The 57,671-nt window shown below is 40.6% G+C and carries 51 protein-coding genes and 1 tRNA gene (2 of these 52 cut by a window edge); 23 read left to right on the top strand and 29 right to left on the bottom strand.

Features of this window, described 5'->3' with window-relative positions:
* The 3 genes from PL9631_RS06930 to PL9631_RS06920 all read right to left on the bottom strand — a co-directional run.
* Window positions 1–296, bottom strand: partial view of a hypothetical protein gene (locus tag PL9631_RS06930; protein ID WP_083618377.1) — the 5' portion only. It extends 1 nt beyond the left edge of the window; 296 of the gene's 297 nt are visible here — the first part of the coding sequence; it begins with the start codon at window positions 294–296; its stop codon straddles the left edge of the window (only 2 of its three bases are visible, at window positions 1–2).
* Window positions 297–392: 96 nt separating this feature from the next.
* Complete coding sequence (locus PL9631_RS06925; protein ID WP_083618375.1) at window positions 393–1,523, bottom strand: GlcNAc-transferase family protein; 1,131 nt, start codon at window positions 1,521–1,523, stop codon at window positions 393–395.
* Window positions 1,524–1,600: 77 nt separating this feature from the next.
* Window positions 1,601–2,233 (bottom strand): vWA domain-containing protein, encoded by a 633-nt coding sequence (locus tag PL9631_RS06920; RefSeq protein WP_083618372.1) that lies wholly within the window; start codon window positions 2,231–2,233, stop codon window positions 1,601–1,603.
* A 372-nt stretch (window positions 2,234–2,605) separates the two neighbouring features.
* Between PL9631_RS06920 and PL9631_RS06915 the strand changes: the two genes are divergently transcribed.
* A complete protein-coding gene (locus tag PL9631_RS06915; protein ID WP_083618371.1) occupies window positions 2,606–3,676 on the top strand; it encodes a hypothetical protein in 1,071 nt (356 codons plus the stop codon).
* 35 nt (window positions 3,677–3,711) lie between these two features.
* On the top strand, window positions 3,712–4,080 hold the full coding sequence (locus PL9631_RS06910; protein ID WP_083618369.1) for a hypothetical protein: 369 nt from the start codon (window positions 3,712–3,714) through the stop codon (window positions 4,078–4,080).
* 79 nt (window positions 4,081–4,159) lie between these two features.
* Here PL9631_RS06910 and PL9631_RS06905 read toward each other — a convergent pair whose 3' ends face one another.
* From PL9631_RS06905 to PL9631_RS06835, 15 genes are all read right to left on the bottom strand, one after another.
* The gene (locus tag PL9631_RS06905; RefSeq protein ID WP_083618366.1) at window positions 4,160–5,611 is read right to left on the bottom strand and encodes a hypothetical protein; all 1,452 of its coding nucleotides are present in this window, start codon (window positions 5,609–5,611) and stop codon (window positions 4,160–4,162) included.
* Between the two features lie 3 nt (window positions 5,612–5,614).
* Entirely contained in the window at window positions 5,615–5,950 is a 336-nt protein-coding gene (locus tag PL9631_RS06900; RefSeq protein WP_083618365.1) for a hypothetical protein, read from the bottom strand.
* A 106-nt stretch (window positions 5,951–6,056) separates the two neighbouring features.
* Complete coding sequence (locus tag PL9631_RS06895) at window positions 6,057–7,043, bottom strand: CHAT domain-containing protein (protein WP_231516667.1); 987 nt, start codon at window positions 7,041–7,043, stop codon at window positions 6,057–6,059.
* A gap of 424 nt (window positions 7,044–7,467) precedes the next feature.
* Window positions 7,468–8,559 (bottom strand): ISAs1 family transposase, encoded by a 1,092-nt coding sequence (locus tag PL9631_RS06890; RefSeq protein WP_083616174.1) that lies wholly within the window; start codon window positions 8,557–8,559, stop codon window positions 7,468–7,470.
* 405 nt (window positions 8,560–8,964) lie between these two features.
* Window positions 8,965–9,546 carry a Uma2 family endonuclease gene (locus PL9631_RS06885; RefSeq protein WP_231516663.1) on the bottom strand — a complete coding sequence of 194 codons (582 nt, stop codon included), beginning with the start codon at window positions 9,544–9,546 and terminating at the stop codon, window positions 8,965–8,967.
* Window positions 9,547–9,818: 272 nt separating this feature from the next.
* Window positions 9,819–11,414 (bottom strand): GUN4 domain-containing protein, encoded by a 1,596-nt coding sequence (locus tag PL9631_RS06880; RefSeq protein WP_083618360.1) that lies wholly within the window; start codon window positions 11,412–11,414, stop codon window positions 9,819–9,821.
* 182 nt (window positions 11,415–11,596) lie between these two features.
* Window positions 11,597–12,517: a hypothetical protein gene (locus PL9631_RS06875; protein ID WP_083618358.1), complete on the bottom strand. Its 921-nt coding sequence runs from the start codon at window positions 12,515–12,517 to the stop codon at window positions 11,597–11,599.
* Window positions 12,518–12,639: 122 nt separating this feature from the next.
* On the bottom strand, window positions 12,640–13,467 hold the full coding sequence (locus PL9631_RS06870) for a metal ABC transporter permease (RefSeq protein ID WP_083618356.1): 828 nt from the start codon (window positions 13,465–13,467) through the stop codon (window positions 12,640–12,642).
* A gap of 98 nt (window positions 13,468–13,565) precedes the next feature.
* Complete coding sequence (locus PL9631_RS06865) at window positions 13,566–16,406, bottom strand: TIGR02921 family PEP-CTERM protein (protein WP_083618353.1); 2,841 nt, start codon at window positions 16,404–16,406, stop codon at window positions 13,566–13,568.
* Between the two features lie 335 nt (window positions 16,407–16,741).
* Window positions 16,742–17,077: an RNA recognition motif domain-containing protein gene (locus PL9631_RS06860; RefSeq protein ID WP_083618350.1), complete on the bottom strand. Its 336-nt coding sequence runs from the start codon at window positions 17,075–17,077 to the stop codon at window positions 16,742–16,744.
* 314 nt (window positions 17,078–17,391) lie between these two features.
* Window positions 17,392–17,706, bottom strand: coding sequence for an RNA recognition motif domain-containing protein (locus PL9631_RS06855; protein ID WP_083618348.1), 315 nt, complete (start codon window positions 17,704–17,706; stop codon window positions 17,392–17,394).
* A 358-nt stretch (window positions 17,707–18,064) separates the two neighbouring features.
* Window positions 18,065–18,367: an RNA recognition motif domain-containing protein gene (locus PL9631_RS06850; RefSeq protein WP_083618346.1), complete on the bottom strand. Its 303-nt coding sequence runs from the start codon at window positions 18,365–18,367 to the stop codon at window positions 18,065–18,067.
* Window positions 18,368–18,636: 269 nt separating this feature from the next.
* The gene (locus PL9631_RS06845) at window positions 18,637–21,258 is read right to left on the bottom strand and encodes a bifunctional diguanylate cyclase/phosphodiesterase (RefSeq protein ID WP_083618343.1); all 2,622 of its coding nucleotides are present in this window, start codon (window positions 21,256–21,258) and stop codon (window positions 18,637–18,639) included.
* A gap of 154 nt (window positions 21,259–21,412) precedes the next feature.
* Entirely contained in the window at window positions 21,413–22,021 is a 609-nt protein-coding gene (locus PL9631_RS06840; protein ID WP_083618341.1) for a single-stranded DNA-binding protein, read from the bottom strand.
* A gap of 111 nt (window positions 22,022–22,132) precedes the next feature.
* Window positions 22,133–24,664, bottom strand: coding sequence for a mannose-1-phosphate guanyltransferase (locus tag PL9631_RS06835; RefSeq protein WP_083618339.1), 2,532 nt, complete (start codon window positions 24,662–24,664; stop codon window positions 22,133–22,135).
* A gap of 601 nt (window positions 24,665–25,265) precedes the next feature.
* Between PL9631_RS06835 and PL9631_RS06830 the strand changes: the two genes are divergently transcribed.
* The 7 genes from PL9631_RS06830 to PL9631_RS06800 all read left to right on the top strand — a co-directional run bounded on the left by PL9631_RS06830 (window position 25,266) and on the right by PL9631_RS06800 (window position 33,500).
* The gene (locus PL9631_RS06830; protein WP_083618335.1) at window positions 25,266–25,985 is read left to right on the top strand and encodes a class I SAM-dependent methyltransferase; all 720 of its coding nucleotides are present in this window, start codon (window positions 25,266–25,268) and stop codon (window positions 25,983–25,985) included.
* An 8-nt stretch (window positions 25,986–25,993) separates the two neighbouring features.
* Window positions 25,994–27,217: an urease accessory protein UreH domain-containing protein gene (locus tag PL9631_RS06825; protein ID WP_331281251.1), complete on the top strand. Its 1,224-nt coding sequence runs from the start codon at window positions 25,994–25,996 to the stop codon at window positions 27,215–27,217.
* Between the two features lie 82 nt (window positions 27,218–27,299).
* On the top strand, window positions 27,300–27,683 hold the full coding sequence (locus tag PL9631_RS06820; RefSeq protein WP_231516662.1) for a hypothetical protein: 384 nt from the start codon (window positions 27,300–27,302) through the stop codon (window positions 27,681–27,683).
* Between the two features lie 289 nt (window positions 27,684–27,972).
* On the top strand, window positions 27,973–28,209 hold the full coding sequence (gene acpP, locus PL9631_RS06815; protein ID WP_083618331.1) for an acyl carrier protein: 237 nt from the start codon (window positions 27,973–27,975) through the stop codon (window positions 28,207–28,209).
* 228 nt (window positions 28,210–28,437) lie between these two features.
* On the top strand, window positions 28,438–29,691 hold the full coding sequence (gene fabF / locus PL9631_RS06810) for a beta-ketoacyl-ACP synthase II (protein ID WP_083618328.1): 1,254 nt from the start codon (window positions 28,438–28,440) through the stop codon (window positions 29,689–29,691).
* Window positions 29,692–29,869: 178 nt separating this feature from the next.
* Window positions 29,870–31,045: a sulfate adenylyltransferase gene (gene sat, locus PL9631_RS06805; RefSeq protein ID WP_083618326.1), complete on the top strand. Its 1,176-nt coding sequence runs from the start codon at window positions 29,870–29,872 to the stop codon at window positions 31,043–31,045.
* Between the two features lie 163 nt (window positions 31,046–31,208).
* On the top strand, window positions 31,209–33,500 hold the full coding sequence (locus PL9631_RS06800; RefSeq protein WP_083618324.1) for a caspase family protein: 2,292 nt from the start codon (window positions 31,209–31,211) through the stop codon (window positions 33,498–33,500).
* A 143-nt stretch (window positions 33,501–33,643) separates the two neighbouring features.
* Here PL9631_RS06800 and PL9631_RS06795 read toward each other — a convergent pair whose 3' ends face one another.
* The 4 genes from PL9631_RS06795 to acnB all read right to left on the bottom strand — a co-directional run bounded on the left by PL9631_RS06795 (window position 33,644) and on the right by acnB (window position 38,242).
* A complete protein-coding gene (locus PL9631_RS06795; RefSeq protein WP_083618322.1) occupies window positions 33,644–34,270 on the bottom strand; it encodes a hypothetical protein in 627 nt (208 codons plus the stop codon).
* Between the two features lie 32 nt (window positions 34,271–34,302).
* Entirely contained in the window at window positions 34,303–34,824 is a 522-nt protein-coding gene (locus PL9631_RS06790; protein WP_083618321.1) for a hypothetical protein, read from the bottom strand.
* 421 nt (window positions 34,825–35,245) lie between these two features.
* Window positions 35,246–35,509, bottom strand: a complete 264-nt coding sequence (locus tag PL9631_RS06785) for a hypothetical protein (RefSeq protein WP_083618416.1) — start codon at window positions 35,507–35,509, stop codon at window positions 35,246–35,248.
* Window positions 35,510–35,638: 129 nt separating this feature from the next.
* Window positions 35,639–38,242 carry a bifunctional aconitate hydratase 2/2-methylisocitrate dehydratase gene (gene acnB, locus PL9631_RS06780; RefSeq protein WP_083618319.1) on the bottom strand — a complete coding sequence of 868 codons (2,604 nt, stop codon included), beginning with the start codon at window positions 38,240–38,242 and terminating at the stop codon, window positions 35,639–35,641.
* A 168-nt stretch (window positions 38,243–38,410) separates the two neighbouring features.
* On the opposite strand from acnB, the gene PL9631_RS06775 reads away from it, so the two are divergent.
* The 4 genes from PL9631_RS06775 to gltS all read left to right on the top strand — a co-directional run bounded on the left by PL9631_RS06775 (window position 38,411) and on the right by gltS (window position 41,487).
* Window positions 38,411–38,965: a cold shock domain-containing protein gene (locus PL9631_RS06775; RefSeq protein ID WP_083618317.1), complete on the top strand. Its 555-nt coding sequence runs from the start codon at window positions 38,411–38,413 to the stop codon at window positions 38,963–38,965.
* A gap of 51 nt (window positions 38,966–39,016) precedes the next feature.
* Window positions 39,017–39,655, top strand: coding sequence for a transposase (locus tag PL9631_RS06770; RefSeq protein WP_231516661.1), 639 nt, complete (start codon window positions 39,017–39,019; stop codon window positions 39,653–39,655).
* 130 nt (window positions 39,656–39,785) lie between these two features.
* On the top strand, window positions 39,786–40,073 hold the full coding sequence (locus PL9631_RS06765) for a hypothetical protein (RefSeq protein WP_083618314.1): 288 nt from the start codon (window positions 39,786–39,788) through the stop codon (window positions 40,071–40,073).
* Between the two features lie 205 nt (window positions 40,074–40,278).
* Window positions 40,279–41,487 carry a sodium/glutamate symporter gene (gene gltS / locus PL9631_RS06760; RefSeq protein ID WP_083618312.1) on the top strand — a complete coding sequence of 403 codons (1,209 nt, stop codon included), beginning with the start codon at window positions 40,279–40,281 and terminating at the stop codon, window positions 41,485–41,487.
* Between the two features lie 67 nt (window positions 41,488–41,554).
* Here the strand turns inward: gltS and PL9631_RS06755 are convergent, their stop codons facing one another.
* Window positions 41,555–42,937 (bottom strand): flavin monoamine oxidase family protein, encoded by a 1,383-nt coding sequence (locus tag PL9631_RS06755; protein ID WP_083618310.1) that lies wholly within the window; start codon window positions 42,935–42,937, stop codon window positions 41,555–41,557.
* 147 nt (window positions 42,938–43,084) lie between these two features.
* On the opposite strand from PL9631_RS06755, the gene PL9631_RS06750 reads away from it, so the two are divergent.
* Window positions 43,085–44,161, top strand: a complete 1,077-nt coding sequence (locus PL9631_RS06750) for an AOC03_06830 family ribosome hibernation factor (RefSeq protein ID WP_083618308.1) — start codon at window positions 43,085–43,087, stop codon at window positions 44,159–44,161.
* Window positions 44,162–44,215: 54 nt separating this feature from the next.
* On the opposite strand, the gene PL9631_RS06745 is transcribed toward PL9631_RS06750, so the two are convergent.
* Entirely contained in the window at window positions 44,216–45,091 is an 876-nt protein-coding gene (locus PL9631_RS06745) for a LysR family transcriptional regulator (RefSeq protein ID WP_083618306.1), read from the bottom strand.
* 280 nt (window positions 45,092–45,371) lie between these two features.
* On the opposite strand from PL9631_RS06745, the gene PL9631_RS06740 reads away from it, so the two are divergent.
* The 6 genes from PL9631_RS06740 to PL9631_RS06715 all read left to right on the top strand — a co-directional run bounded on the left by PL9631_RS06740 (window position 45,372) and on the right by PL9631_RS06715 (window position 49,989).
* On the top strand, window positions 45,372–45,878 hold the full coding sequence (locus PL9631_RS06740) for a type IV pilin-like G/H family protein (RefSeq protein WP_083618304.1): 507 nt from the start codon (window positions 45,372–45,374) through the stop codon (window positions 45,876–45,878).
* A gap of 28 nt (window positions 45,879–45,906) precedes the next feature.
* Window positions 45,907–46,425, top strand: coding sequence for a type IV pilin-like G/H family protein (locus PL9631_RS06735; RefSeq protein ID WP_083618302.1), 519 nt, complete (start codon window positions 45,907–45,909; stop codon window positions 46,423–46,425).
* Window positions 46,426–46,525: 100 nt separating this feature from the next.
* On the top strand, window positions 46,526–47,272 hold the full coding sequence (cobA, locus tag PL9631_RS06730) for a uroporphyrinogen-III C-methyltransferase (RefSeq protein WP_083618300.1): 747 nt from the start codon (window positions 46,526–46,528) through the stop codon (window positions 47,270–47,272).
* Window positions 47,273–47,293: 21 nt separating this feature from the next.
* Window positions 47,294–47,974: a response regulator transcription factor gene (locus PL9631_RS06725; protein ID WP_083618298.1), complete on the top strand. Its 681-nt coding sequence runs from the start codon at window positions 47,294–47,296 to the stop codon at window positions 47,972–47,974.
* The gene (locus PL9631_RS06720) at window positions 47,937–49,271 is read left to right on the top strand and encodes a sensor histidine kinase (protein ID WP_156090476.1); all 1,335 of its coding nucleotides are present in this window, start codon (window positions 47,937–47,939) and stop codon (window positions 49,269–49,271) included. Before PL9631_RS06725 ends, PL9631_RS06720 begins: the two co-directional genes overlap by 38 nt.
* 133 nt (window positions 49,272–49,404) lie before the next feature.
* A complete protein-coding gene (locus tag PL9631_RS06715) occupies window positions 49,405–49,989 on the top strand; it encodes a PepSY-associated TM helix domain-containing protein (protein ID WP_083618297.1) in 585 nt (194 codons plus the stop codon).
* Between the two features lie 132 nt (window positions 49,990–50,121).
* Here the strand turns inward: PL9631_RS06715 and PL9631_RS06710 are convergent, their stop codons facing one another.
* The 5 genes from PL9631_RS06710 to PL9631_RS06690 all read right to left on the bottom strand — a co-directional run bounded on the left by PL9631_RS06710 (window position 50,122) and on the right by PL9631_RS06690 (window position 56,808).
* The gene (locus tag PL9631_RS06710) at window positions 50,122–51,714 is read right to left on the bottom strand and encodes a glycoside hydrolase family 57 protein (protein ID WP_083618295.1); all 1,593 of its coding nucleotides are present in this window, start codon (window positions 51,712–51,714) and stop codon (window positions 50,122–50,124) included.
* A 256-nt stretch (window positions 51,715–51,970) separates the two neighbouring features.
* Window positions 51,971–52,669 carry a pirin family protein gene (locus PL9631_RS06705; RefSeq protein ID WP_083618294.1) on the bottom strand — a complete coding sequence of 233 codons (699 nt, stop codon included), beginning with the start codon at window positions 52,667–52,669 and terminating at the stop codon, window positions 51,971–51,973.
* A 64-nt stretch (window positions 52,670–52,733) separates the two neighbouring features.
* The gene (locus PL9631_RS06700; RefSeq protein ID WP_083618292.1) at window positions 52,734–53,321 is read right to left on the bottom strand and encodes a hypothetical protein; all 588 of its coding nucleotides are present in this window, start codon (window positions 53,319–53,321) and stop codon (window positions 52,734–52,736) included.
* Between the two features lie 240 nt (window positions 53,322–53,561).
* Window positions 53,562–55,280, bottom strand: a complete 1,719-nt coding sequence (locus tag PL9631_RS06695) for a DMT family transporter (RefSeq protein ID WP_083618291.1) — start codon at window positions 55,278–55,280, stop codon at window positions 53,562–53,564.
* A 241-nt stretch (window positions 55,281–55,521) separates the two neighbouring features.
* Complete coding sequence (locus PL9631_RS06690; RefSeq protein WP_083618289.1) at window positions 55,522–56,808, bottom strand: inorganic phosphate transporter; 1,287 nt, start codon at window positions 56,806–56,808, stop codon at window positions 55,522–55,524.
* 81 nt (window positions 56,809–56,889) lie between these two features.
* Here PL9631_RS06690 and rplS point away from each other — a divergent pair, with 81 nt between their 5' ends.
* The 3 genes from rplS to secE all read left to right on the top strand — a co-directional run.
* Window positions 56,890–57,276 carry a 50S ribosomal protein L19 gene (gene rplS / locus PL9631_RS06685; RefSeq protein WP_083618287.1) on the top strand — a complete coding sequence of 129 codons (387 nt, stop codon included), beginning with the start codon at window positions 56,890–56,892 and terminating at the stop codon, window positions 57,274–57,276.
* A gap of 113 nt (window positions 57,277–57,389) precedes the next feature.
* Window positions 57,390–57,462: transfer RNA gene (locus PL9631_RS06680), tRNA-Trp, on the top strand.
* Between the two features lie 178 nt (window positions 57,463–57,640).
* Window positions 57,641–57,671, top strand: partial view of a preprotein translocase subunit SecE gene (gene secE / locus PL9631_RS06675; protein ID WP_083618285.1) — the 5' end (the start) only. 200 nt of this gene lie beyond the right edge of the window; only the first 31 of its 231 coding nucleotides appear in the window; the start codon lies at window positions 57,641–57,643; the stop codon falls past the right edge of the window.

The raw sequence follows: 57,671 nt of genomic DNA, 5'->3' as shown, positions 1-57,671 counted from the left end.
TAATCATAGGTTTCCGACCCCCCATTGCCATTGACACTGCCTAACTGTTGACGGACATCATCGATAGCCTGATTGAGTTGAGCTATTTTATCCTCCAAACCTAACCGGGCGGTTTCCATATTTTCTCCGGTCAATTTAGCAGCCTTCCCCGATTTTCCGGGTATTTCTAACAAAGGATCAACCCGGTCTTGATTATTGATGCGGTTGGCTAGTACCACCCCTAATACTCCCCCCACCACACCGCCTAGCGTTGCACCGAGGAAAAAGCCGCTGGTAAAACCGTCTCGACTACCCATAATTTAACCCTTCTATCACAATAGTTTGATTTTACAGAAAATTTTGCGTTTAAAGCCCCTAAGTTCCACTTAGGCTTTTTATTCAGTTTGAGGATGTCAAAATAATGATGACAATAGAAATTTTGTAGGAATTCCTTTAGAGGCGGTTTCGGATATTTCTCGGGTTTGGAAATTAATCCCACAAAAACTTTGATAATCTTCCAGAGTTCTCAGGACTCCGAGATCATAAATTTCTAAATTTTCTGCTTCTAAAGGATTAATTCTTAATATTTTTTTGACTCTTTCTCGGGACTTTTGTTCTAATTTGAACCATTCCGAATCCACATCCCAATGTTTTTTAGCATTGGTGCGAGTATAATAGTGGTAAATAGTAATTTGATGGGGATAAAAAATATCCCATCCCTTTGTCCAAGCTCGGGTTGAAAGGGTGATTTCTTCTCCTCTGAAATAGAGAAACGGATCATAGGGAACTTCTAAATAAAATTGTCGGGGGGCGAAGATAAATCCTCCGGCTAGAAACATTCCTAATTGGGGTTCAGAATAGGACGCTAGACTCTCTCCCGCGACAAAACTCAAAATCCCATGGTCATCAAAATGATGGGCGGTTAAACGGGTACTGGGATATCCTGGGGGAATTTCATCGGGGGGAAGATAGGGGGGAGTATAGGCGGAAAGGATGGGTTTGGGGCTGGGACATTGGGCAAGTTGTTTTAATAATAAACTATCCCAACCTTCCACAAATCGATGGTGACTATCTAATTGTAAGATAAAATCTTCATCATGGAGTAAACGCTGACCCAGGGATCTTGCCCAACAGACACCCAGGGATTTTCGAGCATCAATTTCAATCATTTTACAGGGAAATTCCTGCACTTTCTCGGTAATTGTTTCATCCTCTCCGGGGATAAATTGCCAAACAATGCCAAAGGTAATTTTTTCGGGGCGATGGGCTTTTTTTAAGGCATCTTTTAAGGTGGGAATTAGTTCGGAATCTCGATAGGCGGCTAAATGTAAAAATATTTTGGGGTCAGTAAAATTAAGTTTGGTTACTGGAATGGGTTGGGTTTCGGAAGCGGGAGGAGTTTCCAGCGTAAAAATCCGAGCCATTTCTAAGATTTTTAAGGCAACGGTTGCCCTTTCTGATGGGGGTAATTTTTCATTAATTAAAATAGAATCCAAGGTTTTAATTGACTGAGAGACTAATTTTTCTGAGGAAGATTCCATCATGATAACTCACCTCTAAAAATCATAAAAAGATCAGAATAAACGACAGCAGAGGTATGGGATTTTGGTAAATTAAAAGTTTAATCAATAATGGCTTTGAGCAACACATCTGTTAAACTCATGGAATCTAAATCCGAGAGGGTGATGGTATTACAAATATCAAATTTAGCGCCCTGACCTTGTAAATTATGATCTAAGCCCTGAAAAAAAGTGGTGACATCAGCATTAGAACCCACTTGAATTAGTTCAATGGCTAATTCTTCATCTCGGTTTAGTTGATTGGCTGCATCAATAATAATTTGTCTAAGGGCGGTGGGATTTTCAATTTCTCCAGAAGTTACAATAATAATGGTTTCACCATTGGCTTTAGTTTGTGCCGTTGCCCGCCGTCCAAAATAGTGATCGGTGGCATCTTTTAATACGGGAGATAAACGATTTTTCCCCGAAGGTTGATGGTGTTGAAAAAGATAAATAATTCGGTCAGAGGTAACATTTTCATAGCGTTGAAATTGATCGGAAAATAAATATAGGGTAATGCCGTCAAAATCAAATTGTTCGCAATAACTGGCAATGGCTAAAATCGATTCTTGAATTAAATCCCAGCGACTTTTGCCCTTAGATTTTTCAATCGTTGCCATGCTCTGACTACTATCAATAATTAAAGTATAATCGCGATCGCTTAAGACCGATCCTCCTTCTAGCAAAATGTCCATCTGGATTAACTCCTAAATTTTTGATCCTATTCTTAACCTATCAGGTCTGGCGATCGTTGAACTTCCTAACTATGGAATCGGGGAATGGGTGTGTTAGGATACGCAGGTAATGATCCGGTAGAATTTCGGACTCATCTACAGTTGTGGTCTGAAACCTATCCTAGCAATGGGAATTGAACTGAATCTGCAAAGTTAGACGATCACACCGGAAAACAGACTCAGGGCGTTGAAGTTCTCTTTGCATCGTTTGAATCGGATTTAGATCAATCCGTTTCGGTCAGGGCCGTATTTAACGGCAATTGCCCGAAACTAATTTTCTAAGATCTGGGTCATTTTTGCCATCAATGATTCCGTATTTGTGGATGCTTCCCAATGAAATCCAGTCACCCCAACCGTCGTCCCCAGGCGACCCCCCCCGTCAACAAGAAGCAGCCCCGCCCGTTTGTATTGGCGTTGATGTTGACTGGGGTTTTAGCTTTAAAAGCTGACCCAACTTTTTTAAAATCTACCTTTGTTCACAGTCAAGCGGTCATCTCTGATTCCCTGACCGTTACCCAAAAACCTGTTTCCCCGAAACCGATAGAAAACCAACGATTATGGGAAATTCCTGAAAATCCGATTATTGTTTCTGCCATCACCCCGACCTACCGGGTTTTACCAAATCCTTTATTTAAACGTCAGGGACAGTTACCCAAAACCATTCCGGTTATCTATGCAAAAAATTCTTTAAATCCCGAATGGATGGTTAATATCGGTAATCCAGCTAAGGTTTTACCTCCTCAAGTAGATAAGAAAATTCGGGAAACCGTCGGCCAGGAATCGGAAGTTGTTGTCAAAGATCTGAAAATTGTGGAAGCGCGTCAACAAACTTGGCCAGATACCTGTTTAGGACTGGCTACAACCGATGAAATCTGTGGCCAAATGTTAGTTTCAGGGTGGCGGGTGGTGGTGTCCGATGGTCGTCAAACCTGGGTCTATCGCACGGATGCTCAGGGGAGAATCATCCGTTTAGAATCTCAAAGTCATTCGTTAAAACTCCCGTCATCGGTCTTAGAGTCGGTGTTTGAGGATATTCTACAACGGTCAGGTTTATCGGCGTCTCAACTGACTCTGGAGGCGGTGGAGGCACAAATCTGGCCCGATGGTTGTTTGGGGTTAGTCCAACCCGGGACGTTTTGTACCCAAGGTCTGGTGGCGGGTTGGCGGGTGATTGTGGGTCACGAAAACCAGCGTTGGGTTTATCGGACTAGCCAAACGGGTTCTAGTATACAATTTGATCAACCTGCTAGTTCAATTATACCGAGTTTGCGTGTACAATTTTTGAATATTCCTGGGAATAATTTGTTATCCCCTTGGACAAAAACCTTAATTGCCCATCTTTCAACGTCCTGTCAAGTCTCAAATTTTGTTAATTTATCTATAGGGGAAACTTGCTCAAATTAATAAGTTTCCCTTTAAACTTTTTCTTAATGTAAAGTATGACTGATATTAGTGGAACTTGGTTAGGAACCTATTGGCAACAGGGAGTTCCTACTCGTTTTGAAGTAACATTTATTCAAAGCGGTAATTCCCTAGCCGGGAATATTTTAGATGAGGGTTATTTGGGAGAAGCTCAAATTAGTGGGGATGTGCTGGGTCGAGGGGTGAGTTTTACCAAACAATATTTAACGACTTCTCCCGATACGGTTAGTTATACGGGGACAGTCTCCGAGGATGAAAATTATATTCAGGGACAATGGCAAATTAGTCGGTTGTCGTCGGGAACTTGGGAAGCCCATCGCCAAGGGGATAATTTATCCTTAGAATTTAATAACATCATAGTTGAAAAGGTTCCAGTTTTTTCTTAGGCACAGCAATCTTCCTCGTTGTTGGGCGTTGTTGGGCGTTGTTGGGCTTTAGCCCTTCTTCAATTCATGCCCATTACGATCAATTTTTAGGTGATTTCCTGCGTCTACAGCGTAAATATTTCGCAGTTAATACCCCCGTACATAAAGCGATAGTTCCACTCAATAAAAAGGCAAATAACCCCGGATTAATGGATGTTTTAGATGGGGATTGATTAGAATTAATCAAAGGTCTTTCAACATAACCAGAAAATGTTGATGCTGCTATTCCTCCCACACCTAAACTAACTCCTAATATGGCAATTGTTTTTTCTAAGGAGCGATCAATTTCCGCCTGTTCAATTTCAACTAATCCGCGAATGGTGTTAATTAATTCTGAAAACAAATTTTGACCCGGTATTAAATAACCTAAATCAACCTTAATTTGTTCTATAAACTTGTTTTTTGTGCGGGTTTCAAATTTGTTAAGAAAGGGTAAATTATCCTCTGGTATCAGAATATTATTCAATTTATTTAGATAATCTTGATAATTTTTAAGATTCGTTTTTATTGTATTTAATTGCAGTTTCATCTGTTGAATATATTCGCCATATTCAAAGAAAGACTGAGGAATTAAAATCAACTCCTGTTTTAAAAATTCCAGTTTTTCAGTTTGGTTTGGGGATAATTTCTTGAGATTTTCTACTTTAGGTAATAATTGTTTATATAAATCCTTCGCTTGTTGATAACACCAACGAGCTTGAGTATAGCTATACAGAATTTTATGGCGACAACACAACAAATTAATTAACAATTCATAATAGTTTCCCTGTTCTTCTAACATTTGGGTTCGCGGAGAACAATTAAACCAAATTAACAAATGAATCTGGCGTGAGGGGTTATATTCTCCTGTATCATATTCAAAAATCGGACTTCCAAAAAACTCACCTTTTGAGGGAGTATTTTTTAACCACCTTTCTGCGTCTGAACTGGGAAATAACTCCTTAATACAAGCATTGGCAAAATCTTGATAATGATCTGATTCTGATAGTAAAGGTTCCGCAAATAATATTAAGGTTTGTCCTAAATCTGATTTAATATTAGCGGGCAATAAACAATAATTAGGGTTTAAAAAATCGTTCAGTTCAGAAAGGTTAACAACTTCTTCAGGACGACAAAAGAAGGTAATATCAATGGCGTAGGTATCATGAATTTGTAGGGGATAAACTTCGCCTTTGAGTTGGGGTTTATTCAGTTCGGGAATAGCATAAAAATCTAAAACCCGAGCTTTTGGTTTTAAAAGTTCTACATAGTCATTTGGGAGATCATCTTCTCCTGGGGGAAAACCAATTTTTCCTTGATCTTGTTCAAGTCGATTAATTAATGTTTTTAAATGGGGAGAATTTAATGTTTCTCCTAATTCTTGGCATTTTTCCCAAAGGTGATTTGCTGTTTCTATAGGTTCATCCCCTAACGCTAAATTATTTCTAAGTTGAAAAGCAATTAGGGTTAGTTTGGGATTTTTAACGGTTCTTTCTATTGATTGATCTGCCATAAATTAGGGTTTAGCAGGAGGTTTTTTAACAGATTGTTGAATTGCGTTTTTTAACGTTTCTTTGTTAATTTGTTGATTCGGTTCGGGAACATTACCAAAGTTAGTTCCGGGTATACGATCAACTTCTAATATAGAATTATTCAGGATTTCTGATTGAGCATCCACAATTTCATCATGGTTTTCATACCAACTTGCGATCGCAAAGGATAAGGTTTCAAGATCATCGGGTAAGGGTTCAATTAATGCCATTAATTCTTGACGTTTTGACTCGTTAAATAATTGAGGCTGTTCCTGTAACAGTCGCATAAAGGCTTGGAGGTTTTGCTGGTAGAAAGACATGGGCTGATACTCTAACGCAATATTAAATTAATTATATCAAATTTAGGGTTAATTTTGTAAACCCACCCCAAGAAACCGGGTTTCTGGAAGAAACCGGGTTTCTGTACTACCGTCCGATCGCACAAAATGCCGCCCAATAATAGGGAGAAGCAAAGGGTTTTTCATTATCATTCATGTTCTTTAAAGACTGACGTAACTGCATTTTATTCCCCAAATCGATCCAAGCTAATAAGTCGGTTTTAGTCGCATTTCTTAACCAGTTTTGAGCATGATTTAACGCGATCGCAACTTCCTCACCCTCCCGCAATAATTGATAAAATCGAATCATTAAAATAGCCGTTGAAATATCACTTACAGACCACAGAGAACTGACAACATTAGTCGAACCCGCCACTAGAAACCCACTCGGTAAACCAATATATTCATCACTATTAGATTGAAAATCAATTAACCCCGTTTCACAAGCGGAAAGGGTGACTAAACGACAGCAACGCAAATCCAATGTAAACACATCCCCCAAGGTTAAACATTCACTCAGATCGAGGGTTTGACCTTTTTCTAGGCGAAGATGGCGACTCGGATCAAGGGGCGAAGGTGGGGATTTTAGGTAACAGTCTGCGAATAGTAATGCAGACAAAATAGGATTCTCAAAATTAAAATAACCGTGACAGGAAAAATGGTGACAATTAGCCGTTTTTAGGGTGGTTTGTTGTTCATTAAAGGTGGATTTTTTGGCGTTTTCATGGACTAGAATATGACTCGGATTAAAATAAGTGCGAATACTGTTAACTTCTAAGTCCGTATAGGCTAAATCTTTTGTCGGATTTTGAATCGCAAATAGTTGAGAAAAATCGGGACGCTGGCGGTTTTTTGCGGTTTGTAATAGTTGACAACTGGGCGCATAACTCACCCCACCGGAAAACAGATCCATTAAAATGACAGACTCCTGTAGGGGCGAGGCGCGCCTCGCCCCTACCCCTGACGAGGAAGTTAACTCTCCTAAACGATCTTGAGATATCGGTAAAGCGTGCAGAGGGAATAAATGCAGAAAACGGTTAGGAATAAGTACCAGACTATCGCATTTTTCCCCGATAGCTTTGAGGAGTTGGTCAAAATGTAAGATTTCCCCCAGACGTTGCAGACGGGAGTTTAGGGTGTTTTGCCATTGTTTTTTATCAGTTCGGTAGGCGTTGAGGTAGTCGTCAGCCCATGCTGTCAGGGCGTTATAGTCTTCGGAGGTGGACTGCCAGAGTTTGATCCCCCCTGCCCCCCTTAAAAAAGCAGGGGGTTTTCATTTTCCCAAATGCGATCGCTATCTTCAAAAAAAATTATCAATTTTTCCGATCAAATTCTCTCTAATTTTCATCAGATAAGTGGGAAATATTAAGAATGAACAATTTTCATATTTATTAACAGCAAAAGATAGCCATTGTCTTGATTAATAAGACTTTATGACTATTTATTATTAAATATTTTGAATGTTTTTTTAGAAAAATAGTTTTAAAAACTTAATTAATTCAGGCGATCGCTAAAATCTTTTCCCAATTATTTCCCAACCATGACTGTCCCTCTTTTATTGAGCTAAAACCCAAACTTCTGTATATATTCAAAATTAATGTTACTAATAACGAGAATTTTCCGGCTACGTCTATGCCTTTTATTCTTGATTTATCTTCATTAAAATTCACATCTTTGACCCAATGTACTTGATTTTCAATTAACCAATGTGCTTTAATTTTTTCTGCAAATGTTTTCGCACTTAATTTCTGACTACTAATATAATATAAAGTCTCATTATATTCTTGATCACCCCGAAAACCCGTTCTTTCTACCTGAATAAAACTTTGAAGATGAGGATAATTTTTATGGTTGACATTTTGGCTATCAAATACTGATACTTTTCTGCTAATATTTCGCCCATGACTGACATCTTTTTCTTCATATACCGTTAAAGGTTTTTCGATTTCTGCTAAAATCTTGATCCGATTGTGCAATTTAATTTGATTCCCTTTTACCGTAATTAAATAATTATTTTTGCTCTCAATTATTGCCTGAGTTGTTTCCTTACTACAATGGAGAGCATCGAGGGTAAATACTTTATTTAATAACCCGCATTTTTCTATCATAGACAGAACTTTAGCGTTTTCAGAACTTTGTTTACTTTCAAAACTTTCCGATTTAATTACTAACTTTGTTTCTTGACTAAACCAAGATACCATAATTAACATATTTTGTTTCTGATTTTCATAGTTAGTCAGGGTGTTTTTTAAAGATTTTCCATCGATCGCAATCCAATCAACGCCTTCTTGTTGCCAATAATATTCCTGGACTATTGACTGAAAAACCAACTGAATTTCTATTGAATTTATTCCGAGCATTACTCGTCTTATGGTACTATAAGACGGCAATTTTTTAGTGTTAGTTTCTAATAATTTAATTAGCTTATTTTCTTCATTTTTTCTAAAATTATCTATTTGCTTATAAGTAACATTGCCAGTTAGCAGTGCTAAAACAATGATAGTCAACACTACCCATAATTCATGTCTTTTACCACGATTTTTCCGAAAATCCTTGACTAACTTCAGTTGTTCGATTATACTGTTTAACATAGTTTTTTAAAATCAAATAAAAGTGATCTTTCTTTGATTTTACCAAAAAAAGATCACTTTTATTTTCTTTTTTACCCCCGACAATGAAAACACCCTGCTTTCCAAGGGGGGTTAGGGGGGATCTAGGACTAGAAAAAAAATCAACGAACTTTCGGTTTTACATAGTGCCAAGAAAGAAACCGGGTTTCTGACCCAATTATTAAAATAAAACCCGTAGGGGCGGGTTCGACAAAATCTTTCAAATCTGACAAATAATCTTGATAAACCCGCCCACCTCACCAAAATTTAATGTTAATAAAACGGGGTTTATATTGATTTCTATTATGGGGTTGGGCGGGTTTATTTAGGTTAATTATTATTAACAAAAATCTCGGCGAACCCGCCCCTACATTACCTAAAACCCGCTTAATGAGTCAAAAAAGGATTTAAAATTTGTTCAAATGTTAATTTTAATTCGGGAAAAATTAGAGAATTTATAATATCTTTTTCTCTAAATTCTACCCCTTCATATAAACCAGAAACTAAGGTTAAAATTGATATTTTCAATGCTTGTGGGTCAATAATCCAATATTCAGAAATCCCTAACGCAGCATATTCTGAACGTTTATAACGATAGTCATCATCGGGGTTATTCGGACTGACTATTTCAACGGCTAATAAAGGCGAATCTTCTAATATGGCTGAAGATAATGTGCTGAGATATTGACGCTGAGTTTCTGTCATTACTAATACATCAGGAATGCGAGATTTTCTGATTCCTGTTCTGACTCCCACAGTTCCAGGTCGCACCACCCAATCTAATTGTAATCGTTGAATTTCTGCTTTTAAGATATCATAGATCAAACATAAAATTTCAGCGTGTAAACCACTAGCAGGTGGCATAGGAATTAATTCTCCGTTGAAAAGTTCATATTTGAGATCGGTATCATCTTTATAATTGAGATAGTCTTCAAAGCTATAGGTTTTACTAACGGTTTGCACCATCATGAGTTCTTAGCCTCTAATTTAGTCCCTCATTTATTCTAGCAAAATTTTTCAAATCTGACAAATAATCTTGATAAACCCGCCCCACCCACCAAAATTTAATGTTAATAAAACCGGGTTTATATTGATTCCTATTATGGGGTTGGGCGGGTTTATTTAGGTTAATTATTATTAACAAAAGTCCCGGCGAACCCGCCCCTACGTTGTCGGGTTAAAAGCCTTATATGTTACAGTCTACAAGTCTCGACGCGAGAGAAGAAACAAACAAGGCTACCTCACCAAACCCGCCCGTTCCAGGCCCACCATTTAGCTGACTTTAATTCTATATTGGGTTGGGGTGTTGGTTTAACTGTTAATTGTAATGCTTCTAATACTTCTTGAGCGGTTTGAAAACAAGTCTCGACGCAAGAGAAGAGACTAACAACACCTCCTCCAAATTCCAAACAATACCTCCAATCACCACCCTCATACCTCCCCCCAAACCCCAAGATAATCACCATACACGGGAGGTGGCCATCGGGTGCTGTCTGATGGAATTTTAGATCTGGGTAGTTCAACCAGCTACCTCCTACACGCCAACCCACCTGATCACCAAACGCTTCCCAGACTTTACTATCATAACGCCGGGTTCCTCCCACACTTTTATAGATGCGCTTCTGTACCGAAAAGCCGAAGCGTCCATTACTATATTTTACCCAAAGTTGGTCAATGGTGCGTAAATCCTCACAGGGAAATTTATCGATATCTTCTATCTCCAAGTAATCCTTATTTCTTCTTGCGGCGACTTCTAACATTTTTTTAGCCGTTTCTTTGTCAGCTTCTTTCCAGTTTCCGGCTTTCAAAAGTTGTTCTAATTGATGATAACTCACACCTTTAGCTGACTTTAATTCTATATCCGGTTGGGGTGTTGGTTTGACTGTTGGTTGGGGTGTTGGTTTGACTGTTGGTTTGACTGTTGGTGGCGGTGTAAATTGTGGTGTTGGTGGTGATATCGGTTTTTGGGTTAATTGTAATGCTTCTAAGACTTCTTGAGCAGTTTGAAAGCGTTTTCTTGTGCCCTGTTGTAAGAGTTTATCTAAGACTTGACCCAAAGTATTATTGACTTTAACCTTTAAATAATCTCGCCACACCCAATCACTTTCACTGACATCAAATAAATCAAACGGTTCAATATTAGTTAATAAATGAATACAAGTTACCCCTAAACTATATAAATCACTAGCAAAAGTTGGTTTTCCCATCGCTTGTTCAGGTGCAGTATATTGGGCAGAACCAATAACTGTTCCTGTCACCGCTAACGCCGTTATAGTCGCCGCTTTAGCTGCTCCAAAATCCACTAAAAATAATTTATTATCGCTTTTTCTTCTAATAATATTTTCCGGCTTAATATCTCGATGAATTACAGATTTTTGGTGAATAAACGCTAAAATTGGTAATAAATCTCCTAACAAATTAACAATTTTAGTTTCTGAAAATGCCCCAGTTTGAGCTAATTCTTGAGCTAAATTTTGTCCTTCAATATATTCTTGAACGAGATATTGACGGTTATCTTGGATTAAATAGGCGAATAATTCAGGAATTTGTTGATGTTTGCCTAAATGTTCTAATTGTATCGCTTCCTGTTTAAAAAGTTCTCCCGCTTTTTCTTGATTATTCGTACCTTGAGCTTGGGGTAAAAATTGTTTAATTACACAATAGGGTTGAGAAGGTTTATGCTCATCAACCGCTAGAAACGTCCGACCAAAACCCCCTTGTCCTAATATTTCTAACGCCCGATATCGATCTGTTAATAGTAATTTAGAACCACACTTTTGACAAAAGGTTGTTTTAGAGTTGGTTTGTAAACAATCGGGGTTAAGGCATTGACTCATAGTTAAGTCTGGGGATAAATAAGATCCTGAGTTAAATTATAGCAGTAAGTGGTTCAGCTTGTACCGATAAATCCCAGAAACCGGGTTTCTGTAATAACTTTTGTTAATAACAGAAAGATCAGTTAAGAAACCCGGTTTCTACTGCTACTTCAGACTATATCTATGCTCCTAACTCCTAAAACCTAACCCTCACAGACTTTCAATTTCGCCCCCGTCGCACAGGCGTGTTCGGCCATGCCCAGGGCCACACCGTCAAATACAGGGGCCGCCCATTCTCGTCCCGCTTGAATTGACCCCGCCCGTTGAATAATTTCCGCCGCTTGGGCCACTTCAATAATTGCTACTTGGGGATTATATTCAGCCGCCCGCTCAATCATCGGATGCCAAGCCAAAGAATGACCCTCCCGGTTATTTTGCCCCCCGCGAACTCTTGGCCCTATATTGACTAAACCCTGCTGTTGATAAAACCCGACTAAACGGTTTTGGATGCGATATTCCCACCATAAATCCCGTTGATGCAGTCCCGTGATTAACATTTGAGCACCAGGGCGAGGGTTAGCGACATTTGCCACATTCGCATCGGCGCTTAAAATCACCGTTTGTACTGAAGAATTGCCCTTATGAACTCCGGCAATAAAATGTTCTAAGGCTTGAAATCCATCAATAGTTTCTCCATACATGGAAATCGTCGGCGTTAACACATAAAATCCTAATGCTTCTAACCGTCGTTGCATTTCTTCAACGGTAATTGAATTCCATACCCGACCCACGGAAACACCGTTAACACTCGCCCCGGACTGTAAACCATTGCTGGTATATTGCATCGGTAAAATAGCAATGGGTTTGTTTGTATTAATCCGAATTGGGGCAACATCGGCATGAGTCCAATTTTTTCCCGTGTAATTATAGCGAACACGATAAATACCCTGTCCGGCTTCAAATTCATAAGACCGACCATCTTCTAAAATGGCGACGGTTTCCGTCGAGTTGGAGTTTTGACAGGCGGAAACCGAACTCGGACAAGGGTTAAGATTCTGTGCGCTTGCTGGGTAGGAAAAGCCTAAAATTAGGGAGGTTAAACAAAGTGCAATCTGGGTTTTCATCGCCAATGAATTGGTTGATTTTTAAGAGGATTTCAGTTTCAACACACGACCTTAACATAAATCAGGAATTTTTGAATCCTAATCTGATTAGATGGCTATAATCAAATTTAACCTAATTCTGGTCAAAAAGTTGCTTGTTTAATTATATTTTTTAGACTTAAACTTAATAAATAAGTAAACCCCGCAACTAAAATAATGGTTGCACCGGACGTTAAGTTAAAAAAGTAAGAAATTCCTAAACCTAGAGTTGTAAAAACTATTCCTAAAATACTTGAAAATACCATCATTTGTTTTAAGTCTTTAACAAATTGTCCTGAAATTGCTGCGGGAATAGTTAATAGGGCAATCACCAGAATTAAACCGACCACTTTCATCACCATAACAACGGTTAAAGCGATCGCCACGATTAACATAAGATAAAGTTGATCTACGGGTAAATTCCGAGTTTCGGCAAAAACCGGATCAAAAGAAATTGCGACTAACTCCTTATAAAACAAAAAAATCATCACCCCAATTACCATATTTAAAATTAACATAATAATTAAATCCGATGGGGGGACGGTCAGAATACTGCCAAATAAATAACTCATTAAATCCACTTTATAACCCGGAGTTAAATCAATAAAAATAATCCCAATTGCCATTCCGATCGCCCACATTACCCCAATAATTGTATCTGCCCGTTGTTGGGTTTTGCGATAGACTAACCCCATGCCCAGGGCAGAAAATACAGAAAATACCATCGCCCCCAACACCGGACTAAAGTTAAAAAAGTAACCCATACCAATACCTCCATAGGCAGCATGGGCAATACCTCCACTAATAAAAACAATCCGATTCACAACAACAAATGTTCCGATCATCCCACAGGCAATACTGACTAAAAATCCGGCAATTAAAGCATTTCTCATGAATTCAAATTCAAATAATTTAATCAATTCTGTTAGCATAATTTTGATAATATCAAGGGTACAATTTGCGGATAATTTCTATAGAAAGTCGGGGTAATTCAGGAATTGCCCCGACATAGATAGAGTTTTTCAACCTTTTATTTTTTCATCTTGATTTTATAGGGTGAATTTTTAGCCTGATTTCTTCGAGATTGAACAATAATAAACAGCCCAATTAATCCTAACCCAAGGGTCATTCCCGGTTCTGGGACACTGGTATTTGTATTCAAGGGATTATTGGGTTTATTTAACTGTTCTTTCCCATCTTCTATCTTACGATTAAATCGATCATTAGAGGCTTCGGCGGCTTTGAGAGCTTGACGTTGTTCATCATTGACTAGAACAATCATAGAAGAATACGGGGTAACAATATTATAGGTTTTTGCGATCGCATGAATCCCATCTAAGTCCGCCAATTGTTGTTCTGGGTTTTTCTGACTTAACCCCTGAACTAATAATCGTGCTGCCATGGGTTCAAAACCTGTTACTTCTGTAGTTTTTTCTGTCGTTTTTTCCATAAACCAACTATAGCCATCCGCCACCGTTAAAACCTGGGGTTTTTCTGGATTTTTGTCGGATTTGGGTTGAGTTGAAATTGCTAATTTTTGGGTTAATTGTTCCGTCGTTGCCAAGCGCTTCATCACTTCAGAAATATCGGTAGAAACCCCGCCTCCATTATTTTGAATCATCCTTAAAGTCCCATCTTCATAAGCAGGCGCCAGGGAACCTAAATGAACAATCCACAGGGGAATTGAAAGCTGAGGAACCCCGGTTTTATCTTCCGATAACTCATAACTTCCCTCATCACTAATTAACACAATACCATCGTAGGTTTGATTGCCACGCAACTCTATAAACTGACGCAACATTTCCTTAATTTGTAGGGTTCCATAAAAGACTTTTTGATTTATCGGAAACTGAGTTAAATCATCAATAAATTCTGGTTTATTGACCTTTGTTGCTGTTACATATAAATCCGCTTGATTTTTGGGAATAATATTTTGGTTTAACCAATTTAAGGTTTTTGCTAATTCCTGTTTATGGTTTTCCATACTGCGAGAGGTATCCAAAATAATCGCAAATCGTTTATTTTGGGGTAGAATATAATCTTTTTCGGCTAAGGGTTTAGCAGTAATTTTGTAATCTGCTAAGGTGACTTGATGGGATTTAATTAGTTGTTGAGCAGCAGGGAAACTAGCCTCTAACCAATCCTTTTCAAAGCCTTTAACTGAGTCTTTATTTCTGATTCTTTCGGTGGTTTTTGTCCAGAAAATATTACGTTTTTCTCCCAATTTAGGCAAAGGCCATTGATTTCCTTGACCCATAACTTTATAGGTTAACCACAGGTGTAATTCTGCCGAAGGATTGGAATTATTTCTATCCCAAGAAACTGATTTGGGTGGAATGGGAAATGCACGCAGTCGGTAATGTTGGGTTCCCACTTGTTCTAACAATGCCGGGTCAACGGGACGTTCCCTTCTAACTTGAGAATTATACACTTTTTGCGCCGCTCCTCGGGGAGAAACGGTAAAGGGAAAACGGGTGACTTTATTATTTGTATCTCCCAACCAAATACCTGTAATAGCGGCGGTTTCAGGTAAGGTGAAAGAGTAAAAAATTTCCTCTACATCGTTGGTTTGATTTTGATAAACTTCGTGGATTTCTACCTCTCCCCAGTCCCCCTGTTCTTGAACAGTAACTTCTTGTTTAGCCAACCAAACTTTTTTCTGATTAATATTCAATAAACCCGCTTTTGCATCATCTAAAATAACCGTCGATTTAAGGGCGTGTTGAATGGCAAGACGTTCTGCTTTTTCAATCGGAGTATCAAAAAAATTAGCATAGAGTTTCTCGGCTTTATCCGCATCTTTCTCTAAATCTCCTTGATAGAGAAAGGGAGATATGAGTTGATTATAACTATTTTGAATCCCATCAAGGAGAGGTTGCGGTAAATTAAAAACATCTTTATACATTGCCTCCATTGAATTACTATCTTTGACCGCTCCTAAATAGCGATAGGGGGATAGATAGGCGTTAATTAATCCTTGGCGAATCGATTTAGACTGGGCTAATAATTCTTGTTTTTGGGGTTCGGTTTGGGGAATATCTTCTAACTTTTGAAAGGCTGAAACTTGAGGTTGATGGAGAAAACTAATTAATAATATGCTCCAAATTGTCACCACACCCAATGAAATTTGGATGGTACGAATCCGACCATATTGGGCGGAAAAATTGCGTAAAATTCGTTGTCCTGAGTGAATATAAAGGGCCACTAAAGCCGAAGGCATTCCTAAAAATAATGTGGCTGTTGCGGCGTAAAGAATCGTCACTACAGCAAAACCTAACAAGAAATTATGAGTTAAATCCCACCACAAAGAATCTAACCACTGAAATGAAAAAAACTGCCTTAACAGAACTACAGCAGCCGGAACTGCATAATAAAGTAGAACTATTCCTAAATAAAATCCGACTAATAACATCAGACTATGAACAGCTAATTGTATTCCCGATAAAATTCGAGAGGTTTTATGCTGTTTTTGTCCTAAATATCCCCAAACTAATTCTACAAAAAATGCTCCGATACAAATTAAAATAGTGCTTAATACAAAACGACTGGCGGGGGTCATTTCCCGCAGAATAAATAATCGCACTAGACAGAATAGAAATAGGGGTGCTTCCACACCATAAAATAACCGGATTAACTCTACAGGTCTTTGATGAAAATGCCGATTTGCAATAATCACGCAAACGGTGGGAATTGCAATTAAAGCCAGGATGGTTAGGGTAAATTCTAGTTCTATTTGTCCCGCAAAGGTGGCTAAAACTAGGAAAATTGCTAGAAAGGGTAAAATCCAAATATAAACAACGGTCAGGAAGGTGATATTCCACAACCAAAAGATTAATTGAAATACAGAATGAATGGTTTTAGTTGTATTCATATTGCTTGATTAAGCTGTTTATGAAGTTGGAGATTAGAACGAACACTATCGCACCCACTTAGTCTTCGAGTTTAACGATCTACAATTGAGTGATCAACGATTACTTAATTGTAGAGATATAAATTTACAATTTGTTATATAGCGCTACGCATTACAGTTAGGACACCTCTAAATCCCTAAATCCCTATTCCCTGTTCCCTATTCCCTGTTCCCTGTTCCCTGTTCCCTGTTCCCCCTAATAAAAAAGCTCAGGTATTTCTACCTAAGCTTTTTTATTTAGATCAAGTGGAGGAGATCCTCGCAGTCAATCCTAATTAGAATGGTGAAAAAGCAGTTTAGTAGCGACCACGACCACCGCCACCACCGCCGCCGCCATAACCGCCACCGCGATTACCACCACCACCAAAAGATCCCCGGTCGCCTCGGTCTTCTTTAGGTTTGGCTTTGTTGACTTTCAGACCGCGACCCATCCATTCCGCACCATCAAGTGCTTCAATAGCTGCGTTTTCTTCTGCTTCAGTTGCCATTTCCACAAAGGCAAAACCGCGCACTCGACCGGTTTCACGATCGGTAGGGAGTTGTACACGTTTAACAGTGCCATACTCCGCAAAAACGCCGTTCAGATCGCTTTCTGTAACGTCATAGGAAAGATTGCCGACATAAATAGACATGGGATATTTCCAAAATCAAAGTAGTGTGGAGGTTAGAATTTCGGAGATAAGCCTGTCCAAACCAAACGGGAAATGCCCATACAGACTACAAACAAAAGCTACAACCGAATTTTACTCTCGGTTAATACTCTAACACAATCTGTGGAAAAAAAGGTATGGATACTCCGAAAATAATTTTCACGATTCAGCAGGATCAAGAAATTGAAAAAACTCTCCAATAAAAAAGCCTAGGTATCAATACCTAAGCGTTTTTATTAAGATGAAATCGAGGCGATTCTCGCAGTCAATCCTAAGTGAAGTAGTCAAAAAGCAGTTTAATAGCGACTACGGCCACCGCCGCCGCCATAACCACCACCGCGACTACCACCACCACCGCTACCACGGTCTTCTTTAGGTTTGGCTTTGTTCACTTTTAGGTCGCGACCCATCCATTCTGCTCCGTCAAGTGCTTTAATTGCTGCTTCTTCCTCTGCTTCGCTGGACATTTCCACAAAGCCAAAGCCCCGCACTCTACCGGTTTCACGATCGGTAGGCAGTTGAACTCGTTTAACAGTACCGTACTCCCCAAAAACATCACCTAAATCTTCTTGGGTGACATCATAAGAAAGATTGCCGACATAAATAGACATGGGATATTTCCAAAATCAAAAACATTGTGGAGGTTAGAATTTCGGAGAGAAGCCTGTCCAAACCAAACGGGAAATGCCCATCAAGACTACAAACAAAAGCTACAACCGAATTTTACTCTCACTGATTACTTTAGCACAACCTGTTAAAAAACAGGCATTGACACTCCCATAACAATCCTATGGATTTGGCTGGGAATTCTTGCTTCACAGAGGACTACTTTTTGTGCAAGCACTTCGAGTTGGATATCCTCTCCACAAGCTTAAAATCCGGCCTGTCTTGCCGTACAAAAAAACCTTTTTCTAGCACTATTCCCGGTAGGGACTGGATTTTCGTGTGTCGAACGTTGTATGGAACAACTTAATAGGGTCGTGAGTAATTCTGTTTATCTCCCCAGCTACCGCCGGAAGATTTGCGATCTTCACGGGGTCTGGCTTTATTTACTTTCAGAACCCGACCCATCCATTCTGCCGAGTCTAACTCATCAATTGCTTTGGTTTCTTCGTCGTCTGTTGCCATTTTGATGAAGCCAAAACCCCGTTTTCTCTGGGTTTCCCGGTCAAGGGGAATTTGAACATCCGTAACGGAACCATATTCACCAAACACTTGCGTAAGGTCGGTTTCCGTCGCGTCGTAAGACAGATTGCCTACATAAATTGTCATTAAGTACCTTTCCAGTCAAAAATCAAGGGGTATGCGGAGATTGGAATTCGGAGGCAAGCGGGTAAAACTTATACCAGAGAGCAAAAACCTTCCTGATGCCGTAGCAAACGGAGCTACCGATATCTAATCTTTGCAGCAATAATAACATTATTTTGGGGAAAAGTTCTATCTATCTTTATATTAGACTTAATTTCTTGAACTTGATTCTGCTTAAACTCAATCCTACGGAGTTTTTCGTTGTATTGTTACATATTGTAAACGATTTGAATTTAACCCACCTGGCTGATTAAAAATTCCGTAGCTTGAGAATGGTCTAGGGGTTTAGAGATTAAATAACCCTGTCCATAATTACACCCCAACTCCGTTAGTTTTTCTAACTGGATTTTAGTTTCAATTCCTTCTGCTACCACATCCATTCCCAAGCTATGGGCTAACATAATAATCGTATGAATAATTTCCGCGCCCTTCGTTTTAGACTGGATTTCCCTAACAAACGAACGATCAATTTTTAAAGTACACAGGGGAAAATTGTGCAGCCGACTTAAAGAGGAATAGCCCGTACCAAAATCATCAATACACAACTCAATTCCCATGGCTTGGAGTTGGTACATTAATTTTTTTTCAAAAGTCAAAGTTTCCAAAAAACAAGTTTCCGTAATTTCTAGTTTTAATTTCCAATTTTTGAGGTTTTTATCATCTATAATTTGCTTCAAGTTTTCGACAAGATTGGTTTGTTTTAAATCGACCGGAGACAGGTTAATATTCATGCTCAAAGGCGGTAAATTAGGAAATTGTTGGTTCCAATCATTAATTTGGTGACACGCCTGTTTAAAAACCCATAAATCTATGAGTTGAATTAATCCAGTTTCCTCTGCAATCGGGATAAACTCACAGGGACTAATGATTTTTTTTACGGGATGATTCCACCGAATTAACACCTCAAATCCCGTGAGTTTTCCTGTGATTAAAGAAATGATAGGTTGATAGTTTAATATAAATTCCCGACGATTTAAAGCCTCTCTTAATTGATTTTCTTGTTCCAAACGTTGTAGGGCTGGAATCTGCATGGCATAGGTTAATACTTGATAACATCCCTTACCTAAATGTTTAGCATTATACATCGCAATATCCGCATCTCTAATCATGGATTCCGCTTGAGAATATCCCATGGAACTGAGGGTAATCCCAATACTAACCCCGGTAAAAATTTGGTTATAGTTAATATAAAAAGGACGTTTAATCTGTTCAATAATTCGTTGTGCTATATTAGTAACTTCATCTTGATTGTGAATATTTTCTAGTAAAATAATAAACTCATCTCCCCCCAGTCTGGCAACGGTGTCTTGAGATTTGGTTTCTGCTCTTAAACGATGAGCTACACTCTTTAATAATTCATCTCCTACTAAATGACCCAAACTATCATTAATCACTTTAAAACGATCTAAATCTAAAAATAAAACTGCGTATAAATATTTTTCTTCCTTTTGATTGAATTCAATTAAATCCTGAATTTTATTTAATAACAAAGCTCGGTTGGGTAGCCCCGTTAAGCTATCGTGAAAAGCATCAAATTTTAGTTTTTCTTCCTGTTTTAATAATTCTACTTGGGTTTTTTGTAAATCTTCTAAAGCTAAAGAAAGTTCAGCCGTTCGCTGATAGACTCGTTCTTCTAATTGTTTATTATAGTTTTCAATAGCTACCTTTGCTTCTTTTAATTCAGTAGTGCGTGCTTCCACACGAATTTCCAACTCCTCAAAAACCCGCTTTAACCGCATAGCCATTTGATTAAATGACTTGGCTAAAATTCCGAGTTCATCTTCTCGATTTAGTTCAATATTTTGGTCTAATTCTCCTTGGGCGATCGCTCGACTTGCTTGACTTAATTGAATCAGAGGAGCCGTAATTCTATGGGCTGTTATTATCCCTAAAGCCATTGCTATTATCAAAGCTAAAATACACAGAAAGAACGTAACCCTTGTATTATTAATAATCAAATTCATAAAATCCCGTTCGGGAACCACAATACAAATTAACCAATCAATGCCCCTGGGATCTAAGAAGGGAACAATCCTGACAATATATCGTTCCTGATCCCATTTAAAATCTAAGGAAATAGACTCTTGAATCGAATCAAAATTTATGAGATTTTTGCGTAAATTTTTAGCAGTTTCTCTAATTAAAATATCATCACTGTCAACAGCTTTTAATCTTTGAATTTTATTATTTTTAATTATAAAATTACTAATATCTGACAAGTATAATGCTGTATCTAGTACGCCTAATAAACGTCCTTCTGGATCATAAAGGGGTAAAACAGCATCAATGGCTAAGGTTTCCCGAGAAAACCAAAGATAAATCGGAGTCCAGATGCCTGTTTTAGCTTGGGTTGCGGCTTGATACCAAGGACGACGACGGGGATCATAATTAGGCAATCTGTCTAGGAGTTTACCCCGTTCTCCTGTTTCAGTTAAGCGGTAAATATGAAACCAATCTTGAGTAGAATTTTGAACAATTTCCAGATTAAATTGTTGATTATTGATTCTTTGAACACCAACATATTCTCCCTGTTCACTTCCCCAAGCCACATAATCAATGGAGGGTAAAGCCTGGAGTTGACCCAGGAAAAACCGTTTTAAACCCGTAAAATCTGTTAGAGAGATAAATTCTTGAGTCACTGCGTTTCTATTCGTCTCATTCATGAGATGAGCCGTATTCAAATAGGTTCTGAGGGATAACTCTATCCTGCTACTAATTTCTTGATGTAACTGAGTGGCTAGATCATTGACTGCTTTTTGCCCATTTCTATAGGAAAAAAATCCGGTTATTCCCACGAATATCGCAATTTGTAGCACAAAAGGAATAACGAGCAGTTGACGCAGGGATAACTTCACCGGTGTCTATCTCCTTATAGGGAATTACGAATTACGAATTACGAATTACGAATTACGAATTACGAATTACGAATTACGAATTACGAATTACGAATTACGAACTCAAAGGCGCGGATTGCTATAGATACACAACAACTGATAACTGATAATAAAATTAGATTTTTCGATCTTCAAACCCAACTCGGGGACAATTAATTTCTAATTCCCAAAAGTCAACCAATCCCATCTTAATAGTTTGGAATGGCACAGGTCGCAGGAAGGGAATCGGATCATAATCGTGGTTATCAGGTTCATCGGGGGGAGTGGTTCTAGGAGGGGCAGAATTAGCCGGGGGACGACGGGACTCTTGGGGCTCATCGCCAGCAGGGTTAGAAGTACCCGCGCGACGAGATCCCAAGGGAACGACTTTATTTTGGGTGGAGGTGGCGGGATCGGAAGTTTGGGCGGGTCTGGAAAGATCCATCTGTGCCGGATAAATCCGTTGGGCCGTCAGTTCTGCCCGCTTTTCCTTAAATCCTTCCTGCCGCTCAATGGTATTCATTCCCAGACGACCTTCGATAATAATTTGATCTCCTTGATGATATTTTTCGTGAACTTCTTGGGCGAAATTACCCCAGGCAATTACTTTTAAAGTAGCTGGTGGATCGACATCCCGGAGTCCGGGAAACTGAACCAACATTTCCGTCAGGGCAATTTGATTATCGGGGGTATAACGAAGTTGCGGATCTTGAATAATCTCCGCCATTAGAATAATACTGTTCATTTTTTGATCAATAAATTCAAGTACAAGGTTAAACTCTCTCCCAGAGTAGAGTTTTTTCAATCATGACACTTTTATTTGAAAATTAAAACTGTTTTTGATTGATTTTTTAGCTTAAATATCTTCTCTATGATCCATGCCTTGGGATTGATTCACAAAATCATGAACTAAATTCCGATATTCTCGCAAAGTGGTATCTACCCAATCGCGATCAATACTATTGGCAAAAATATGAACCTGGGGTTCTCCCGCGTCTGGTAAAACCAAAACCCAGTTATCATCTTGATAGTTAATTAATTTGACTCCATCAATTAATTCTAGGTTGTCGGGGGAATGGGTTTCCACTAAATGCCGCATCAATGCCCCTTTAATTGTCCAGGGACAGCGCACGGTATACCGACGATGAACAACATGGGGTAAATCGGCCCGGACTTGGGTGAGGGAGCGCTCTTGACTGGTTAACATTTCAATAATTTTAGCAATGGAAAACATGGCATCAAACCCGGGATGGAGTTGGGGGAAGATAAACCCCATATCCCCACTGCCCCCTAAAACGACGTTAGGATTGCGGTGACAGGCCTCCATTAAGGCTGTGGGATTGGCTTTGGTACGGATGACTTTAGCATCGTAACGACGGGCAATTTGTTCGATGGCCGAGGAGGTATGAACCGGAACGACGACGGTACTGCGGGGATGGGAAGTCAAGACCATATTCACCATCAAGGAGGTTAAAAATTCCCCTCGGATGGGACTTCCGGTTTCATCAACTAACATAAATTGTTCCCCATTAGCATAAACCTGGGCGCCAAAATTAGCCCGCAGAGCTTCTACCACTCGCCCTAATTGATCGAGCAAGTTTTCCCGTTCAGGAACCGATAAAGCGGTATGGTTTAAACTGGCATTTAAAACCACCGCATCACAGCCAAATTTCGCTAAAAGTTGCGGTAAAATTGCCCCAGAAACCGCATAAACATAATCAATCACAACTTTGGCATTACTGTAGCGTAGGACTTCGCTATTGATGTATTTACTAAAACTGGCACTATAAATTTCCAGTAAATCCACGGTATAACTGACGTTACCAATTTCGGGAATTTGCGCCCGTCTCAGGTCTTCTTTAAAATAAGCTCCTTCGATTTTTTTCTCTTTGGCTTTGGTAATACTAATTCCTTTATTATCGAGAAATTCAATTAATAGATAGTCTGCCCGTTCGGGGGAGAGGCGGACGTGAATTCCTCCAGCTACATTTAGGGTAGGAATAGCCGTGCGTGTGATCGGAATGGCGGTGGCATCTAAGTTAATAATATTGATGCCAACGGACATTAAACCCGCCACTAAAGAACGAGTTACCATCCGAGAAATCGGCCGTTGATCCCTAGAAACTGCTACTAAAGAACCGGGTTTTAAGGTTGATCCAAAAGCTGCCCCCAATTTCACGGCAAATTCTGGGGTAATATCAATATTTGCTAATCCTTGTACCCCCCGTTGACCGAATAAATTGCGTTGGGCCGTATTCCCCCAAATTAAATTAATATTCAGAGTAGCCCCGGACTCAATTTTTTTACTGGGCCAGACCCTTACCCCGGGGCTAATTTGGGCTTCTTCTCCGACGGTGGATAAAGAACCCACCACGGCCCCTTCTAGGACATGGGCACGACGACCCACCCGGGCGCCGCGAGCAATCACACAGGCCCGCAAATGGGCATCATCCCCAATAATTGCCCCGTTCCAAATAATAGGCCGTTTAACATTGGCATCGGCCCCGATGGTAATATTATCGCCAATCACGGTTCCGGCTTCAATTTGTGCCCGGGGCCCAATGCGACAATTACGACCAATTAAAACCGGGGTTTCGATGACGGCTGTTTCATCAATAAACGTATTTTCTCCGATCCACAAACCCGGAGCCCGTTCGGGATAGGGTATTTTCAGTTTGACTTTCCCCATTAAGGCATCATAATGGGCTTCTCGATAGACATCTAAATGACCAATATCACACCAATAATTATTAGCAATAAACCCATACATGGGGATGCCTTTTTCTAGGAGTAAGGGGAATAAATCTTGGGAAAAATCACATTCTTGATCATAGGGAAGATACTCTAAAACTTCTGGTTCTAAAATATAGGTTCCGGTATTTACCGTATCGGAAAAAACTTCACTAGCTGAAGGTTTTTCTAAAAATCTACTAATCCGATGATTTTCGTCAGTAATGACCACACCAAATTCAATCGGATTTGGCATTCGGGTTAAAATTAAAGTGGCTTTAGATTGTTTTTGGCGATGAAATTCAATGGCGGCGGTTAAATCAAAATCCGTAACACTATCTCCACTAATAACTAAAAAGGTTCTATCTAAAAGTTCAGCAATATTTTTTACACAACCGGCGGTTCCCAAGGGTTGATCTTCTTCCACTGCATAGGTAATTTGTACTCCTAAATGGCTGCCATCATGAAAATATTCACGCATGACATCGGGAAGATAATGCAAGGTGGCGATCACTTCTGTAATATTATGTTGTTTGAGAAGATGGATAATATGTTCAGCAATCGGACGATTAAGTATCGGTACCATCGGTTTAGGTAGATCGCAAGTTAACGGTCGCAGTCTTGTTCCCGATCCACCCGCCATTAGCACTGCTCGCATATCTCCTCCTGATTAATTAAGGCTGATTTTTTATCCGGTGTTTTTCAGATTCGCTCACAGCTAGATTTTTGAATAAATCTATTAGAATTAAAATCCTACTCACTAATAGAATAGCAAATTTCTTATGGAATTGCTAAAAATATTAAAACCATTCCCTATGCTAATCGTTGATTTTTATGAAACTTCCCGAATTTTAGCCGATAGAAGCAGTTAGCGGATCAGTTAATCGGCAGATACAAAGGCTTTTTGTCCAGTTGGGAACCGGGGAATCTCCAATAATAATCACCGATCTATCTCCAGATCAATCACCATTCTCAAGGATTAACTGCTAGAATAGACCTATGTTCAATTTGTCTATCATCCTTTAAGTGTAAAATCTTTCAGACATGAATCCCCTAATTACCCTAGTATTGGTCGCCCTGTATGTGGGTGGAATCTGGAAGTTTTGGACGGGGTTTGAAAATACCAACTTCAACCGCAGTTTCCAAAACCGTATGATTTTCTCGCTCTTGTGGCCGGTTTTATTTGTGTTCAATTCCTCCTATCGGAAAAACTTTAAAAAAGCATTGAAAGGGTCAAAATAGATCTATATAGTTAAGGCATGGCTAAATCTTCTAATTCATCGGGTTTTTTCAATTTATCTGAGAGTTCCGACCCTTTGGAAAGGGCGATCGCTTCTATTTCCCATCGTTTTAACCGGGAATATCAAGGGGGATCTTTTGATTTACCTCCAGAAGTTGAAATGATGGAAATTTTTCGCGATCGCATGGCGGGAACTTTATCAGAAAAAATCACTTCCCCCTTTTGGGAAATTGCCAAACCGCAAAAAAATCAGCACTGTTTAGATATCGGTTGTGGGGTGAGTTTTCTAATTTACCCGTGGCGAGATTGGGCGGCTTTATTTTATGGTCAAGAAATTAGTACCGTGGCTAAAGATGCCCTGAATATTAGAGGGCCACAGTTGAATTCTAAACTGTTTAAAGGAGTAGCTTTAGCCCCCGGTCATGAATTGCAATATGAGGCGAATCAGTTTGATTTAGCGATCGCCACCGGATGGAGTTGTTACTATCCTATCAGTTATTGGGAATTGGTTTTAAAAGAAGTCAAACGAGTGGTTAAACCCGGCGGAGATTTTGTTTTTGATGTTCTGATTTCCGATGCTGAATTAGCCGAAGACTGGGCAATTTTAGAAACCTATTTGGGTACAGAGGTTTTTTTAGAACCCCTAGAAAATTGGGAAACTATCATCAAAGCCACCGGGGCTAAAATTTTAAAACGCAAGCCCGGAACCCTGTTTCAACTCTATAAAATCCGGTTTTAAACGGAATTATGATCATTGACCTATTGTTAATTAGTACCCTAGGATTTCTTGGGAGTTTTGGTCACTGTTTGGGAATGTGCGGCCCGTTAACCGTTGCTTTTTCTGTTTCCGATGAATCCCTGTCTCCAGGTAAAATTCCGTTGCAGTTTCATCTACTATTAAATTTAGGCAGAATTTTCAGTTATGCTTTAGTTGGAGCAATGATTGGCGGGTTAGGTTCGGTTTTAATTGCCAGTGGACAAATGGCCGGAATTGGCAGTATTTTTCGCCAAGGGATAGCAATTTTTACTGGAATTCTCTTAATAATTTTAGGATTAGCTCAAATTAATCCAACTGTCTTTCATCGTTTCCCAATTATTCATCCCTTATCCCCGAAAAATTTACATAATCACCTAAGTAGATTGATGGTGAATGTATCTTTACAAAATCATGCTTTTACCCCAATTTTATTAGGATTAGTTTGGGGTTTAATTCCCTGTGGGTTTCTCTACACCGCCCAAATTAAAGCCGCCGAAACCGGGAGTTTAGGCTTAGGTATGCTGACGATGTTAGCCTTTGGAATCGGAACTTTCCCGACCATGTTAGGGGTAGGATTATTAACCGAAAAATTCACCGCCGACCGTCGCAGTCAACTTTTTAGAATGGGGGGATGGATTACTTTATTAATTGGAATTTTAACCCTATTAAGAACCGGAAATCATGTGGATTATACGGGATATGGTTCTTTAATTAGTTTAATGTTGGCTTTAATTGCCCGTCCGATTAGCCGCCTTTGGTCGCAACCTTTAAAATATAGACGCTTTTTAGGAGTCGGAGCTTTTGTATTAGCGATTGTGCATACGGTGCAAATGTTGGATCATACGTTCAAATGGAATTTAATGGCTTTTGAATTTATGATTATTCAACATCAACTGGGCATACTAGCGGGGGGATTAGGATTATTATTGATAATTCCGGCGGCGATTACCAGTTTTGATAAAATCCAAAATTATTTAGGAATAGTTTGGCGAAAAATTCATTTATTAGCCGTACCCGCCTTAATTTTAGTCGTGATTCATGCCCTCTTAATTGGTTCTAATTATTGGGGAGGATTTGACCTGAAATTTTTCGATCAAATTAGAGGTTTTATGTTGGTTACAATCACTCTAATGATATTATTGATTCGGTATTCTGCTGTTTGGTCATTATTGGGTATAGAAAAATTTTATGGTACACCCCTTAAACAAAAATAAGTTTTTAAAATTATTCTTAATATTGGGAATATTCATCCAGCCTTTGGTGGATATGTGCCATGGCAAGTCTCTAATAAGTAGAATGATCGTTAGTCCCGCCATAGCTCATGAAGTAGAAGTATCTGGAGATGTGGCGGTGACATTCCACCTAGAACCAAATCATAATCCCAGGGCAGGGGAAAAAGCCAGGATTTGGTTTGCCTTAACCCGTCGCGGTGGAAAAGTGATTCCCCTATCGGAATGTAATTGTCAATTAGCAATTTATCGGCAACCTCGGTCATCCCAAGACCAACCCTTAATCCGGCCTCAATTAAAAGCAATTTCTGCGGAAAAATATCAGGGTATTCCAGGCGCGGAAGTTATATTTCCCCAAGCTGGAATTTATGAATTAGAATTCAAAGGAACTCCTCAAAAAAATCAGGATTTTAAACCGTTTAAAACCAAGTATGCCGTTACCGTCCGATAAACAGCAATGGACAATAGGCACTTACGCCAAAAGGTTGACTTCCGAGATCCTTGCTGCGGTGATCCCCCTTTCAGATAAAATGGTATACGCGACATCCAACAGAGCAAATATCACCCCAGCAATGGGTGAAAGGAGATCAATAGATCTCCACCAGAGGGCAACACCCTTCTCCTAGTGAGAGGAGATTGCAGGCGGTTTTAACCGCTATGAGTCTGGGTTGATAGGCCATGTCCAATCATTTTCTCTCAGGTCTAAGGACACTGAGTTTCCCAATTCCTATGAGGTTTTTATGAGTGACATCGCAGAAAGAGTCAAGAAAATTATTGCAGAACAATTAGACGTTGAGGAAGAGAAAATTACTCCCGCGGCTAACTTCCTCGATGACTTAGGCGCCGATTCTCTGGATACAGTGGAACTGGTTATGGCATTAGAAGAAGAATTTGATACCGAAATTCCTGATGAAGATGCTGAAAAGATTAAGACCGTTCAAGACGCTATAAACTACATCACAGGAAACCAGCCGTAGACTACATCGACAACCAAGCCAAAGCATCGGCTTAATCTGCAACTGCGGTAAAATCAACAGAATAAGCGGAGGATTAGCCTTCCATCAGTCTTACAGAAATTTTGCTGCGGTACGACTGTCTGGATTAGGCAATCCCAACCCCTGTTAATTAAACTACTATGATTAACCTTGGTTTTGGTTCTCACTGACGTTCTGCATTTTGGGTGATCAATTTTTGAATCGACTATCATGACTACGATGAATTTGAAGCGTGTTGTTATAACAGGTTTAGGGGCAATTACTCCGCTAGGAAATACCAAGGCTCAATATTGGGACGGGTTAATCAACGGACGCAATGGAATTGGCCCAATTACCCGATTTGATGCCTCAAAGCACGATTGTCGGATTGCGGGTGAGGTAAAGGAATTTGACCCCTGTGATTACATCTCGCGCAAGGATGCCAAACGGATGGATCGCTTCGCTCAGTTTGCAGTGGCTGCGAGTCAGCAAGCTGTTTCTGATGCCGGATTCGTGATTAATGACTTAAATGCAGAACAGGTGGGTGTCATTATTGGAACGGGCATTGGCGGGCTGAAGGTGCTTGAAGATCAACAAGAGATCTATTTAACTCGTGGCCCCGATCGCTGTAGTCCGTTTATGATCCCGATGATGATTGCCAATATGGCTGCCGGACTCACGGCAATTCATACCGGGGCAAAGGGGCCTAACTCCTGTTCGGTGACAGCCTGCGCGGCTGGCTCAAACTCCGTGGGCGATGCCTTTCGTTTAATTCAACGGGGCTATGCTCAAGCGATGATTTGTGGCGGCACCGAAGCGGCTGTTACTCCGTTATCGGTGGCGGGATTTGCTGCAGCCCGGGCGCTGTCTACTCGCAATCATGAACCCCTGAAGGCCTGTCGTCCCTTTGATCGCGATCGGGATGGGTTTGTCATGGGAGAGGGAGCCGGAATTTTACTATTAGAAGAATTAGAGGGTGCTTTAAGTCGGGGCGCTCGGATTTATGCGGAAATGGTGGGTTATGGGATGACCTGTGATGCCTACCACATGACCTCCCCGGTTCCTGGGGGAGAAGGAGCCAGTCGGGCAATTTCCTTAGCGATGAAGGATGCCGGAATTACCCCGGATCAAATTAGTTATATTAATGCCCATGGAACCAGTACCTCGGCCAACGATACAACGGAAACCGCCGCAATTAAACGGGTATTAGGGGAGAGTGCTTACAAGATCACGGTCAGTTCAACTAAATCGATGACCGGTCACTTGTTAGGGGGATCGGGAGGCATTGAAGCGGTGGCGACGGCGATGGCGATTGCCGAAGATCGGGTGCCTCCGACGATTAATTTGGATAATCCCGATCCCGAATGTGATTTGGATTATGTTCCTCACCAAAGTCGCGCCCAAGTTATTAATGTGGCGTTATCCAATTCCTTTGGATTTGGCGGTCATAATGTCACCTTAGCATTTAAAAAATTTCAACCGTGATCCGCAATCCCGATCCAGGTTACAACATTTGATCCTAGGGGTTTGGTCTTGTCCCCTGATTTTCGTTTAGGTTTGGAGACCAAACCCCTAGAGTTTTTTGGCACAAATCCTAGTAGGATAGGAAAATCAATAAAATTGAATAATCCCTATTTTTGTAGTTAGCTTAGAGAGGTTATCCTTGAGTCAATCACTAGACGCCATTGCTCCCCATGGTGGACATCTTATTAATCGTATTGCAACTCCTGACCAACTACGGGAATTTTTGGAGAAAGCAGAACATTTACCTATCGTTCAGTTGGATGAGCGATCGCTTTCTGATTTAGAACTAATCGCTATTGGGGGTTTTAGTCCCCTAAGCGGGTTTATGGAACAGGCGGACTATAAAACCGTTGTTAACCAAATGCACCTGAGCAATGGTTTACCTTGGTCAATTCCGATTACTTTGTCCGTATCGGAGGAAGTCGCCTCAACCCTAAAAGAAGGGAGTTTGGTGCGTTTAGATTCCCCCGAGGGTGATTTTGTTGGGGTTTTGGAACTGACCGAAAAATATTCCTACGACAAGGAAACCGAAGCTCTGAAGGTCTATCGCACCACGGACGAAAAACATCCGGGGGTGAAGGTGGTTTATGATCAAGGGGGAGTTAATCTCGCTGGCCCGGTGTGGTTATTAGAGCGTCAATCCCATCCCTACTTCCCAAAATATCAAATTGACCCCGCAGAATCCAGGGGGATGTTTAGGGAAAAAGGCTGGAAAACTATTGTCGGATTTCAAACCCGAAATCCCATCCATCGCGCCCATGAATATATCCAAAAATGTGCTTTAGAAACCGTTGATGGCTTGTTTTTGCATCCCTTAGTCGGGGCGACAAAATCCGATGATATTCCGGCCGATGTGCGAATGCGCTGCTATGAAATTTTAATTGATCATTACTATCCTAAACAACGGGTTATTTTAGCAATTAATCCCGCCGCCATGCGTTATGCTGGGCCCCGGGAAGCGATTTTTCATGCCCTGGTGCGGAAAAATTATGGCTGTACTCATTTTATTGTGGGTCGAGATCATGCCGGGGTGGGCGACTATTATGGCACTTACGATGCTCAATATATTTTCGATGAGTTTGAACCCGGGGAATTAGGCATTACTCCGATGATGTTTGAACACGCTTTTTACTGCAAGGTAACTGAAGGAATGGCTACCAGCAAAACCAGTCCCAGTAACCCAGAACAGCGAGTTCATTTATCAGGAACTAAGGTCAGAGAATTACTCCGTCGGGGAGAATTACCGCCGCCGGAATTTTCCCGCCCAGAAGTTGCTAACGAATTGATTAAAGCGATGAAAACAAATAATCAGTAATCGATTCAGTTATCAGTTATCAGTGTAAGAGTTAATATTATAGTTAATAGTTGATTAGCTGTTTTTTAATTCTGACCTGATCATTGGTAAGGGTTAAAGATACGCCGTAGCAAGTCTAACCACTGATTACTGATTACTGATCACTGATTACTGACTTTTGGTAATGGGACTAAAACGACGGGAATTTTTACAACGGGCTGGCTTACTTCTGGCTGCGCTGGGGATTAATCAAAGATTGTATGATCAGACGAATCAAGCCTTAGCACAGCCAGCCCCACGGAAGTTAGCCCTATTAGTTGGAATTAATCAATATCCAACTACAAATCGGATTGAAGAACCGTTGCAAGGCTGTTTAACCGATGTGGAATTGCAACGGAATTTGTTATTGTATAAATTTGGTTTTCAACCCGATGATATTCTGGTATTAACTGATCAAGCAGCCACTCGCAATCAAATTGAATCTGCGTTTATTTCCCATTTAATCCAACAAGCTCAAATGGGGGATTTAGTGCTGTTTCATTTTAGTGGTTATGGTAGTTGTATTCCTCGGTCTATTTCGGGTTCTAATTTATCTCAAATTCAGCATTCTTTTCTTCCTGTTGATGCGGCTTTAGCAGAACAGGAAATTGTTAATGATATTTTAGAGGATACCTTGTGGTTGTTATTGCGATCGCTAAAAACTTCTAACGTAATTAGTATTTTAGATACGAGCTTTACCTATCCAGGATATCATCAACAAGGGACTCTAAAAATTCGCGCTGTTCCCAGTCCCCCAACCGTTAAAATTAATCTCCCAGAATTAGAGTTACAAAATAAATTATTATCGGATTTAGGTATTTCCCGTGCAGAATTAGAACAACGAAAACCCGGTCAATTACCCGGTTTGGTATTAGCAGCTTCTAAACCCTCCCAAATCGCCACGGAAGGTCGCTGGGATGGCTTTCATGCGGGATTGTTTACCTATACCCTCAGCCAGACCTTGTGGGGGGCTAGTCCACGGCAGACTTTACCGAGTCAGATGAGTCGAGTGGCCGCAGAAGTGGAACAAATTGTTGGCGACCATCAACAACCCCAACTGCGACGCACATTAACCGGGTCTAATAGCAAAACTGAATCGGAATTTTCTTTAGGGAATTTATTAGTTAATTCTAGTCCGGTTGATGGTCTGATCACGGGCGTTGATGAGTATGGGAAAATAGCTAAAATTTTATTAACGGGACTTTCTCCTTTTGTATTAGATTCCTATAGTTTAAATAGTGTATTAACAATTATATCAGATTCGGATAATTCAGAAAATCCTGTCTATTTACAACTGCGTTCTCGCACAGGATTAAGTGCTAAAGCTCAAATAAAAACCAAGAATACAACCTCATTATTAGAAATCGGACAAAAGCTGCAAGAATTAATTCGGATTTTACCCACAAAAATCGATTTAAAAATAGCTATAGATTCTCAATTATCTCGAATTGAACGAGTGGATGCAACCAGCGCCTTTTCGGATGCTTCCCGGATGACTATTGTAGCAGGTGATCAACCTGCGGATTATGTTCTGAGTCGGGTTACGGATACCACGATTGCTCAAGCCTTAAATGCACCCCTATCTCCTTTATTTCAGGGTAGATATGGCTTATTTTCTAAGGGTTTAGTCTTACTTCCCGATACGGTTGGCGAAGGAGGAGAAGCCGTAAAAGTTGCGGTGCATCGGTTAATTCCGCAACTAAAAACCCGTTTAGCAATTAAGTTATTAAGATTAACAGAAAATGAGCGTTCCTCATCTTTAAAAGTCAGAGCAACTTTAAATTTATTAGCCCCCCAATCCCAAGTTTTAATCAAACGGGAAACCCAGGGAAGAATTATTAATACAATTAATCCTATTCATTCAGAAAAAACCAAAAATATTAATTCTAGTTCTAGTTCAAATCCATCTATTATTTCAGCTTCGGAAACCCTAGGAATTGTAACGGTTCCCATCGGAAGTCGTTTACAATATAAACTGCAAAATCAGGGAGAATTTCCGGTTTACTTTCTGCTTTTTTCTATTAATAGTAAAGGACAAACTTATATTTTTAATTCAGGTTTTGATCCTCAGCAACAACAGGTTTTACCGGGTAAATCTTTAAGTTTACCTCCTGCTAATGTTAAGAGTGCAAATTCCTCGGCGGAAATTATAGGAGAAACAGTTAAAAGCCCAGTAGGATTAGCAGAAACTCACGTTATTTTAAGTCCCAGTCCCTTTATAGAAACCTTAGCTATTTCCGAGAAGAATTTCAAGGAAAAAGAAGGACTTTTAAAGTTTAATTCAGTTTCTAATCCTTTAGAGATGGCTGATGCAATTTTGCAGGATTTGGGTCGAGGTAGTCAACCTACCTTAGAAAAAATGGGGCTGATTACGGATGATTTAGCCCTGGATATTAATAGTTGGGCGACGTTAAGTTTTGTTTATCGGGTTGGTTAGAAGTTGCGGAAGATGATCTTAACTTATAATTGATTGTTTTTTAGGAGTTGTTAAGAGCGATCACATTTCAATACCTCAAAAAAGCGATCGCCTCTCCAACTTCCCACAAAAAAGCAATTAAATTAATTTAGTTTAATTACTTACTATTCAGTTGTATCTTGCTTTGTTGTTATATCATTATCATTCCATCCTTGCATAGCAGCTATTACTAAACCAGTTATTGGCGTTATACCTATTGCGGTTTCAAGTGCAGCAATTCCTCCAGCCTTTGTAACATTAATAAGTCTCTGTTTTAAAGAAGGATTTTCTTCAATTTTTTCAACTAATTTAGCTGACATCATAAGTTTCTCACTTTCAGTTGGTTTCTCACTTTCTTCGTTAAAATCACTACTTAGAGTTAATTGCTTTAATAGCTTTTGAATTTCTGCCGCCACCTCAGCAAGATTTTGATTTTCAATTGATTGATAGTGAGTTCTATTTTCTGTATTATAAATATCACCACTATATAATACACTGTTGTTATTATTTATTGTAATAGATAATGGGGATATTCTTGATTCTAATATTTTTCTAAAAGCATCTAAAGTATCAAAAGAAAATAAACCTATAATAACTATTAAAACTTGTTTAATTTCTATAGATGTATCTGTAAAAATCAATATAAATATTAAACCAACAATTAACAATGAAAGACAAATACCAACAATCAAGTTAAACATTTTATTGGTTTTATTGTTTTCTAAAGTTTCTTTGATAAGTTCTTCTGACATAGTTTTATCTCCTGTTTGAATTTTAATTATTATTAATTTCGTTTATCATTTTTGGGTTTTAAAGTTTCAAGCATATCATTTGTAGATTGTGTCATGGCTTTCCATAATTCTCCAATATCATTGAGACTATATTGAAGATTTCCTGCTAAACCAAGTATAATAAATAGAGGTGCTAGTAACGGATTAGTAGAACTTATAAAAAGATATAAACCAAAGCCAACACTGCCAATACTAGCAAAAATTTTAGCATTTTCCTTTCTTAATTCTAATTGTCGGTTAAATTCAGTTTGCTTTTGTTCATTTTGAATTTTTAATTTAACAATATCTTGTCTAATTCTCCTCTCTTTTGTGTTTTCTATTCCTTCAAACAGATCAATGATGTTTTTAATTTCTCCTAGACTATTAGATGATTTGGCACGTTCAGCTAAACTTTGACTAATAATTTTTAAATCTGAAATATTTGAATCGGACGAGGGAAAACCATCTGTTAATTCAAATGAATTGACAGGAAGGATGTTTGCTTCTTTTTTTTCTGTTTCTAAATTTTCATTCATGTTAAAAGAATTATGGACATTTAGTAGATTGAAATAACATAACAACAGTTTACTTAAAAGATGATTTGATTATATATCAAGGTGAGTCCATTAAGACCCCCCTAATAATCATACTACACCAAAACCTCCTCTAACTTAGGCATTTCCTCTACAGAAATCACCCGACCAAAATCCTCAAAACCCGCAATCTCATCAAAATTGAGAAACGGTATCAATCTCCTTAAATGGGTCAACTTTGTGGGCAACAATCACCATATATTCCTCAAAGATGATCTTTTTACGCTTATCCCTAAAATTATACTACTTTATTGTCGCAGGATCAATATCTAAAGTATAGCAGAAAGATTGTTTCCATATATATTGACATCCATTTTGCTCTAAAATCTTAATTAAAGCTCTCGGTTTCAAAGAAGGTACGTTTTTAGGCATAAACTTTTCTCAACTCGTAACTGTCTGAAGACTCCGAATCTTCCAAAGTGAGAAATTCATGTAATTCATTAATAGAAATAGGACTGATATAAATATCGGGTTCATTTTCATAAATTTCTGACCATGAATCAATGGCCTCCTTGAGTTTATCAATGGATATTTCGGGTGTATTTCCTTGTCCTACAATTCGATTCTCTAAACACAAAGAAACCCAATAATCTGTACTTTTTTTGAGAATAACAGTGTAAAAATCCATGCTGTTTAACCAGGTAAAAAGATTAATTGCTTTTAAGGGAAAGAGATCCCAATCATTGTTTTTAGTCACAACACCAGTATATAAAACAATTCCCCCCATTCCCTCGCACCGGAAGGGGGGTTAGGGGGGTTAGGTCAACGCCGGAATACCCAAAATATCCTCAATTTTCGGCATTTCTTCTAAGGGAATTACCCGACCTTCATCTTCAAATCCGGCAATTTGATCGAAGTTCAAATAACGGTATAAATCCGCCGCAAACGGGTCAACTTTTTGGGTCACAATTTCCCGATATTCTTCAACTGTTGGAATGCGTCCTAATAACGCACAAACCGCCGCTAATTCTGCCGAACCTAAATAGACTCGCGCATCCTTCCCCATGCGGTTATTAAAGTTGCGAGTTGAGGTAGAAAACACCGTTACCCCATCTTCAACTCGGGCTTGATTTCCCATACAAAGGGAACATCCGGGCATCTCTGTTCTTGCCCCAACCGCATCAAAAACCTGATAAATTCCTTCATCCCGCAATTGCTTTTCATCCATGCGAGTTGGGGGACAAATCCACAGACGAACATTCGTTTTCGCTGCCCCTTCTAATATCTTAGCAGCCGCCCGATAATGCCCAATATTCGTCATACAAGAACCGATGAATACCTCATCAATTTTATCTCCCGTACATTCCGACATTAACTTAATATTATCGGGGTCATTGGGAGCCGCCACAATCGGTTCTTTGATCTGGTTCAAATCCACTTCAATAATATCAGCATATTCCGCATCGCTATCGGCTGTCATTAACACCGGATTTGCTAACCATTGTTCCATTTTAGCCACCCGTCGCATCATGGTTCTGGCGTCTTGATAACCCCGGGCGACCATATTAGTCATGAGGGCAACATTAGACCGTAAATACTCGGCAATGGTTTCTTGACTGAGCTTAATCGTAGACCCCGCACAAGACCGTTCGGCCGTTGCGTCGGTCAATTCAAAGGCTTGTTCCACTTTTAAATCCGGTAAGCCTTCCATTTCCATAATCCGACCATTGAAAACATTTTTCTTGTTTGCCTTCTCCGTCGTTAACTTGCCTTGCTGCATGGCAACGTAGGGAATGGCGTTAACAATATCCCGTAGGGTCACACCCGGTTGTAATTCTCCTTTAAATCTGACTAACACCGATTCCGGCATATCCAAAGGCATCACCCCCAAGGCGGCGGCAAAGGCGACCAACCCCGAACCCGCCGGGAAGGAAATCCCCAGGGGAAAACGGGTGTGGGAGTCGCCCCCAGTTCCCACCGTATCGGGTAACAACATCCGGTTTAACCAAGAGTGAATAATCCCATCCCCCGGACGCAACGCCACACCGCCACGAGTGGAGAAGAAATCGGGTAATAGTTGATGGGTTTTGATGTCAACGGGTTTGGGGTAGGCGGCGGTGTGACAGAAACTCTGCATCACCAAATCGGCTGAAAATCCTAAACAGGCGAGTTCTTTTAACTCATCCCGGGTCATCGGGCCTGTAGTATCCTGAGAACCTACGGTGGTCATCAACGGTTCGCAGGATGTCCCCGGACGTACACCTGGTAACCCGCAGGCTTTTCCGACCATTTTCTGGGCGAGGGTAAAGCCTTTTCCGGTGTCTTCGGGTAGGGAGGGACGGACAAATAAGGTGCTGGGTGCAAGTCCCAAGGCGGCGCGGGTTTTATCGGTTAAGCTGCGACCGATTAATAATGGAATCCGACCCCCGGCCCGGACTTCATCTAAAATCGTATCGGGTTTGAGGGTAAAGGTGGAAATCACCTCTCCGGCTTCGTTAGTAATTTCACCGTTGTAGGGATAAATAGTAATCACATCCCCGGTATTCAGTTTACTGACATCACATTCAATCGGTAAAGCGCCCGAGTCTTCGGCCGTATTAAAGAAAATTGGGGCAATTTTTCCCCCGAGAATATAGCCCCCAGACCGTTTATTAGGAACGTAGGGAATATCATTACCAATATACCATAACACGGAGTTAATCGCTGATTTCCGAGAAGAACCCGTACCGACGACATCTCCGACATAAGCGACGGGATGCCCTTTTTTCTTCAGTTCAGCTAGGGTTTCTAAGCCTCCGGGCATCCGACTTTCTAACATCGCTAGGGCGTGTAAGGGAATATCGGGGCGGGTGGTGGCGTGGGGGGCTGGAGAAAGGTCATCGGTGTTGGTTTCCCCAGGAACTTTAAAGACAGTCACGGTAATGCTTTTGGCGAGTTTCGGACGTCCGATAAACCAGTCCGCTTCCGCCCAAGCGTCTAACACCTGTTTGGCGTAGGGGTTAACTTCTGCTAAGGCCAAAACATCGTTAAAGGAGTCGAAGACTAACAGGGTTTTGCTGAGGGCGGTGGCGGCGGCGGCGGCGATATTCTCATCCCTAACTTTCAGCAGGTCGATGAGGGACTGGACGTTATACCCGCCCACCATTGTCCCTAAAAGGGAAACGGCGCCTTGATGGGAAATTAGGGGGCTGGTGATTTCGTCTTTGGCAATAGCGGTTAAAAAGGCGGCTTTAACATAGGCGGCTTCATCGACACCGGGGGGGATACGGTCTCTGAGCAATGTCATCAAGAATTCTTTCTCCTCCTCCGGCGGGTTTTTCAAAAGTTCGCAGAGTTCGGAGGTTTGTTCGGCGCTCAGAGGAAGCGGCGGAATTCCCAGTTGGGCGCGTTCTTCGGCGTGTTGACGATAGGCTTGTAGCATGGGTTGGGGTGTTCTCCTATAATGGTTTGATTGGTGTGATTTTAGGGCTTAATGGTTGGGTAGGGGTCAACGGCCGTTGACCCCTACAGGTTATTGTAATGGGATTGGGAAATAGGTTAAAGTTATGGGTAAACTAAAATTGCAAAAATTTGTATTTTGGTAATCCTGATGAAAGGTCAAACTCATAAAGGTATTTTAGTTAAATGGAAAGATGATCAAGGTTTTGGTTTTATTAAATCAGAAACCAATAGAAAAGAAGTTTTTATTCATATAAGTGCTATTCCTAAACAAAGTCGTCGCCCCAAAATAGGAGATACAATTATCTATGAATTAAAGATTGAAGATAATGGTAAGTTTAAAGCTAATTCTGCTACGATTCAAGGCGTTAAAATTAAATCTTTATCTAATAAAATAAATACTACTCGAAATAAAAACAAAAATAATAATTTATTTGCTAAACTTATTGGATTAATTGGAATGGGATTTTTTGCAATTATCGCACAAAATTTTATTTCTAGTAGTTCGCCACCAATAGTTCAATCAGTAATCAAACCAGGTTGTGAAATCAAAGGCAACATATCTCAAAATAGTGGGAAAAAATATTATCATGTTCCAGGAATGGAAGATTATGAATCTACGGTAATTAGTCCTGAATATGGTGAAAAATGGTTTTGCACGGAACAAGAAGCTATTTCTAATGGATGGGTTAAAGCACCAAATTAATCTGTAATGGTGTAGGGGTGAACGGCCGTTCGCCCCTACGATGTAATCAAGATGGAATCAACATTTATCATTAAATCTAAAATTATGAAATACAATCCTGATCTACATAAACGTCAATCCATTCGATTAAGAGGATATGATTATTCTCAATCAGGTTTTTATTTCATTACAATTTGTTGTTATCAACGTGAATGTTTATTTGGAAATATTATTAATAGTCAAATGGAGTTAAATAATTTGGGAGGATTAGTTAAAGAAGAATGGGTAAAATCAGCAGAAATTAGAAAAGAAATTGAATTAGGTGAATTTGTAATTATGCCTAATCATTTTCATGGAATTATTATTATTGATCAGGAAATAAATCAAAATGTTGATAATTATAATCATGTTAATACAAATGACGTAGGGGCGAACGGCCGTTCGCCCCTACAGGAAATTCAATCATCACAGCAAGAAATATCAATGAAACCTAAATCTTTATCGTCATTAATAGCAGGTTTTAAATCGGCAACAACGAAGAAAATCAATATTATTCGTGATACACCTAAAAATCCAGTTTGGCAACGTAATTATTATGATCATATTATTAGAAATGATGAATCTTTAGAAAGAATTAGAGAATATGTCCAAAATAATCCTTTATCTTGGGAAAATGATCAATTACATCCTAATAATCCTTCTAAATGGTAATGAGTGCGATCGCTTCTTGGAAGGGGAGATCGGTAATATGTTACAAAAGATTAACCCCGTTGATTAACTGATGACCCATAGTAATATCTGGGTTAAAATCAAGTCTAAAATAACAAACGAGAGGATAATTGTGTTAGAATTGCTACGAACCCTCATTCAAAGTATTCAACCCTTTTTAGTCCCGACTTGCTTTGTTTTGGCTTGGGGATTATTGATTTTGATGACTTGCAGTATTATGGCTGCAATTGGGAATACGGTGAAACAAGCCAAACAAATGCACCAAATCCCTTGTACTCATTGTATATTCTTTACCGGGGACTATCACCTCAAATGTCCGGTACAACCAACTATTGCCCTATCTGAAGCTGCTATTAACTGTCCAGACTATAGTAGTTGTCACCCTACTTCTACCCTCTAATTTACCCAAAAATTCAGGATTTCTGAATTCGTAGATCACATTTCGGAGAATGTATCGATCGTTTTCTCCTGTGCTTTTTTGAAAACATCCTAATAATTGGGATCAAAAATTATAATTAATAATTAAAATTGGCTATCATTTTCAGTGATGACGATGATCGCAAATTAACGTATAATCAAAAACTTAATAGTTAATCCTAGAAACTATGAATATCATCCAACTCGATGTCCGCCTAACTGTTATTGTGGGAATTTTAGTCCTGTATTTGGGAAAATACTTAACTAAAAAGATTAAATTCCTTCAGAATTTTAATATCCCTGACGCGGTTTCTGGAGGTGTCCTCGCCTCCTTGTTTTTTGGGATTTGTTATGGAATTTTTAAACAGCAAATCGAATTTAATCTCTATATTCGCGATACTTTATTGATTGTTTTTTTTACCACAATAGGGCTTTCTGCTAAACTGAAAACCTTGATTAAAGGGGGCAAACCCCTATTCATTTTGTTGGTCGCGGCGGTCTTTTATTTGATTGTACAAAATATGACCGGGGTGGCGATCGCAGCCTTGACGGGGTTAAAGTTGCCTATTGGGTTGCTGGCGGGGTCAGTTTCCCTCAGTGGCGGACATGGGACTGTCATCGCCTGGTCTCCCCTCTTTCGGGATACCTATGGCATTGCCAACGCGCCAGAAATAGGGATTGCGAGTGCCACCTTTGGTTTAGTCTTTGGAGGAATTATTGGAGGGCCGATCGCTAAATTTTTAATTAATAAAAACCGACTCCAAGCTAATAATCCTAATCAGGATTTAACTATTAGCATCAAGGAAGATGAGAAAAATGTCACAATTGACTATAACACCATGCTAAATTCCGTTTTGGTGATTGCTATTGCCATAACTTTAGGACTAGAAATTAATCTAATCGCCACGGCAATGGGTTTAAAATTACCCATTTTTGTCAGTTGTTTGTTAGCTGGAATTATTCTCACCAATACTGTCCCCTTGGGATTCAAACGCTTTCCTTGGCCGTCTGATACTCCAGCTTTGGCGTTAATCTCCGATGTCAGTCTGGGCTTGTTTTTATCGATGTCTTTAATGAGTTTGCAGTTATGGACATTGGTGGATTTAGCTGGGCCGATCGCCCTATTATTGCTGGTGCAGTTATTCATGATCACGGTTTATACGATTTTTGTCGTGTTTCCCGTCATGGGCAAAAACTATGATGCGGCGGTGATTTCGGCCGGATATTCAGGACTGGCATTAGGGGCAACTCCCACGGCGATCGCTAATATGACCGCCGTAACCGAAAATTTTGGAGCGTCACCCCAAGCCTTTATTATTGTTCCGTTAGTGGGCGCTTTTTTTATTGATATTGCCAACGCCCTGATCATCCAAAATTTTCTCGATTTTCTCTCGTAGTCAGCCCTTCAGGGCTGAAGTCCTCTTGAGTTGGGCAAAAAAGAGAGATATATTCGATGGGTGCTGGTTACTCCCCGGAAAGACGACCGATAACCGCCGCCGCCGCCGCTTCACCCGTCCGCACCGCCCCATCGAAAAAACCAGGCCAACGCTCGGCGATCTCTGTTCCAGCCCAATGAATCCGTCCCACCGGGGTGGCAATGGCATCCCCGAAATTTGTCCAGACACCGGGCGGCAGAAAGGCGGCATATCCTCCCCCGACCCAGGGATTAGCGGGCCAGTCCAGAACATCGAAGGTGGTGGGCAGTAGGGCCTGATCCCCCAAATAAGCCGCCAGATCCGATAAAATAGCCGAACGACGTTCAGGCTCAGTTAAAACCTGCCAGTGATGATAGTGATCGCCCATCACAAAAGTAGCAATCACTCCTTTACCACTGCGCGGATCGGAGCTATCGGCAAATAGTTCAATCCACTGGCTGTTACCCATGCCCACACCCGCCAGTCCTTTTTCCCGCCAAAACGGAGATTCATAGGAAATCAGGATTTTGGCTAGGGTTCCCATGGGAAACCGTTGGGTAAGCTGTTGACGGGTTGCTGGTAAAGGCGGATCATAGTTAATCCGACCACTGAGATAAGGCGGCATGGCGACAATCACAAACTGGGCTTTATAGCTGTTTTGCCCGGTGGTGACTTCCACACCGACTTGATCCTGGCTAATCTTGACCACGGGTTCATTGATCTGGATTTGATTCCCCAGTTCCGCCGCTATCACCCCGGGAATCTGTCCCGCCCCACCATGGATCAATTCCGCTTCTGGATGCTCCGATTGTGAGGCACAACGATTCCCCCAAAGGACGTGCAGCAGGGAGACTTCACCGGGTTCGGCCGGCCCCAGGAAGCCAACGGCACGAACCATGTAGGAAAAGTACCAATGACCAAAATCGGTTTTGGTATTTTCACCGATCCACTGGGCAAAGGTTTGAGCATCGAGCCGTTTATGTTCAGGCTCTCGACCGGGGTGTTCCAAGGGCAGAGACTGGGAAAGTTCCTCAAAACGATGCCAAGCCTGGATCGCATCGTCCCATTCTTCCTGACTAATCTCAGGACGTTCTCCTTCGGCAAATCCTTGAAAGAAGCCGTTAAATTCTGACCGATGCCCATTATATAAAAATACTGTTTTTCCCTCTAAAGGTGAAGGAAAGCGAGGGATTTTATACTCATCTAACAGAGCCAGAAACCGATCTTGGGTCGGCCCCACCCATTGACCTCCAAAATCAATATATTGATTCGGTGCAATCTGTTGACCATACATCCGTCCACCAATTCGATCCTGGGCCTCCAAAACCAAAATCTGATGACCCGCCCTTTGAAGGTTACGAGCGGCTATCAGTCCAGACAATCCAGATCCTACGACAATGCAGTCATAGTTGGTAATTTCTGTTTCTAACATAGTTAATGCTTTAAAATTGACTTGATAAAATTGATCTGATTATAGAATTAGATTGACAAAAAATAGGTTTTTCCATCAGTAATAGCTCGGTTGTATGTTAATATGTTCATTGATCTATAAATCACTTGAAAAAGGCAATAACAAAGAATGATCACTCGTCAAGATCTCAAGCAATTACAGTCTCTAATCAATGTTCCTGCCGTTTCAATTTTGTTACCGACCCATCGGACATCACCGGATAATAAACAAGACCCCATTCGGGTTAAAAATTTGGTAGATGAGGCAAAAACTCGCCTGGGTGAAGAATTTTCTCAGAGAGAGTTAGAACCCTTGTTGAATCGACTTGATACCTTGGTGAGTGAAATTAACTACCCCCATACCCTTGACGGATTAGCATTATATGTGAGTCATGAATTTGCCCAACTCTATTACCTGCCTTTTTCTGTCCCCGCACGGGTTGTGATTGATAAAACCTTTGCTACCCGGGATTTAGTCTATGGGTTACACCGAGATCAACGCTATTGGGTTTTTCTGTTAAGCGAAAACTCTACACGCTTACTGGCTGGAACGGGACAAACCCTAGAAGAAGTTGAAGACGGAAACTTCCCGATGCAAATGACTGGCCCGGGAGCGACGGCCCCGATTCCCTTCGATGCGGATACGGCTTACCTCGACGACCGATATCGTCGGTTTTTTCAGCAGGTGGATAGTACCTTCACGGAATATGCCCAGGATGAGTCACTGCCTTTAATTGTGGGCGGCGTAGTTCGCCAAGTCTCCTTCTTCCAAGAGGTTTCTCAATATACTTCAGCGATCGCCGGGACTCTGAGTGGCAATTTTGATCGAGCCAGTCTTTCTGAACTCAGCCTCCAAGTATGGCCAATTGTTCAGTCAGTCCGCGAAGCCAAACAAGCCAGTGCCCTCGCCTCCTTAGATGTGGCCATGGGAATTAAGGCGGTGGTTTCTACCATTGAAGAAACCTGGCGATTGGCCCAGGAAGGTCGAGGCAAATTGCTTTTGGTGGAAAAAAATTACCATGTCCCCGCCATCTTAACTGAAAACGGAGGTCTGGAGTTAGTGGAAGCGGCCGGCGGTACGGAGGTCATGGACGATGCTGTAGATGAAATTATCGAAGCAGTGCTGGCTAAGGGCGGCGAGGTAGCTATTGTAGACGATGGAGCGCTTTCGGCTCACCAAGGAATTGCTTTAATTTTGCGATACTAATTTTTGTAACCTGTGTAGGGGTAGTTCATGAATTACCCCTATTGCCGGATTTTTCTACCGGGAAAATATCCCCGTTCCTCTGAGGACATCCAGAAAGGCAAAAACCGCAGGAACATGGAAACCATTCGACCAGAGGGCGGCACCGATGACTCGTTCCAGGGGGACGGGTAGCGCTCGGACTTGGACTTGCGGCGGAATCGGTAACGCAGCTAAACGGGGTAAAATTGCGGCCCCTAATCCTTGAGCCACCATACTCACAATCGTTGAATCTTCTTTAATTTGATAGGCAACTTTTAAGGATTGTCCTGATTTTGCCCAATGTTCGCGCACCGCAGAAGTACATTCGGCATAATTGAATAAAATAAAAGAGTAAGTCGATAGTTGTTCCCAGCTTAAGGTTTCAGGGATTTGACCAACTGAAGTGGGTAATAAAACCACATATTCATCCCGGGCAATTTCCCATGTTTCAAATTCCTCAGACCGGGGTAAGGGAAGTAACCCAATATCCACTTGACCGGTGCGTAAACTGTGTTCAATTCCGAGGGGATCGGTTTCGGTAATCGTAATTTCTACATCGGGAAAACGGCTACGAAATTGGGCAACTTTTGAGGGGAGGATATGGGTTGCCGCACTGCGAAAGGATGCTACCCGAATTTTCCCCCGGTGTAAGCCTTTTTCTAAATTGACTTCATGATCGATTTTTTCCCGCAGTTCTAAGATTTTACTCGCGTGTACCATCACCCGTTCTCCAATCAGGGTGGGACGAGCGCCAAACCGTCCTCGCAGCAGTAAGGGAAGACCCAGTTCATCTTCCAAAGCCGCGATCGCCCGACTAACGGCGGATTGAGAGATACTTAAACTCAATGCTGCTTCTGAAAAGCTTCCTTCTTCTGCTACTGCTAGTAAAATTTCAAGTTGGTCAATATTCATCTTCCTTTTAGCTGTTCGCTACTCGCCATGAGCTTCTATACTCATCGAGAAAATTTTAACTTGAGTGGGGGTTAGAGGAAATCGAATTCTGTGTCAGAATTGTTTGATCTCATCCTGCGGACTTTTCCCTGGCGAAAAAAATCACAGCAGAGTTAGAGAGTTTTATTATAAATTATATTATACTAACTTTTAGTCAGTGTTTCACCCAAAGTTTCTAGTATAACTGGTTCTAATTGACTAGAATTAATGATTTATTTATATTAAATTCCTCCTGAATAATATGTCTAAACTCAATTTTTTAAATTCTCCGAAAAAATGGATATATTTTTCTGTTTCAGGTGTATTTTTAATTTTATTGCTCTTAGGTTTATTTCGGTTTGACAATAAAATTCGTCGAGGTCATCAAGCCCAAGGTCGATCAATTTTAAAAACTTTGATTAAAAATCAAAATCAACAATTAAAAACCTATGGTAAATTTACACCCAACTTAGAAAACTTATATCGAGGAACATCAAAAGGAATCGGAACCTATAAATTTAAAATGACGGTAGAATCCGATCGGGTATTCTTTGAAGCGATTCCAATTATTTGGCGGCGAGTTAGTTACTCGGGAGCTTTATTTAAGATTAAAATAGATAACTCTGTCGTGCTGGTGGGAGGAATTTGTAAAAGTTCTCGCTCCTCGATGACTGCTCCCACTCCGATTCAACCTCCTTTTCCTAACTTTCATCAAGTGCGCTGTCCTCTTGATGCCGAATTGGTAGAATCGATGAAGTTTTCTCAGTAAAATATAAAATTAATTGAAATCAGGATTAATGTCTAAATTAAAACAATTTTTTGCTCAAAATTTAAAAGTAATAAGTCGGACTTTTATATCAATTTTTATCTGTCTTGGACTATTTTTCTTAATTGCTTATCCTTCCTTTGATGCTAAAGTTCGCAACGTCAAACAAGTGGAAGCAAGACAAATTTTATTAGCTTTCATTGAAAATCAAAATTATCAGTTAAAACATTATAATAAGTTTACACCTAAATTAGACAATTTATATCGAGGAACTGCTCAGGGAACCCGTAACTATCAATATAAAATGAAAGTGGAATCAGATCAAGTATTATTTGAAGCTTCCGCAAAGGTTCCTCGGATTAAAAGTTATTCCGGTGCATTGTTTATCGTTAAAATAGAAAGTTCTATGGTGGGAGTCGGCGGAATTTGCCAAAGCGATGACTTAACCTCTATTCCTCCCACTCCGATTCTACCTCCGACCCCTGGTTCTAAAGTAATTCGTTGTCCTGCGGGTTCTCAATTAATCCAAGTCAGGGAGTTTACCAATTAAAATGATTCAGGATATGACCATATTCCCAGGGTTTCGTATTATTCTATAATTATCCTCTTTTCTCCCCTAAAAATTGCTAACTAACTAGAATTTGAGAAAAATGAATCAATCTAAAAAAAATTTAGGTAAAGTATATTTAGTTGGTGCGGGGCCAGGAGATCCCGGATTATTAACTATTAAGGGAAAAACATTATTACAATTGGCAGATCTAGTAATTTATGATGCCTTAGTTAGTGATCAAATCTTGGATTTAATTAACCCTAAAGCCGAAAAAATTAATGCCGGGAAACGGCGAGGTAAACATTCATTATTTCAAGAAGAAACTACTCAATTGTTAATTGAAAAAGCTCAAATTCATGCCATTGTTGTGCGATTAAAAGGGGGAGATCCTTTTATTTTTGGTCGGGGTGGCGAAGAAATGGAAGACTTAATTAAAGCCGGAATTTCTGTAGAAGTTGTCCCCGGAATTACTTCGGGAATTGCGGCGCCTGCTTATGCGGGAATTCCCTTAACCCATCGAGATCATAGTTCATCTGTTACCTTTGTAACTGGTCATGAAACCGCCGGAAAATATCGGCCCCAGGTGAATTGGGATGCGATCGCCAAGGGTTCAGAAACCATTGTAATTTATATGGGAGTTCACAATTTACCCTATATTATTCAACAGTTAACCCAAGCTGGAAAGTCCCCAGAAACACCGATCGCCTTAATTCGCTGGGGAACTCGACCGGAGCAAGAGGAGTTAATTGCTAGTTTAGAAACAATTGTTCAAAAAGTAGAAGAAACGGGTTTTGAAGCTCCGGCGATCGCTGTCATTGGTTCTGTTGTTAACTTAAAAAAGTGTTAACTCTGATTAAAATAAGGAACCATGAGAATTTTATTAGTTGAAGATGATGAACGGATTACAAAAGCCTTAGCTGAAGCCTTAATGGATCATCATTATGTGGTAGATGTGGTTCATGATGGTCAGATGGGGTGGGAGTTTATGGAATCTGCTGACTATGACCTGATGATATTAGATGTAATGTTACCCGGACTCAATGGAATTAAGTTATGTCAGAGATTAAGACAACAGGGAAAAAGTACACCTGTATTGATGTTAACAGCAAAAGATACCAGTGCGGATAAGGTGTTGGGATTGGATGTAGGAGCAGATGATTATGTGATTAAACCCTTTGATTTACAAGAACTTTTAGCCAGAATTCGGGCTTTATTAAGACGAGGAAATTCCGCCTTACCTCCGGTGTTAGAATGGGGCAATCTTCGCCTAGATCCAAATAGTTGTGAAGTCACTTATGCAGGACAACTTCTATCTTTAACACCGAAAGAATATGGTTTGTTAGAGTTGTTTTTACGCAGCCCCGGACGAGTGCTTTCGCGAGAAATAATTTTAGAGCATCTCTGGTCTTTTGAAGATATCCCCGGGGAAGATACCGTCAAAACCCATATCAAAAGATTGAGACAAAAACTCAAAACCGTCGGTGTACCCTCTACCTTAATTGAAACCGTCTATGGCTTGGGATATCGGCTCAAAACGCGATGCAATTAACCCCCAATTTCGCTCTTTAAGTTGGCGGCTGCTCCTGTCTTATCTAGGAGTAATGATGGCAATTTCAGGAACTTCTATGATTGCCGTCTATGAATTTTTTTCTTTTAGTTTATATCAACAATTAGATCGGCAACTTCTAACATTAGCAGATGCAGCTACCCATAGTTTTTCAGAAGTTAAAGAGCATAAAAAAGCCTCTAAAATGGATGATTTTAGGGGATTAGATGATGATGGAGATTTAGATATTCCCTGGCAAAATATTCAGCAACCCAGTCAAGGAATTGAATGGTTTGATCCCGATCGCCAACTGATTGCTAAAGCCGGAAAAATATTTCCTCCTATTGATTTATCCCATTATCATCGGACTTATACCATTAATAACCAAAAAATTCGTACCCTAACTTTACAGATTAATCGATCATCAGAATCACAATCAGAAATTATCGGTTACGTGCGGATTAGTGAGTCTACAGAATCCATTCAAATGGTGTTAAAAAAATTAAGATTAGGGATGATGTTAGGGGGAATCTTAGTATCAGGATTAACAGCTTTTGGAGGAATGTGGTTAACCAAACAATCTTTAAACCCCATTGAAAAAAGTTTTGAAAAACTCAAACAATTTACCGCTGATGCGTCCCATGAATTGAGAAATCCTTTGGCGGGAATTAGAGCTTGTGTGGAAGTCATTCAAAGTCATCCAGAACGAATTAATCCGGCGGATATTGATAAATTAAAAGCGATCGCTAGTGGTGTAAATCAAATGACTAGCTTAGTGGAAGATTTATTACTTTTAGCCCGCCAGGATCAAGATGATCTTCCCTTAACAACGAATTGGGTGATGATTCCTCTGAATGAACTATTAGAAGATTTAGTAGAATTTCTATCTCCTCAAGCGGAAGAAAAAGAAGTTCAATTAATCTTATATATGCCCACTGACGTTAAAATAAAAGGTGAGGGAAATCAACTTTGGCGATTATTTTTAAACTTAATTGAAAATGCTATTTATTATACCGATACTGGGGGCAAAGTAATAGTCTATTTAGAACAGCAAGAAAAATCGGTTTGGGTACGAATAGAAGACACGGGAATCGGTATTTCTCTTGAACAATTACCCTTTGTTTTTGATCGGTTATGGCGTGCCGATCAAGCTCGAAATCGCCGAAAAGGCGGGTCGGGTTTAGGATTAGCGATCGCTCAAACCTTAGCCCAAAATCATCAAGGAGAAATTACCGTTACCAGTCAGTTAGGAAAGGGTAGCTGTTTTTCTGTCCGTTTTCCGACTCCATCCCACACCTAATACCCCATTGAAATCCTCTAATTTAATCGGCAATATCTCAATCTGTCACCAGTTTGTCACTTTTTAGTTTTATCTTGAGATTTAGGGTAAGAATAAACACCCTAAAAATTTTATAATTATTGAGGTTAATGATATGCAAAATATCCAATTGCGGAAATTTCATCGCAAAATTGCACCGATTATATTTATTCCTTTATTTTTGACTGCTTTTACCGGAATGGCTTATCGTTTGGGAAGGACTTGGATGGGAATGCCAAAAGATAAAGCAGAAATTCTGCTGACCATTCATCAAGGAGAATTTTTAGGAGAAGGGTTAGTCCCGATTTATGTATTGTCAATCGGTTTGGGACTAATTGCTATGATATTTACTGGATTAACCATGGTTCGGTTAGCACAGCAAAAACGGAAAAATAATTTAAAAGATCAGCCTTTAAATGCTAGAAAAATTCATCAAATTTTAGCACCTATTCTATTTTTACCTTTGTTTTTAAGTGCTTCCACAGGTATTCTGTATGCGATCGGAGATAGTTGGTTTAATTTTCCGGGTGATTTTTCTGAACTCTTACTGACAATTCATCAAGGTTCTTATTTTGGCCCCGTTGGGAAAGCAATTTACGTTGCTTTAATTGGTTTGGGATTAATTGGAATGTTAATCACCGGAATCAATCTGACAGGAATTTTCCGTAAAAAACGGGCTAAACTATCAGAAGAATCCTAGGTTTTTCCTAAATCTATGGCGCTAATTTCAGGATTTCATATAACTAGAAATACTACAGATTATCCCCCTAACTTCCATAAAAAAGGGGGAATTTGTAGCCAATATTATCTCTACCCTAATCGGAATTTTAGATTACATCAAGGGTCGATAGACGCGAAAATCAATATTCGGGAAAATATTATCAATAGCTTCCACCTTTTCTAGCCAACCTGAATCCACCTTACCAATTTTGATATCTTCGTAGATTTTGTTAAACCGCATCAGGTGGGAACGGGTACGACGCACGGCGTAGGGGGTCATGGTTCCCGAACTCATGATAAAAGCCCAATCAGAAGACTGTGCTAAGAGTAATTCTCGCGCCGCTTGATTGAGTGCCCGTAACTCCTGGTCGCTTCTGGGTTCGCGACCCGCCATTTTAATCATCCGTTCCGCCGCTTTGTGGAGATGGGGGTAAATCCAAGAATTGGTATGATTTAACCAATATTCATGGAATCCCTTATATCCCCAACTGGACTGGGCAGGATGACAAACCTGTTGGGTGGGAAACTCTTGAAGATAATCGGCCAAATGGGTCATGGCATAAACCTTTTGATTCTCCCAGGTTTTGCGGAATAATTGATCGAGAAACCAAGGCCCCTCATACCACCAATGTCCGAATAGTTCGGCATCATAGGGAGAGACAATAATTGGGGGACGCTGCATAATTCCGTGGAGATGTTCCACTTGGCGCTCCCGGTTCATGACAAAATTAGCCGCGTGTTCGCTAGTTTTAGCTTTAGCCCAATAGGGGTCATAAAGTTCCTTCTCTCCCAGTCCTAGACCCCGACCCGTAATTTTGTAATACTTAATTCCGGTATTTTTGCGCTGACCATTGGGCATGATATAGGGCTTAATATATTCATATTCCGCTTCCCATCCCAAATCCTTATAAAATTCTCGATATTCCGCCGCCCCAGGATAACCCACTTCCGAAGACCAGACCTGCTGAGAAGACTCATTATCCCGGGCAAATACCGCCACACCGGATTCCGTATAAACCGGGGAATAGGTTCCGAACCGAGGACGGGGACGGGCGTAGAGAATCCCATGACCATCGGTGAGGAAATACCGAATTCCCGCATCGGCTAACATTCGTTCTAAGCCATTATAGTAGGCACATTCAGGCAACCAAATCCCCCGAGGACGACGGCCAAAAGTTTCTTCATAGTGTTGACAAGCCACCTCTATTTGTCCCCAAACCGCTTGGGGGTACATCTTCATTAGCGGTAAATAGCCATGGGTTGCACCGCAGGTGATGATTTCTAAATTATTGCTATCTTGAAATTGTTTAAAAGCCGTGACTAAATCGCCTTGATAGCGTTCCCACAGTTTACGGGCTTCCTGCCATTCTTCGGCATAATGTTCGGCCAGATAACGAAGATGAGGGGTTTTTTGATAGCGATCAATTTCCTGTTCAGTTAACTCCTGGAGTAAGCCCAGGTGTTGGTCATATCGGTCTTGAAGCAGAGGGTCTCGCAACATCGATACCAGGGGCGGAGTCAAACTCATGGTGATTTTGAAATCAATCCCGTCCCGCTTCAACCCTTCAAACATTTTGATCAGAGGGATGTAGGTTTCGGTAATTGCTTCAAATAGCCATTCTTCCTCTAATACATAGTCACTTTCAGGGTGGCGAACAAAGGGAAGATGGGCATGGAGAACCAGGGCGAGATAGCCAATAGCCATAGGGATTTAATGGAAATACGCTTGTTATCGGAGCTAGATAGTTCTTCAATATGATTAAGATTTTAAAACGAAAGGGTAAGATCCGAGTCAAAGGAAAATATTATCTTCATGACCTGGCCACTCAAAATAAAAAGGTTACTTTTGATACAGTTGAACCCTGCATCCTAGCCATTGTCCTCACTGGCAATGGGATTTGACAATCCTCTAATGCCTACTTTAGATGCTCAATAGCTTACTGTTTAATTGTGATAGAAATTCAAGCTAAATCAAAGAGTAATATTTCCGCATCGGTTGTGGCAGTCAGGGTAATTTCTGGTTCTTCGGCGATCGCAGCACCATCACCCGCCGTTAAAGGAATTTGATTGAGAATCACTTCTCCTTTAGCCACTTGGAGCCAACCATAACGTTCAGCAGAAAAGGAATAGGAAATCCGATCGCTCGGTTTTAAAATCCCTGCATATAAATTAACATCCTGATGAATTTTCACCGCCTGATCCACCGGATTTCGGGTGGCAATTAATTGGAATTGACCGGAATTTTCTGAGAAATTAAATGATTTTTGTTCATAGCTTGGGGGTAAACCTTGGGTATCCGGTAGCAGCCAAATTTGTAATAAATGAACTTGATCCGTTGCAGAGGGATTAAATTCACTATGACGAATTCCCGTCCCCGCACTCATGCGTTGAACCTCACCCGGTTGAATAATAGAACCTGTACCCAAACTATCTTTATGTTCCAGGGAACCCTGTAAAATATAGGTAATAATTTCCATATTTTGGTGTCCATGGGTAGGAAAACCGCCCATGGGTTGCACCCGATCTTCATTAATCACCCGCAGCGATCGCCATCCCATATATTCAGGATCATAATAGTTCCCAAAGGAGAAGGTATGATAACTTTCTAGCCAGTCAATTTTAACCTGTCCTCTGTCTTGAGACTTGCGAACTGTGATCATATTTTTTCGGGTTTAAACACTACTGTATTATGTATTAATTTATTGTACTCAACTTTTTTAAGATTCAGTCAAGGGCAGGACTATTTTCTTGATCTATAAAAATTACAGGAGCATTTTGCAATCTTTTATAAGTGCGGTAACGATGATAAAATTCACGGTTTTTAAAAAACAGTAGAGAGATAGCTTCCCAAATAAAAACCCATCCACTGATCACCAGAGCTTGAAACAGTACAGAGGGAAAAACCGCCGTTGAATTTTCCGAATAAATGGTAGCCATCCATAGGGAAATCAAACCCACAAAAACAAAATAAATGATCCGGCTATTAGCTTGCTTAATCTCTTTTTTAAAAACGTATATTTTAAAGGTAAAACTATTTTTTATACCCAGGCGTGATTCCTTCTCCATTTTTTCATCCCGTTGTCCCTGGGAAACCATAAAACACAACTCAATCTGTTTTTCAAAGGGGACTTCATCGGAACTTCTGAGTAGATAAGATTCCAAATTCGGGTTTATCTCTCGACGTTTAAAGGGAGCAGGATCCCATTCATTAAAAATATCAGTGTAATGATTCAGCCCGATCTCAATCATATAGAGATGGGTGGATGAATCCAATTTATAGATATCGGTAAAAATCCGATCTTTTTTGTTCATTATTTGCCGCTTTGATAGGTTTTGATCGAAACAACTCAACAACCCTATAAGCCATCCGATTTTATAACTGATAACTGATCAGCTATTGTGCATTTAAACGGTTATTTGCTTCGTGGGTTTCTAGTATGGCGAAGGCTATGGAAATATTGCTGACGCAGGGCTTCCCATCAACTTCAATATTTCCAAATCACCAATTTAGATGCACAACAGCTTAATACCGATACTTGAGCAAGGATTGAACTAGCTGGCTTTGCGTTTGGAGCCCATCATCCGTTCAATACTCATGGCCCCCACACCCAAAATGACTAAAGCCATCCCATAAATTTGTTGTTGCTTAATCGCCTCACCGATAATCCAGAAGGCAAACAAAGCGGTTAATGCCGGGCCAGTTGTCCCAATAATGGACGCCAGGGCAGCCCCGGCCGAACGAATGGCGAAATTATTTAATAAATAACTCGATAGAGTCAGAACACCTAAAACCACACCCCCAATCATTAACCCATTCCAAACTCCCGGTTGAATATTAATCCCCAAACTATCGGGGAGTAGCATCAAACTCACGGAAGAAAAGACAAAAATAGACGCAAAGTTCACCAAACTAAACGGGATAGGATGGAGTTTTCCCGCCGCCACCTGAGTCAGTAACACATAACCGGCAAAAGCCACACCTGCACAGATCGCAGAAATCACCCCCACCTGCACATTTCCCAGGGCGATATTAGGATTTGGGGCCGGTAAACAAAGAATCCCTCCCGACAGAATTATAATCATGGCAATCACCCGAATCAGGGTCGGTCGATCACCAAATAAACCCCAAGAGGCGATTACCGTCACAATCGGATAGATAAAGAAAATCGTAATCGCAATTCCGGTGGGAATCTCACCAATGGCGACATAAATAGCGACTTGAGATAAAAACAAGAAAAATCCACTACCAATTACCGTCAACATTAAGCGACGATCACCGGACTGAAGAAAACGTCGGAGATCACTCCATACCGGAGGATAAAGGAACGTTGCCACAATCGGCATTAGTCCCATGACCACAATCATCCGCAGTAACAGGATTAATAAGGAGTTTCCGATCCCCGGACTAATAATTCCTTCTAGGGAAAATAGACCCAAGATTTCCCTAGGTTGTGGCCCCTTGAGAATAATCTTTAAACAAACGTTAAACAACGATAAAGATATCGCCGACAGTAACGCTAAAAATAAACCCAACTGCACTGGAGAAGACTGGGGTTTAGGTTTAGGACTAGCAAAAGCTTCCGGGCGATTCGTGAGTCCCGTATTCCCAGGGGTCAGGGTCTGATGAGCGTCGCTGGGAAGTTCCCGTCTGGCACTATCCCCCCGTAGGATGGGTTGTTCCACCTGTTCTTGCAAACGATTAACCAGGGTTTCCAGCAAAGTTTCAACCTGCTGTTCCAAGGTTTGCATATTGTTTAACCGTCGAGATAGGTTACTTTGATAGTGACCTAACTCCTCTTGTAAACTTTGAAAAGTTTGGTTTAGGCTAGTTTCCAAAACCGCTTCCAACTCTCGATTATTGAAGTTTTCTGGATCGTGATCTTGACCCTGGAGCAGTCCAGTTGGATCAGCAGCTAATAAAGGCGGATCACTGGCTGCTTTAATTTGATTAATCCGTGCGATCAAAGCTTGTTCAACATCACGCGCCACAATTTGGGTTAGTTGTTTGAGCCAAGCTCGATTGGGAGGAACGCGATCGGACAATATTTGTAACTGCTGGGATTGCAGTCGGCGATATTCCGTTTGTAGACTTTCAATATCCTCAATTAAGCGAACTTTATCCGTTTCGAGTCGTTGGATATCCGACAGATATCTTTCCTTAATCTGGTGATGAAAGGTTTCTAACTCCTGTATCACCGAACTTAGAACTATTTCTGCGGATGTGGTTTCTCCCGATCCTAAAGGTGGCGGTTGATTCTCCTGTGTCCCCATTCGTGATTAACCTCTTATTGATCTGCTGATTCAGCTATGACGCCACTCATACCAACGCTGCATACCGGGTTTCACAATTGATAGACTAGAAAATCCTAGTCTTGACCGATAAAGGCACAACGGGAAAAATGGCAAAGCGAGGGAAGAATTATCCCCAAAAACCTAAACTAAACAATAGCTCATTCTCTAATGATTGACTAAATTTTGCCTATCAAATTAAACCGAGTCCCATCACAACCGTTCAAAACCACTGGAATATTTTAAATAGAATCCCACTCATGATCGCCGCGCTAGGAACAGTAACCACCCAGGCTAAGGCAATGGAACGTAGAGTCTCCAAGCGCACCTCTTTTCCTCCTTGTACGAGTCCAATTCCCACCACACCCCCCACCAAAGCATGGGAAGTGGAAACGGGTAATCCTAAACGCGAAGCCAATAATACGGTGGTAGCCGTGGCCAATTCCGCACAAAATCCCTGACTCGGAAGCAGGGAAATAATATTTTCCCCCACGGTTTTAATCACATTTTTACCCCAGATAGCCAGTCCGGTGACAATCCCACTCCCCCCCAACAGTAAAATCCAAATTGGGATTTCAATATCGTCTAGGGGAACTGAACCCGTTTTAATCACGGCTAAAATTGCTGCTAAGGGAGCGATCGTATTTCCCACATCATTTGACCCGTGGGCAAAAGCCACAAAACAAGCACTAACGACCTGAAACACTGCCAGTTGTTTTTCGATCCCGGGAAATTTTTCCAGTGTTGGATCAGAAATAGAAGGGGTTTGCTGTTGCTCCAATTGTCGCCAACTCCGCCAAGTTAAACCGATCGCCGCGATTCCACCGACGGCTAAAGGAATATCATGGACAGGTAATGTCCAACCCCATTGGGTTAAGGTGTTCTGCAACGGCGATCGCAAAATTGGGAAAACAATCACCCCAAAAATTCCGATTAAAATACTACTCAACCAGGGAATCCATTCTTGGATTTGGCGGTGGGGATCGGGTTGGTCTAAAATCCAATACTTAATGAGTTTATAAAATAGGGCTGAAATTAAACCACTAATCACCGGGGTGATTAACCAACTCAAGGAAATTAAACCGATCGTCTGCCAGTTGACCGCCTTGACCCCGGCGGCAATGCAACTAAACCCAGCGATCGCCCCTACCACCGCATGGGACGAAGATACGGGTAATCCCTGACGGGTGGCAATTTGTAACCATAATCCGGCCGAAATTAATACCGATACCATCCCAATCACAAAGACTTGAGGGGTGGAGCTAAAAACTTCCGGGTTAACCACCCCCGTAGCTAGGGTTTTAGAGACTCGCTCTCCAAAAAAGACCGCCCCGGTAAATTCTAAAATCCCAGCGACAATAATCGCTTGTTTCAGGGTCAATGCCTTGGAACCGACCGATGTCCCCATCGAGTTTGCTACATCATTAGCCCCTAAATTGCAAGCAACATAGAAGGCTAACCCGCACAGCAACACAATTTCAACGATAACTGGAATAGATTGGTCTAACATCTTTGTGAATCCAGGTGAATAGATGGATTTTACAATCCTTTTCGATCTATAATCGGATCTTGTGAGTTTTGGAAAATTATCATGAAAGCGGAAGAAATTATCCGTTCTATTGAAACGGCAGAAATCGAAAGCCTCCGACAGCAACTAAATAAACCCGATCTTCCCGAGATTTATGTCGGTGATACGATCAAAGTTGCGGTCAAGATTCAAGAAGGCGGGAAAGAACGGATTCAGCCCTATGAGGGGGTTGTGATTGCCAAACGCCATGGCGGGATTAACGCCACGATCACCGTGCGGAAGATTTTTCAAGGAGTGGGGGTTGAGAGAGTTTTCCTCATCCATTCTCCGAGAATTGCGAATATTAAAGTCATCCGTCGGGGTAAAGTCCGTCGGGCTAAACTATTCTATCTCCGCGATCGGATTGGTAAGGCCACTCGGGTTAAACAACGGTTTGATCGGAGTCTGTAACTTGGGCAAGACCGGATATTCCATGATTCCCCTCGTGATCATCAAAAAAAGTTTAACTAAATTCTCTAAGTTGTGTTAAGCTAAGTCAGGTAAAAGATCAGCCACTCCGCTATGCGCTCTTAGTTCAGTTGGTAGAACGCAGGTCTCCAAAACCTGATGTCGGGGGTTCAAGTCCTCCAGGGCGCGCTGGATACCTCTAATGCCCAGATGCAAGATTTTCTTCGTCTGGGCATTGTTCCGAAAAGCAACAAATCGGGACATTGTATGGGGGGATTCAGTATGATACCTTAAAAAGTTTGGGCGGATGTGTGACCCTTAGCAGCTAAGATCATGATCGGATACCGTAAGATCGCAAGGGGAGTTCATGGTGGTCAACAAGAAAGAAGAAGTTGCAG

This window comes from Planktothrix paucivesiculata PCC 9631 (genome assembly GCF_900009265.2).
Taxonomy (GTDB): domain Bacteria; phylum Cyanobacteriota; class Cyanobacteriia; order Cyanobacteriales; family Microcoleaceae; genus Planktothrix; species Planktothrix paucivesiculata.
This window is presented reverse-complemented; position numbering and strand designations above follow the sequence as displayed.

Coding starts and splice junctions, on each gene's coding strand:
- PL9631_RS06925 (WP_083618375.1), bottom strand. CDS start 1,523: ATGATGGAATCTTCCTCAGAAAAATTAGTCTCTCAGTCAATTAAAACC.
- PL9631_RS06920 (WP_083618372.1), bottom strand. CDS start 2,233: ATGGACATTTTGCTAGAAGGAGGATCGGTCTTAAGCGATCGCGATTAT.
- PL9631_RS06915 (WP_083618371.1), top strand. CDS start 2,606: ATGAAATCCAGTCACCCCAACCGTCGTCCCCAGGCGACCCCCCCCGTC.
- PL9631_RS06910 (WP_083618369.1), top strand. CDS start 3,712: ATGACTGATATTAGTGGAACTTGGTTAGGAACCTATTGGCAACAGGGA.
- PL9631_RS06905 (WP_083618366.1), bottom strand. CDS start 5,611: ATGGCAGATCAATCAATAGAAAGAACCGTTAAAAATCCCAAACTAACC.
- PL9631_RS06900 (WP_083618365.1), bottom strand. CDS start 5,950: ATGTCTTTCTACCAGCAAAACCTCCAAGCCTTTATGCGACTGTTACAG.
- PL9631_RS06890 (WP_083616174.1), bottom strand. CDS start 8,559: ATGTTAAACAGTATAATCGAACAACTGAAGTTAGTCAAGGATTTTCGG.
- PL9631_RS06885 (WP_231516663.1), bottom strand. CDS start 9,546: ATGATGGTGCAAACCGTTAGTAAAACCTATAGCTTTGAAGACTATCTC.
- PL9631_RS06880 (WP_083618360.1), bottom strand. CDS start 11,414: ATGAGTCAATGCCTTAACCCCGATTGTTTACAAACCAACTCTAAAACA.
- PL9631_RS06875 (WP_083618358.1), bottom strand. CDS start 12,517: ATGAAAACCCAGATTGCACTTTGTTTAACCTCCCTAATTTTAGGCTTT.
- PL9631_RS06870 (WP_083618356.1), bottom strand. CDS start 13,467: ATGCTAACAGAATTGATTAAATTATTTGAATTTGAATTCATGAGAAAT.
- PL9631_RS06865 (WP_083618353.1), bottom strand. CDS start 16,406: ATGAATACAACTAAAACCATTCATTCTGTATTTCAATTAATCTTTTGG.
- PL9631_RS06860 (WP_083618350.1), bottom strand. CDS start 17,077: ATGTCTATTTATGTCGGCAATCTTTCCTATGACGTTACAGAAAGCGAT.
- PL9631_RS06855 (WP_083618348.1), bottom strand. CDS start 17,706: ATGTCTATTTATGTCGGCAATCTTTCTTATGATGTCACCCAAGAAGAT.
- PL9631_RS06850 (WP_083618346.1), bottom strand. CDS start 18,367: ATGACAATTTATGTAGGCAATCTGTCTTACGACGCGACGGAAACCGAC.
- PL9631_RS06840 (WP_083618341.1), bottom strand. CDS start 22,021: ATGAACAGTATTATTCTAATGGCGGAGATTATTCAAGATCCGCAACTT.
- PL9631_RS06835 (WP_083618339.1), bottom strand. CDS start 24,664: ATGCGAGCAGTGCTAATGGCGGGTGGATCGGGAACAAGACTGCGACCG.
- PL9631_RS06830 (WP_083618335.1), top strand. CDS start 25,266: ATGGCTAAATCTTCTAATTCATCGGGTTTTTTCAATTTATCTGAGAGT.
- PL9631_RS06825 (WP_331281251.1), top strand. CDS start 25,994: ATGATCATTGACCTATTGTTAATTAGTACCCTAGGATTTCTTGGGAGT.
- PL9631_RS06820 (WP_231516662.1), top strand. CDS start 27,300: ATGATCGTTAGTCCCGCCATAGCTCATGAAGTAGAAGTATCTGGAGAT.
- acpP (WP_083618331.1), top strand. CDS start 27,973: ATGAGTGACATCGCAGAAAGAGTCAAGAAAATTATTGCAGAACAATTA.
- fabF (WP_083618328.1), top strand. CDS start 28,438: ATGACTACGATGAATTTGAAGCGTGTTGTTATAACAGGTTTAGGGGCA.
- PL9631_RS06800 (WP_083618324.1), top strand. CDS start 31,209: ATGGGACTAAAACGACGGGAATTTTTACAACGGGCTGGCTTACTTCTG.
- PL9631_RS06795 (WP_083618322.1), bottom strand. CDS start 34,270: ATGTCAGAAGAACTTATCAAAGAAACTTTAGAAAACAATAAAACCAAT.
- PL9631_RS06790 (WP_083618321.1), bottom strand. CDS start 34,824: ATGAATGAAAATTTAGAAACAGAAAAAAAAGAAGCAAACATCCTTCCT.
- PL9631_RS06785 (WP_083618416.1), bottom strand. CDS start 35,509: ATGGATTTTTACACTGTTATTCTCAAAAAAAGTACAGATTATTGGGTT.
- acnB (WP_083618319.1), bottom strand. CDS start 38,242: ATGCTACAAGCCTATCGTCAACACGCCGAAGAACGCGCCCAACTGGGA.
- PL9631_RS06775 (WP_083618317.1), top strand. CDS start 38,411: ATGAAAGGTCAAACTCATAAAGGTATTTTAGTTAAATGGAAAGATGAT.
- PL9631_RS06770 (WP_231516661.1), top strand. CDS start 39,017: ATGGAATCAACATTTATCATTAAATCTAAAATTATGAAATACAATCCT.
- gltS (WP_083618312.1), top strand. CDS start 40,279: ATGAATATCATCCAACTCGATGTCCGCCTAACTGTTATTGTGGGAATT.
- PL9631_RS06755 (WP_083618310.1), bottom strand. CDS start 42,937: ATGTTAGAAACAGAAATTACCAACTATGACTGCATTGTCGTAGGATCT.
- PL9631_RS06750 (WP_083618308.1), top strand. CDS start 43,085: ATGATCACTCGTCAAGATCTCAAGCAATTACAGTCTCTAATCAATGTT.
- PL9631_RS06745 (WP_083618306.1), bottom strand. CDS start 45,091: ATGAATATTGACCAACTTGAAATTTTACTAGCAGTAGCAGAAGAAGGA.
- PL9631_RS06740 (WP_083618304.1), top strand. CDS start 45,372: ATGTCTAAACTCAATTTTTTAAATTCTCCGAAAAAATGGATATATTTT.
- PL9631_RS06735 (WP_083618302.1), top strand. CDS start 45,907: ATGTCTAAATTAAAACAATTTTTTGCTCAAAATTTAAAAGTAATAAGT.
- cobA (WP_083618300.1), top strand. CDS start 46,526: ATGAATCAATCTAAAAAAAATTTAGGTAAAGTATATTTAGTTGGTGCG.
- PL9631_RS06725 (WP_083618298.1), top strand. CDS start 47,294: ATGAGAATTTTATTAGTTGAAGATGATGAACGGATTACAAAAGCCTTA.
- PL9631_RS06720 (WP_156090476.1), top strand. CDS start 47,937: ATGGCTTGGGATATCGGCTCAAAACGCGATGCAATTAACCCCCAATTT.
- PL9631_RS06715 (WP_083618297.1), top strand. CDS start 49,405: ATGCAAAATATCCAATTGCGGAAATTTCATCGCAAAATTGCACCGATT.
- PL9631_RS06710 (WP_083618295.1), bottom strand. CDS start 51,714: ATGGCTATTGGCTATCTCGCCCTGGTTCTCCATGCCCATCTTCCCTTT.
- PL9631_RS06705 (WP_083618294.1), bottom strand. CDS start 52,669: ATGATCACAGTTCGCAAGTCTCAAGACAGAGGACAGGTTAAAATTGAC.
- PL9631_RS06700 (WP_083618292.1), bottom strand. CDS start 53,321: ATGAACAAAAAAGATCGGATTTTTACCGATATCTATAAATTGGATTCA.
- PL9631_RS06695 (WP_083618291.1), bottom strand. CDS start 55,280: ATGGGGACACAGGAGAATCAACCGCCACCTTTAGGATCGGGAGAAACC.
- PL9631_RS06690 (WP_083618289.1), bottom strand. CDS start 56,808: ATGTTAGACCAATCTATTCCAGTTATCGTTGAAATTGTGTTGCTGTGC.
- rplS (WP_083618287.1), top strand. CDS start 56,890: ATGAAAGCGGAAGAAATTATCCGTTCTATTGAAACGGCAGAAATCGAA.